Genomic DNA, 56,741 nt, shown 5'->3' on the forward strand with positions numbered 1-56,741 from the left:
CGGGATGACGCGGCGGTGGCGGTCGCAGTTAGGCTGGTCAAGCTCCAGTCACTCAAGTCACACGGATAACAGATGAAATTCGTATTCTCCGAAGCCCAGCGCCGGCACGATCCGCGCCATTTCCTGTCTTCCGGCGCGCCGCAGCCCAATCCGGAGGTGCCCGAGCGGGTCAATCGCCTTTTGGCGGGCGCACGCGCGGCCGGGCTCGAGGAGGTGGCGCCGCCGGATTACGGCGCGGAAGCGATCGCGGCCATCCATACACCGGAATATCTGCAGTTCCTGGAAACGATCTTCGCGCGCTGGCAGCGCATTCCCGAGGCTTCGGCGGAAGTCGTGCCCAATATCCACCCCGACCGCCGGGATTTCTCCTATCCGACTTCCGCCGTCGGTCAGGCGGGCTACCACATGGCCGATACGGCCTGCCCGATCTCGGCCGAAACCTGGCAGTCGGCCTATTGGAGCGCGCAGACGGCGGTGCATGCCGCGCGCATGGTCATGGACGGCGAGCGCACCGTCTACGGGCTCAGTCGCCCGCCGGGCCACCACGCCTTTGCCGATCTGGCCGGCGGGTTCTGCTTCCTGAACAATGCGGCAATCGCCGCACAGGAATTGCGCCGCGCGTATGATCGCGTGGCGATCCTCGACGTGGACCTGCATCACGGCAACGGCACGCAAGGTATCTTCTACCGCCGATCCGACGTGCTTACCGTTTCGATCCATGCGGATCCCGTGCGTTTCTACCCCTTCTTCTGGGGGCACGCCTCGGAACGGGGCGAGGGACCGGGTCTCGGCTGCAATCTCAACCTGCCGCTGCCGCGCGGGTCGGGCGACGGCCCCTTCCTCGAAGCTCTGGATGCCGCGATCCGGCGCATCCGATCCTATGCGCCTGGCGCGCTCGTTGTGGCGCTTGGTCTCGATGCGTTCGAGGGCGATCCCTTCGGCGGATTGACGGTCTCGACAGACGGTTTTGCCCGCATCGGCGAACGCTGCGCAAAGCTCGGGCTGCCGACGGCGATCATCCAGGAAGGCGGTTACGTTTGTGATGCGCTCGGCGATAATCTGACCGCGTTCCTGACCGGATTCGGTTCGTCAGCCGCATAGGACCATTCATGAGCGAAGCGTTTTCCACCGACATCCTCATCGTCGGCGCCGGTATTGCGGGCGTGGGGCTCGCGGCCGCGCTGGGTCGTGAACGCGATGTGATCCTCCTGGAGCAGGAGGAGCGGCCCGGACATCATGCCTCGGGCCGTTCGGCGGCGATCTTCGTCCAGAACTACGGCAATGCAGTGATCCGGACGCTGAGCCGGGCGAGCTTGCCGCTTTTCGTCGAAGCCGACTCCGCGCTTTTCCCGACGCCGCTCCTTTCGCCGCGCGGCATTCTCTTCGTGACGAACGAGAACGGGCTCGACGCCTATGCGGACCTTCTCGGCTCGGCCGAGGGCCTCGAAAAGATGGATCCCTATGACGCCACGGCCATGGTGCCGCTTCTCAAGCGCGAATGGATTGCCGCCGCGGCCTATGAGCCGGACGCGATGGATATCGATGTCGCCGCACTTCACCAAGGCTGGCTGAAAGGGGCGAAGCGTTCCGGCGCCCGCCTTCTCACAAGTGCCGGGCTCATGGGCGGAACTTTTTCGCAAGGCCGGTGGACCGTGGAGACGACCGCCGGTCGGGTTACAGCATCCATTCTCGTCAATGCCGCGGGTGCCTGGGCAGATCACGTTGCGCAAGCTTGCCGCGTGGCGCCGCTCGGCCTGCAGCCGTTTCGCCGATCCATGGCGGTCCTTCCCGCACCCGAAGCGTTCGACGTAAGCCGCTGGCCGCTCGTCGACGAGGCCGCCGACAACTGGTACTTCAAGCCGGAAACGGGCCGGCTGCTCGTCTCGCCGGCCGACGAGGACCCGGTGGAGCCGCATGATGCCTTCGCCGACGACATGGTGCTGGCGGAGGGGCTGCATCGCTACGAACAGGCCGTGACCGTACCGGTGACGCGTGTCGAGGGAAGCTGGGCGGGGCTCAGGACCTTCGCGCCTGACCGCACACCGGTCGTCGGCTTCGATCCCCAGGCGGAGAATTTCTTCTGGCTCGCCGGCCAGGGCGGCTACGGCATGCAGACCGCACCGGCACTCTCGGCCCTTGCCGCGCGGGTCATCGAAGGCGCACCGTTCGGGGAACTGTCGGCGACGGCAGCGGCCATGGCGCCCGACCGCCTGCGTGCGGGCGGGACGCGCTGACCCGCGGGAGGCGCAGCAACAGCGTTGCCGCACCGAGCTTGAGCCATCGCTCTCTTGGCCGGGGTTGTTTGGATAGTGCTTTGTTGCGACGAGCGTTACGCCGCACGAAATACGCGGCTTACGCGGCCCATGATGGGGCTGGAAAGCATTGTCGGAAGCTCGATAAGAGCGGTAGCGGCTATAGCACCACTCTACGTGCGCATCATCTGCCGACCGATAGCCAGCAGCGGGGCGATCTTCGATATAGACAAGCGTCGACCAAAAACCAGCCGGCAAGCGTCGCGTGTGCCCGTCGCCTCACAAGGGCGGCGGGGTTTCTATTGGCTGCGAACAGGTTGCTATCGCGCACGAGAGGGCATGTCGCCCTCTCGTGTTGACTGTCCAGTCTCAGTTGGACTGGGCCTGCTCGATCGCGTCTATGACCAGCATATTCGGATTGTCGGCGCACGCTTCTGTAACGGCCGACGCGGTAACGTGTGCGCCCGCATCAGCAGCCGTGCTGCCTATCGCATCTTCTTCGGCCGCTTCCGCTCCGACGTCACCCGAAGTCGCGCCCAACTCGCTGTTTTCAGAGGAGTTCTCCACGCTGGCTGTACCTTCGGTGTCGATATCGGCCGCGCCTGTACCCTGGATGGAAGCCAGGGCCTGCGTTTGTGCTGTGGTATCCATCGCTGTGAAATCGGCACAGGTCGTCGTTTCGTCCTGCGCGAAAGCCGGCATGGCCAAGGCACTGCAGAATATTGTCGTTGCGAGAAGCTTCTTCATCGTCTCATCTCCTTGGGGCAGGGGTACCGGCACCAAACGGTGCCCGCCTACCGAACAAGACAAGGCGGAATTTGTTGCGAGCAGCATTATCACCGTTTTTGGCAGACCGTTATCGGTCGGTGACATGTGGCTGGGCGATTCTAACGATTGGCTACGTTCCCACCGGAACGGGCCGCCTTGAGCGGCCCTTCTGTGCGCGCCACCGCTGAAAAAGAAAAAGCCCGCTGCCGGGAGGAGGTGGCAGCGGGCTCTAATTCGATTGCGGTGCGGGAGGAGGTGCACCGCTTTCGGCGTCGGCATCGCATCTGGGAGGAGGAGATGGCCGACAACTCAAAACGTAAGACGTACTGACCTATATTGCTATGCTGGTTTTCGCATACCTGACCTGTGCGTGCTGCATTGCACAATTGGATTGCCGGCGGCCGGAGCCAAGGGGCGCCTCCGCGGCCATTTTTCGTGTCGCATCTATGGCAAATGGGGCAAATACGAACTTTTCATGGTTATGCCATCCGGCGAAAAGCGCCAAAAAACCATGTGAAATCAATGTCTTTGGCGGAGGGAGTGGGATTCGAACCCACGAGGCGGTTGCCCGCCTGCCGGTTTTCAAGACCGGTGCCTTCAACCACTCGGCCATCCCTCCGGGTCTTGTTTCTTTCCGCTTTTCGCTTTCCACCAAGCCCCATAGAGGGCCTATGTCACCATCTTGCTGGCGAACGCCTGCAATCAATGCCTTCGGCTTTACCGCGCTCGGGATCACAGCGTCAACCTGCCCCAAGGCATGGCATGCTGGAGCGGGGGATTTTTGCGACGGACAAAGTTCGCACCCCCTGTTCTTTTAATCTTCAAACCGATAGCCGAAGGAGTCTATTTCCCGTTCGCAAAGACGATGGACCAGTTTGCGGGTGGACGCGTCATAGAACTCACGAAAATCATAGCGGGGCGCTACGTTTATATGACTCAACGGCCGGTAGGGGAGGTCGAGACGATCACACAGTGCCTTGAAATCGGCACCGAGAGCCTCGTAGCGGCCGACAAAGTCAACCGCGATACGGTCACCGATAGCGTAGACCGGCCAGGAATCGGCAAAATGCCGCCACCGCAACGGGCTAGCGCCTTCTATGAGTTTTGCCACGAAAGTAGGGAATGGATCGCGCGTTTCCGCGCACGCACGCGTCAAAAAAAGATACGATGAAACCATCCGCTCGTAGGAATTTCGAACGAAAGTGAATTTGAAGTGCCGCTCCCAGGCTTTCCTGTCGAATGCCTGTACCTGCTCCGCATGAGGATGGTCGACGATGGGCCCAAAACTGCTGGCATATGATTTGGCTTGCAAGCCAAGAACCCGCCTAGGCCACTCAGAGCCGATACTCATCGCCGCAAAGATACTCAAGGGGCTACGGAAGCGTAGCGCATCCATGCGGGCCCGAAGATTCGGCCGAATGCCGACTTCCACCCGTTCCCCCTCGGAGCCCAACATGATGTCGAGTGGTCCCAAATGCGGGGCCAGAGCCATATTTATAGCGCTCCCGGCCGTTTTCGGGCAATGAAGGAAAGTGAATTCGTGCCGGTACGATATGATCATGCGTGTGCTCTATATCTTATCAACGTTCTTTTCACGCCTCTTTTGCACGCAAGAATCTGTTCGGATTCTGCACAAGTATGATCGTTGATCGTTCCCCCTCGACAGGCGGCACTGCCTTCAGCCACTCGGCCATCCGTCCGGCCCCTTGGACTGTGTTCTCTTCAGGGATGGCGCGGGGTGCCCGGCGGGGTTGTGCCGGCGGATCATATGGAATACTTGTTCTGCCGTTTTCCCGCCACAAAGCCTTTACAGGCTTATGACGATTTCATGTCCATGACAATTTGGCGCGGGCGGTCTTTGACGCTTCCGCGTGACAAGAAAAACGAAGTTTGCGAGGGAAGGGCGTTAATGCATTCGCAGAACAGGAGGGGGCAGGGCTCGCTTCGGCTTGGCGTTTTCGGCGTGGGCGCCCTTGCTTTGGCGGTTTCGGCCTGCAGCATGCAGACCCCGACGGCCGATGTCGAAAAGAGCGGCACGAGCGAATATTTCGCCGAATCGGAATATGGCGTGAAAGCCAGCCCGCGGGTCGCGCAGAAGAAATCGGGCCTTCGCAGGGGAGGGGGGCGTCACCAGGTCGGCAAGCCTTACAAAGTCAAGGGCCGCTGGTACCGTCCCGAGCTCGACCCCGACTATGTCGCCGAGGGCGCCGCATCCTGGTATGGCGCGGCATTCCACGGCCGGTTGACGGCCAATGGCGAGGTCTACGACATGACTCACCTGACCGCCGCCCATCCCACCATGCCGCTGCCGAGTTACGCCCGGGTGACGAATCTCGCCAACGGCAGTTCCGTCATGGTCCGCGTGAACGACCGCGGACCGTTTGCGGCGGGACGTGTCATCGACCTGTCGAAAAAGGCCGCGGAAATGCTCGGCTACAAGAACGACGGGGTTGCCAAGGTGCGTGTCGAATATGCGGGCGCGGCGCCCCTGCACGGGCAGGACGACCAGCTTCTCATGGCTTCCTACAGGCCCGGCGACGCCGCGCCTGATCCTTCCGACGGGCTGCCGTCGGGCGTGATGCTGGCCATGAACGGATCGACGCCGACCCAGCCGGTCGTAGAGGCGACGAGCGCCTTCGCCGCCCAGCCGCAGGGTGCAGCGTCGGTGTCGCTGCCCAATACTGGCCCCATGGTGCCGGATCGCCCGCAGGGCGCCCCCATGGAGACCGAGCTGGCGCTTCTGTCCTATGCGGATCACCGGGTACAGGCCGCATCGCGCGCCTTCGACGCACTCCTTGAGCCGGAGCTCGACTCCCAGGCGCTGACGGACTGGTGGGCGCGGGACCATAAAGGCGGCGACGGCGAGGCGAAAGAGCACCCGGTCATCAATCTGGGCACCTTCTCCTCGCAGCAAGGCGCAGAAGACATCGCCCGCGCCATGTCCGGCTACGGCGCGGTGACGGTGGAGCGCACGGCCGGGCAGGCCGACTGGGTCTACGCGCTTTCGCTGGCCCCGCGGGAGGGAGCCGACCTGGACATGGCACTCCGCGCCGCCTGGACCGCCGGTGCTAAGGATGCCTTCGCGGTTCGCGAATGATCTTTTCTCGGGGTTGCTCAGTCCCGCCGTTGATCGGGGGCGATCACTTCCTATAACCTTCCCAGGCCGTATCGGTGAGCTTGGGGGCGTTTCGTGTCTCGTTTTTGTCAAAGCGTGTTGGCGGCCTTCGTCCTTCTGGCTCTTCTGCCGGCTGAGGCGAACGCTCAGCCCTTCGAGACGAAGGCCAAGCAGGCCTACATGATCGATGCGGAGACCGGCACGGTTCTTCTGTCGAAGAACCCCGATACGCCGTTCCCGCCGGCTTCCATCGCCAAGCTGATGACGATGGAAGTGGTCTTCGAGGCACTGAAGAGCGGACGGCTGTCGCTGGACGACGGATTCTATGTCAGCGAGCACGCCTGGCGCACTGGCGGTGCGGTTTCCGGTACGGCCACCATGTTTGCCGAAGTGACCTCGACCGTGCCTTTGGAGGCGTTGATCAGGGGCGCGGTCATCCAGTCCGCCAATGATGCCTGCATCGCCATTGCCGAGGGCATGGCGGGGGCGGAGGAGAGCTTCGCCGGCTTGATGACCCAGCGCGCGCGCAGGCTCGACCTCGAAAAATCCACCTTCGTCAACGCCACGGGCCTGCCGGCGGAAGGCCAGCAGGTGACGGCGCGCGAGATGACGTCACTGGCGCAGCACATCTGGCGCGAATATCCGGAATATTACGGCTATTTTTCCGAGCCGGATTTCGAGTGGAACGGCATTCGCCAGCGCAATCGCAATCCTCTGCTGCCGATGGAAATCGGCGCCGACGGCCTGAAGACCGGCTATACGGAGGAATCGGGCTACGCCATCGTCGCCTCCATCGCGCGCCAGGGGCGGCGGCTGTTCCTCACCCTGGGGGGGCTGGAGAGCGAGCGCGAACGGGCGGAAGAAGCGCGCAAGGTCCTCGACTGGGGCATGCGCGGTTTCGAGATGCGCACGCTTTTCGCAGAAGGCGAGGTGATCGGCGCAGCGTCCGTTTATGGCGGGGCGAAAAGCAGCGTCGCGCTGCGACCGGCGAAGCCGGTGGCGATCCTTGTGCCGCTCACCGAACCGGAGCGCCTGTCGGCGCGCATCGTCTACGAGGGTCCGGTCCCGGCGCCGGTGGAGGAGGGCGCCGAGATCGGGACACTGCAAATCTGGCTCGGCGACACGCTGAGCCGGGAAGCGCCGGTCTATGCCGGCGAACCGGTGGCGCGGGGAACGCTGCATCAAAGGGCACTCGACGCCGTCGGCGAACTGCTGATCGGCTGGATGCGGTAAACGGCTGCCAGGGGCACGGCGTTTCTCCACATCCGAAGTTCTGACGGGCCAACCGGAACGGAAGGTTGGACCTGCGCCTTCGCGGTGATTATGAAGAACACGAAGCGAGGCAGAACTGGAACGATACTTGCCGCGAGGATTCTTCATAACGTTCGAAGGGGGCGAGGGCGCGGGCAAGTCCACGCAGATCCGCCTGCTAGCCGACAGCCTGCGCGCAGACGGCCATGCGGTGGTGGTCACGCGCGAGCCGGGCGGATCCCCAGGGGCGGAGGCCGTTCGCCACGTGCTCCTGTCGGGGGCGGCCGAGCCGTTCGGCGCAAGCATGGAAGCCATCCTCTTCGCGGCCGCACGGCTCGACCATGTGGAACAGGTGATCCGACCGGCGCTTGCCCGCGGCGCGGTGGTGTTGTGCGACCGATTCGTCGATTCCTCGCGGGTGTATCAGGGGGTGACGGGCGGCCTGGACCGGAAATTCATGACCGCGCTCGAACAGGTTACGGTCAAGGACGCCATGCCGGATCTTACCATCATCCTCGATATCGATCCCGAGGAAGGCCTGCGGCGGGCAGCCGCGCGACGCGGCGAGGCGGGGGCGGACCGCTTCGAAAAGGAAACGTTGCAGATCCACCGCCGGCGGCGCAAGGCGTTTCTCGACATCGCCAGAAAGGAAACCGGGCGCTGTGTGGTGGTCGATGCCACCGGCTCGCCCGCGGACGTGGCAAGGGTGATCGCGCGTGCGGTCGCCAAGGCGATGCCGGCCGACGGGCAAGATGAGTCCAGGCGCGGAGCGGGCCATGTTTGAACGCATCGCGCCCGAACAGCACGACACGCTTCCCGATATTCCGGAGCCGGCGGAGAATCCGATCCTCGTCGGGCACGACAGCGCACGCAGCATGTTGGCGGGCGCCTACCGTGCCGGCAAGCTGCACCATGCGCTGCTTCTGGCCGGGCCGAGAGGCATCGGCAAGGCCACGTTGGCCTTCCACCTTGCGCTGCATCTTTTCACGCATCCCGACCACGCGATGGCGCCGGACAATTTGGACGCGACGGACCCGGGCACACAGGCCTTCCGGCTGCTGGCCCAGGGTGCGCATCCTGGACTGCTGCATCTCACGCGCCCCTATTCGGAGCGCGACAAGAAGTTCAGGACGGTGATCACGGTGGACGAGATCCGCCGCGTCAACCGCTTTCTTTCCATGACCGCGTCCGACGGCGGCTACCGCGTGGTGATCGTCGATCCCGCCGACGACATGAACACCAGCGCGGCCAATGCGCTTCTCAAGAACCTGGAAGAACCGCCGCCGCGCACGCTTTTCATCCTGATCGCCCATTCCTTCGGCCGGCTTCTGCCGACGATCCGCTCGCGCTGCCAGACCATCAAGCTCCAGCCGCTCGGCGCCGAGGGGCTCGAGGAATTGCTGCATCGTCTCGGCATGGAACTACCGCCTGGCGAAAAGGAGAGGCGGCTTCTCATCGAGCGCTCCGGCGGCAGCGTACGCAGTGCCGTTCTGCTCACCCAGTTCGGAGGGCTGGAGATCGCCGCGGCGGTGGAAAAGATCCTGGGCGGGCGCACCCTCGACGTGGCGGAGAGCTTCCTCCTGGCCGAGGCGACGATCGGGCGCGACCGGCAGGTGCAGTTCGATCTCTTCAACCGCATCGCACACGACCGCGCGGCCGACGCGGCAGCTCAGGCTGCCGAGGATGGCCAAGTCGAGCAGGCAGCGCGGCTCGCTGTGCTTTGGGAAGAACTGGCTGCGGACACGCGCGAAATGGAGGTTTTCAACCTCGACCGCAAGCAGCATGTGATGGGCACGATGCAGCGCCTCCATGCCGCGCTCGGCAACCTTCGGTGAAATGAGCCTGTCAGCGCATGGCATTCATCGCCGCGATGCGCTATCTGGGCGCGAGCCAACGACACATCCCGGGCATTCGTTCTCATGACGCGCGAGACCTTCTATATCACCACGGCGATTTCCTATCCCAACGGCAGCCCACATATCGGCCATGCCTACGAGCTGATCGCGACGGACGCGCTGGCGCGCTTCCAGCGGTGCGACGGCAAGGATGTGATGTTCCTGACGGGCACCGACGAGCACGGCATCAAGATGCTGCAGACGGCGCGCAAGGAAGACGTTTCCGCCCGTGAGCTGGCCGACCGCAACACCCCGGAGTTCCAGCGCATGGCAAAGGCGCTGAATGCCTCCAACGACGACTTTATCCGCACCACGGAAGAGCGCCACCGCATCGCCTCGCAGGCCATCTGGAAAGCGATGGCGGAAAAGGGCGACATTTATCTGAGCACGTATTCGGGCTGGTATTCCGTGCGCGACGAGGCCTATTACGGCGAGGAGGAGACGGTGGTGCGTGAGGACGGCGTGCGCTACGGCCCACAGGGCACGCCCGTCGAATGGGTCGAGGAGGAAAGCTACTTCTTCCGCCTCTCGGCCTATCAAGAACCGCTCCTCAAGCTCTATCACGACAATCCGGACTTCATCGGCCCGGTCGAGCGGCGCAACGAGATCATGAGCTTCGTGCGCTCGGGACTGAGGGATCTTTCCATCTCGCGCACCACCTTCGATTGGGGCGTTCCGGTTCCCGGGGACGAGAAGCACGTGATGTATGTCTGGGTGGATGCGCTCACCAACTACATCACGGCCGTCGGCTATCCCGACCAGGCCGCCGAGCGCTGGCGCTACTGGCCGGCGGACGCGCACATCATCGGCAAGGACATCACCCGTTTCCACGCGATCTACTGGCCGGCTTTCCTGATGTCGGCGGGCCTGCCGCTGCCCAAGCGGGTCTTCGGCCACGGCTTTCTGTTCAACCGCGGAGAAAAGATGTCGAAGTCGGTCGGCAATGTCATCGACCCCTTCGCGCTGGTGGCGCATTACGGGCTCGACCAGGTGCGCTATTTCCTGCTGCGCGAGGTGCCGTTCGGGCAGGACGGCAGCTACAGCCACGATGCGATCGTCCAGCGCACCAATGCGGATCTTGCCAACGACCTGGGCAATCTCGCCCAGCGCTCCCTGTCGATGATCGCCAAGAACTGCGACGGCAAGGTGCCCGAGCAGGGCACGCTGAGCGAAACCGACCGGGCGTTGCTCGGCCGGGCCGAGGCCGCGCTCGCCACGGCGCGCGAGGCCATGGGGCGGCAGGCGATCCACACCGCGCTGGCCACGGTTTTCGAAGTCGTCGCCGAGGCCAACCGCTACTTCGCCGCCCAGGAGCCCTGGGCGCTGAAGAAGACCGATCCGGCGCGCATGGAAACGGTGCTCTTTACGACCGCCGAGGTCCTGAGGCGCATCGCCATCCTTTGCCAGCCCTTTATGCCGGGCTCGGCGGAAAAGCTCCTCGACCTGCTTGCCGTGCCTGCGGACCGGCGCGGCTTCGCCGACGTCAACGAGGCCGGCATGCTCGCGCCGGGCGTGCAATTGCCGGCGCCGCAACCGGTCTTCCCGCGTTATGTCGAGAAGGAAGAGAACGGGCAGGGGAGCCGGGCCTGATGCTGGTCGACAGCCATTGCCATCTCGATTTTCCCGATTTCGAGGCGGAACGGGACGCGGTGGTGTCACGCGCAGCCGAAGCGGGCGTGGGGCTGATGGTCACCATTTCCACGCGGGTCGCGAAATTCGACGGAATCCGTGCGATCGCCGAGCGTTACGAGAACGTCTTCTGCACAGTCGGTACGCATCCGCATAATGCCGGCGAGGAGACATCGGTCACCGCCGATGATCTCGTCGCACTCGCTGCCCACCCCAAGGTGGTGGGCATTGGCGAAGCGGGCCTCGACTACCACTATGACAAGGCACCACGCGCGGACCAGGCAAGGGGGTTCCGCACCCATATCGAGGCAGCACGGCGCACCGGCCTGCCGCTCGTGATCCACGCGCGCGAGGCCGACGACGATATTGCGGCGATCCTGCGCGAGGAGACGGGGAAGGGGGCCTTTCCCTTCATCCTGCACTGCTTCTCCTCCGGGCCGGCGCTCGCCCGGACGGGCGTGGAGCTTGGCGGCTACGTTTCCTTTTCCGGTATTCTGACCTTCAAGAAGTCGGAAGCGCTGCGGGAAATCGCCAGGGACGTCCCGCGCGACCGGCTTCTGGTGGAAACGGACGCGCCTTATCTCGCGCCGGTGCCTCATCGCGGCAAGCGCAACGAACCGGCCTATGTGGCGAAGACGGCGGCGGTCCTGGCCGAGAGGGTCGGCGTTTCGCCCGATGAGATCGCGGCGCTGACGACGGAGAATTTTTTCCGTGCCTTCGCCAAGGTGCCTAAAACGGTCCGGAAGGGGGCCTGACCTTGGCCGACCGGCTGCGTCTGACCATTCTCGGCTGCGGGTCGTCTCCCGGCACGCCGCGCATCATGGGCGACTGGGGCGCCTGCGATCCTGCCAATCCGCGCAACCGGCGCCTGCGTGCGGCGGCGTTGGTGGAACGCATCCGCCCCGACGGGCGCGTCACCCGCGTGGCGATCGACACCGGTCCCGATTTCCGGGAGCAGATGATCGCTGCGAAGGTGCCGCGTCTCGACGCCGTCGTCTACACCCATCCCCATGCCGACCATATCCACGGGATCGACGACCTGCGCGGCTATGTGCTCGTGCAGCGAAGACTGATGGACATCTACGCCGACCGGGAGACCATGGATCGCCTGCGCGAGGGCTTCCGCTACTGCTTTGAGACCCCGGAGGGCAGCAATTATCCGCCCATCGTCGCACCGCATCTGATCGACCACGACGAACCGTTCCAGATTGTCGGGGAGGGGGGCGCCCTCACCTTCACACCGCTGCCGCAGATACATGGCGACATCCGCTCGCTCGGCTTCCGTGTCGGCCCGTTCGCTTATTGTTCCGACGTGAGCGATTTCCCGCCCGAAACCGTGCCGCGCCTGGCTGAGCTCGATCTGCTTGTCATCGATGCCCTGCAATACCGTTCGCATCAGAGCCATTTCTCGCTCGGCGAGGCGCTGGAATGGATTGACCGGCTGAAGCCGCGCAAGGCCGTGCTCACGCACATGCATGTGCCGCTCGATTACGAGACCGTTCGCCGCGAAGTGCCGGACCATGTGGCGCCGGGCTATGATGGCATGGTGCTGGAGATATCTCTTTCAAATGACTGATTTTTCGGAGCGATTTCATGTCGAAGAGCATCGATCGGGTGGCCGTGGCCGCGCGTGAAGTCGGTCTTTCCATCGAAATCGTCCGTATGGGCGAATCCACACGCACGGCGGAGGAAGCGGCCCGCCAATGCGGATGCACGGTGGATCAGATCGTCAAATCACTCGTCTTCGCCGGTGAAGCATCCGGGCGGCTTTATCTTTTCCTGGTGTCCGGCAGCAGAAAACTCGATCTGGATAAGGCCAGCCGTCTGGCAGGCGAACGCCTGGTGCGTGCGGATCCGCGTAAGGTGCGCGAGGAAACCGGCTTCGCCATCGGCGGCGTTTCGCCGCTCGGCCATCCCGGCGGCGTGGTACGTTTCGCGGACGAGACACTGCTCGGTTTCGACGAAGTCTGGGCGGCCGCCGGCGCGCACGACGCCGTCTTCGCCGCTGAGCCGAAAGCGCTGGTGAATGCCACGCGCGCGACGGTCGCAAACCTCGTGGTCTGACGCGGGTCCGAGCACCTGCACAGCGCGTACTGATGTCAGTGGAGCGCTCTGGGGCAAGGCGGTGGCAGCAATCAATCAAGCTGCCGCGCCGTGCAAGTAAGTTCCATAATCTATCTTATGCGATCTACGACAATAGGCGGCGGGCAGGTCCTCTCCTGACATGCGGCGCTCTCTTTTCCACGCCTCCTGCCGGCACACAACTTGAGAACGGCGCCGAGGCGCGCTACGGCTTTGCCTCATTCATAGCAAAACGTCGGGTCCATGAAGCCTTCCAAAGATATTTCCCGCCTGATCGAGATCATGGCGGCCTTGCGCGATCCGGAGACAGGCTGCGCCTGGGACGCCGAGCAGGACTTCGCTTCAATCGCGCCCTATACGATCGAGGAAGCCTATGAGGTGCTCGATGCGATCCAGCGCGGTGATATGCAGGACCTGCGCGACGAGTTGGGTGACTTGCTTCTGCAGGTAGTCTTTCATGCGCGCATGGCCGAGGAAGCCGATCGTTTCGACTTCGGCGACGTGGTCGAAGCAATCACGACAAAGATGATCCGTCGCCATCCGCACGTCTTCGGTGATGAAGACGCACGCGAAGCCGGCATGGCCAAGGGCATGTGGGAGCGCATCAAGGCCGAGGAAAAGGCCGAACGCAGGGCGCGGCGGAACGCGGCTACCGACGAGGGGGAAAAGTCCGGCTATCTGGACGACGTCACGATCGCCCTGCCCGCGCTGACGCGTGCGCTGAAGCTTCAGCAGAGAGCCGCCCGTGTGGGCTTCGACTGGGGCGCCCCGCGGCCGATTCTCGACAAGATCGCCGAGGAGATCGACGAGGTACGCGAAGCGATGGACGAAGGCCAGCACGCTGCGGTGGCCGAGGAGTTCGGCGATCTCCTTTTTGCCGTGGTCAATCTCGGCCGCCATCTGGAGCTCGATCCGGAGACGGCGCTGCGCGCCACAAACGAGAAATTCCGCAAGCGCTTCCATGCGGTCGAGCATGGGCTGACAGCGGAAGGAAAAGGACTGGAAGGCGCTTCCCTGGATGAGATGGAGACGCTCTGGAACCGCGCAAAAAAGATGAAGTAGCTGCGATTATTTCCTGTTTTCATTGGATAATCTACGACTTATCTCCTCGCACGCGGCATCCGTCGCGCGGATTTGGATCGTAACGCTGCCATCCTCGTGATTGTTGCGGCCGGTTACCTCCCCATTGCGGTAGAGCCAGTCCACAAGCGGCATCTGCTCGGCCGTCAGGATCACCTCGAACTCGCGGATACGGCCGGCGACGCGCTGCTCGATCTCAGCCACGAGGGTATCGATACCCTCCCCGCTCACCGCCGAAACGGCCACCGGCGCGGTTTCGTCGGCGTGCCTGCGCAGGAGCCTTTCGCGATCGCTCTCGGCCAGTTGATCGATCTTGTTCCAGACCTCGACGACGCGATCGGAATCGGATGCTTCGATGCCGAGGCTTTCCAGCACTTCCGCGACGTCGCTGGCGTGCGCGGCCGTGTCCGCATCGGATATATCGCGCAAATGGATGATCAGGTCCGCCTCGACCACCTCCTCGAGCGTGGCGCGGAAGGCGGCGACCAGATGGGTCGGTAGATCCGAGATGAAACCCACCGTGTCCGACAGGATGACCACGGTGCCGTGCGGAAAACGCACGCGTCTCAAGGTCGGGTCGAGCGTGGCGAAGAGCATGTCCTCGGCCATCACAGAGGCACCGGTCAGCCGGTTGAACAGTGTCGATTTTCCGGCATTGGTGTAGCCGACAATGGCGACAACCGGAAACGGCACCTTGCGCCGCTTGGCGCGATGCAGCTCGCGCGTGCGCCGCACCGTTTCCAGCTCGCGCTTGATGCGGATGATGCGCTCCTGCAGAAGCCGGCGGTCGGCCTCGATCTGCGTTTCGCCCGGGCCGCCCATGAAGCCGCCGCCGCCCCTCTGGCGTTCAAGATGGGTCCAGCTTCTCACGAGGCGGCCGCGCTGATACTCCAGATGCGCGAGATCGACCTGCAGGCGTCCTTCCTTGGTGCGCGCCCTGTGCCCGAAGATTTCCAGGATGAGGCCGGTGCGATCGAGCACCTTTGCTTTCAGATCGCGCTCCAGGTTGCGCTGCTGCACGGGTGAGAGCTGGTGGTCGATGATAACGACCTCCGCTCCTCCATCGGCGGCGATCTGGGCGAGCTCGGCAACCTTTCCTGCCCCGATCAGCGTCGCCGGGCGCGGTGCCGAGAGGGTGACGGTCTCACTGTAAACGACATGGAGATCTATGGCCTCGGCAAGCCCAACCGCCTCGTCGAGGCGGGCCCTCGGCGAAAGCGACATGTGCCATTCCGTCCCGCCGAGATCCGCGCGCCCGCGGGCGCGCGGCGTCAACACCGGCGTGACCACGACGGCCTTTGTGATCACGCTTGTACCGGTGCCAGCACCCTGCGTGCGTTTCGCCCTGGGTTTCTCCGCCAATCAGCCTTCCCGACTGCTTTCCTCGGCCTCGTAAAGTTGCACTGGCTGGCTCGGCATTATCGTCGAGATGGCGTGCTTGTACACGAGCTGAGAATGACCATCACGGCGCAGCAACACGCAGAAGTTGTCGAAGGACGTGACGACGCCAGTCAACTTCACGCCGTTGATGAGAAATATCGTGAGCGGATTCTTGCTCTTTCGAACGGTGTTCAGGAACAAATCCTGCAAATTTTGCGAACGCTCCGCCATTGTTCTGTTCTTTCACCATCCCCTGCGCTTCGCGCGGCAGTAGCGCAAATGTCACCCCGCCCTGTCAAGCGCGGCGACTGCCCTCTTGCCGCGCAACAGCCGCCCCCTCGTGGCGAGGCAGCTAGCCCTTGAGTGGTTAACAGGCAGGACTTTTTTCCGCAACGTCAAAAAACGACTGGCGCAGGGACAGGGCAACGGAGCCGGGATGCCCATTGGCGACCGGCCGACCATCGATCGACACCACCGGCATGACGACGGTGGAAGCGGCGGTGATGAAGGCTTCGCGCGCGGTCAGCGCCTCTTCGACCGAAAACGCCCGTTCTTCGACCTCCAGCCCCATCTTCGCCGCAATGTCGAGGACGGTCGCCCGGGTGACCCCCCGCAGGATGCCGAAATCCGCCGGCCGCGTCACCAGCTTGCCCTCCGGAGTGACGATCCAAGCATTGGTGGAAGCCCCCTCCTTCACCGTGCCGTCGGCATCCACGAACCAGGCCTCGACGGCACCCGCCTCACGTGCCTGCTGGCGTGCCAGGACGTTGGGAAGCAGCCCCACCGTCTTGATGTCGACGCGCTCCCAGCGGTTTTCGGGGACGGTGATCACGCCGACCCCCGTTTCCGCCCGCTTGCGGGATATCTCGGGATTGGTCTTCTTCGCCGTCACCACAAGCGCTGGCGGGATGGGCCTCGCGGGGAAGTAGTGATCGCGGGGGGCGACGCCGCGGGTCACCTGGACGTAGACGAGCCCGTCCCGCACGGCGTTGCGGCGCACGACCTCGCGCATGACGATCTCGAGGGCTTTGCGGTGCATCGGCCATTCGATCCGCAATTCGCCGAGCGAACGGCCGAGACGATCGAGGTGGCGCGTCATGTCGATGATGTAACCGCGCGCGATCTCACAGACTTCGTAGACGCCGTCGGCGAACTGGTATCCCCGGTCCTCGATGTGCACCGCAGCGTCAGCATGTCTTTCATAGCGGCCGTTCACGTAGGCGATACGCGGCATGTCTGTCCCCTTTTGAAAAACCCGCCCGAACAGGCGTCTCAGAAAAACTCCAGGCTGACACGGAAAAGCTGCTCGACCTGGCGCACCGCGCTTTCCAGCGCAAAGATGACGACCCGATCCTTCGGCTTGATCCGCAAGGATCCGCTCGGCTTGATGACCTGGCCGCCTCGGTAGACGGCGCCGATCCGCATGCCGTCCGGCAGCTCCTGCTCACTGAGCGGCGGGCCGACGAGCGGCGAAGTTTCCAGCGCCTCCGCCTCGATGACCTCCGCCGCTCCGCGCTGAATATTGTGCACGGCGCGGATGCGGCCGCGGCGAACATGCTGCAACACGCGCGAGATTGTCACGGCGCGCGGGTTCACGTGCGCGTCGATCCCGAGTGTCTTGGCGAATTCGTGGTATGTCGGATTGTTGATGAGCACGAGGTTCGACTTGCAGCCGAGTTGCTTGGCGATCACGCTCGAAAGAATGTTGACCTGGTCGTCGTTGGTGAGCGCCACCATCAGGTCGGCATGGTCGATGTCGGCCTCCAGCAGCAGCTTCTGCTCGAGGGCGCTGCCGTGCAGCACCACAGTTCGGCGCAATTCATCGGCGATGGCCACCGCACGCTTGCGGTTGTTCTCGATGATCTTGACCCGGGTGCGGCTTTGCTTGCGCTCGAGCGCGCGCGCCACGTAAAGGCCGATATTTCCCCCGCCGGCGATTACGATGCGCGTCGCCTCAGCCTCCTCGTGCCCGAACAAGCCGAGCGTGCGGCGGACCTGCTCGCGCGTCGTCACCACATAGGCCAGGTCACCCGCCATCAACTGGTCGCTCGAATGCGGCACGAACAGGCTGTCGTTGCGCGAAACGCCGACCACCGTGGACGGCAGGTCGGGAAAGAGCTCGGTCAGCTGCGCCAGCGGCGTGTTGATGACCGGGCATTCCTGGAGGCACTCGATCGCAACCATGGCCAGATGGCCATCGGCGAACGACACGACATCAGTCGCGCCGGGCAGCGCGATGCGCCGCATGACCATCTCGCCCACCTCCACCTCGGGCGAGATGATGACGTCGATGGGCAGGTGATCGCGCGAGAACAGATCCATGTAGTGGGACTGCAGATAGGTCTGCGAGCGGATGCGGGCGATCTTGGTCGGCACGTTGAACAGCGAGTGCGCGACCTGACAGGCCACCATATTGACCTCGTCGTAGAGCGTCACCGCGATGATCATATCGGCCTGCTCGGCGCCGGCGGCGGCCAGCACGTCCGGGTCGGAGCCGTGGCCGACAAAGCCGCGCACGTCGAGCGTGTCGCGCACGGCCCGGATGAGCTCGGGCGACGTGTCGATGACGGAAACGTCGTTGTGCTCGGCAGCAAGCCGCTCGGCAATGCCGTAGCCGACCTGACCGGCGCCGCAGATGATCGCCTTCATGGCTTCTCCTATACGCCCAGCGACTTCAACTTGCGATGAAGCGCGGAACGTTCCATGCCGATGAATTCGGCCGTCCGCGAGATGTTTCCGCCGAATCGGTTGATCTGGGCAAGCAGATATTCCTTCTCGAACTGCTCGCGCGCCTCGCGCAGCGGGAGGGCCATGATGTGCTGGTCGGACTGTGAGGGAACACGCGGCATCATGTCGCCGATTTCCGACGGCAGGAGATCAGCCGTGATGGGCGCATCGTCGTCGTCGCGCGTCAGGATCAAAAGCCGCTCGATATTGTTGCGTAGCTGTCGGATGTTGCCCGGCCAGTCATGTGCCTGGAGCACGGCGAGCGCATCTTCGCCGAGGCGGCGCGGGCGGATGCCAACCTGGGCGACGATCTGCTTCATGAAATGATCCACCAGGACCGGAATATCCTCCCGGCGCTCGGAAAGCGGCGGCACCGTCACCGGCACGACGGCCAGGCGGTGGTAGAGATCTTCGCGGAAACGGCCCTCGGCGATCATCTCTTCAAGGTTGCGCGCCGTCGAGGAGATGATGCGCACGTCCACCTTCACGCGCTTCGTGCCGCCCACCCGCTCGAACTGCTGATCGACGAGCACCCGCAGGATCTTCGCCTGGGTCTCGCGCGGCATGTCGGCCACCTCGTCAAGGTAGAGCGTGCCGCGATGCGCCTCCTCGAGTGCGCCCACCTTGCGCTCGCTGCCGTTGGATTCGGTGCCGAAGAGCTCGATTTCCATCCGCTCGGGCGTGATGGAGGCGGCGTTGACCGAAATGAAGGGACCGCCGGCGCGCTGGGACGTGGCGTGAATGGCCCGGGCGGCCAGCTCCTTGCCGGAGCCGGAGGGGCCGATCAACATGATGCGGCTGTTGCTCGGCGCCACCCGCTCGATCGCCTGCCGCAACTGGTTGATGGCGGGCGAATTGCCGACAAGGTCGAAACTCTCGCCGCTGCGCTTCTTCAGGTCCATCACCTCGCGCCGGAGTTTCGAGGTCTCCAGTGCACGCTCGCAGATCAGGATCAGCCGGTCGGCCTTGAACGGCTTCTCGATGAAATCGTAGGCGCCGCGCTTGATCGCCGAAACCGCCGTCTCGATCGTGCCGTGACCGGAGATCATCACCACCGGCAGGTCGGGATGCATCTCCTTGATCTTGTCGAGCAGGGACAGGCCGTCGAGCGTGGAGCCCTGCAGCCAGATATCGAGCAGGACCAGACGCGGAACGCGTTCGGTGATGGCTGTCAGGGCACCGTCGCTGTCGCCCGCGGTACGCGCCTCGTGGCCCTCGTCGCTCAGGATTCCGGCGACCAGTTCGCGGATGTCTTCCTCATCGTCTACGACCAATATGTCAGACGCCATTGTCGACCTTTTCCGTCTTTCCCGCAGAGTTTCCCTTACCCGCCGCTTGGGTATCATCCGCCGTGGCCGGAAGGACCATGCGGATCATCGCTCCCACTCCGCCATGGAAATCCGCCGGAGCGTCGTGCAGCTCCAGCCGCCCCCCATGGTCTTCAACGATCTTCTTGACGATGGCAAGGCCAAGCCCCGTGCCCTTCTCGCGCGTCGTCATGTAGGGCTCGAGCAGGCGCTGCCGGTTCTCGCGCGGCAGACCCTTGCCATTGTCGATGACGAGGACCTCGATCCGTTCGCCGCGCCGGCGCGCCACGATGCGGATGACACCCTTGCGCGCCGCGTCCTCCCGCTGCGCCGCTTCGATGGCTTCCGCCGCATTCTTGATCACATTGCCGAAAGCCTGGCTCATCAGGCGCGTGTCGAAGTGGCCTTCCAGAGGCGTCTCGCCGAGATCGCGCTCCATGTCGATATCGGACCGGCTGACCTCGACCAGGAATGACGCCTCGCGTAGCGGCTCGCGCAGATCGAGCCGCTGGATGTCGGGCTTGGGCATGCGGGCGAAGGCGGAGAACTCGTCCACCATGCGGCCGATGTCGCCCACCTGGCGGATGATGGTCTCGGTGCACTGGTCGAAGACCTCGCGATCGCTCTCGATCACCTTGCCGTAGCGCCGGCGGATACGCTCGGCGGAAAGCTGGATCGGTGTCAGTGGGTTCTTGATCTCGTGGGCGATGCGCCGCGCGACGTCGGCCCATGCGGAGGAACGCTGCGCCTGCACGAGATCGGTGATGTCGTCGACCGTGACCACATAGGAACGCTGTTCGCGCGCGCCGGCGCCTTCTTCGGTGGTGATCTGGACGTTGAAGGTGCGCTCCGTGCCGGCCCGGTGAAAGGTGATCTGATCGCGATAAACCTGTCGGCCCGACGTCCGGCCGATCTCGAACACGCGGCCGATCTGTGGCAGCACTACCGAAAGATTCCGGCCGGTGGCGTCCGAGGCACGGATGCCGAGCATCGTCTCGGCCGAACGGTTGACGATCGAGACGGTGCTGCGCGCATCGACACCGATCACGCCGGCACTCACGCCGGACAGGACCGCTTCGGTGAAGCGGCGCCGGTCGTCGATCATGTCGCGGGCGGAAATCAGCTCGTCACGTTGCGTCTTGAGCTGCAGCGTCATCTTGTTGAAGGTATCGCCCAGAGAGGCCACATCGCCGTCGGACGCGCGCACCGGAACGGCCACGTCGAGATTGCCGGTGGAGACCGCGCCGGCGGCGCCGATCAACTGGCGAATGGGACGGACCAGCCGGTCGGCGACGGCGATCCCCGTCCAGATCGCCGCCAGCACGATGGCGAGCGTGACGATCAGGTAAAGCAGCGCGAACGCGACCTGGGTGTTGATTCGGTTTTCCTCGAGGGAGCGGTATTCGTCGGTGTTCGAGCGCACGATGCTGCGTGCCTTGATCACCTGCGGATCGAGCTCGCGCAGTGTATAGAGATACGCGTCCGGGATCTCCCGCAGCTTGAAGATGGCGCCGATCAGGTTGCCCGGCGGCAGCGGGAAAAGCACAGGCTGTCCGCTGGCGGCCTCCTCGATCACCCCTTCCGGTGGCGCCGGTATCTCCATATCGTCGGGAACGTCGGCGGCCATGATGACCTCTTGATCCTCCCGCATCAGGACGGCCTGGCTCAACCCTCGCCCCACCGTCTGGCGCGTGAGCAACTGGCGGAACCCGTTGCGGTCGAGGTTGTAGAGCGATCGGAAACGGTCGAGGTCGATGGCCATCGAAAGGGTCGTGCCGCGCAAGGTGCCGGCATTCTCCCGTACATAGGCGTCGGCGATCGACAGGGATGACTGGACGATGACGCGGGTCCTGAGCTCGAACCAGCGGTCGAGACCGAGATCCAGCGTCACCGATGCGACGACGGCGACCAGAATCGCCGGTATCGCCGCCACGAGCGAGAACATGGTGACGATGCGAACGTGCAGCCGCGCCGCCGCCTTGCCCCCCTTTCGTGCCGTATAGATGCGATGCGCCTCGCGCCCGATCAGGGCCAGGAGCACCAGCACGAAGGCCGCGTTGATGCCGATGAGGATCAGCGTGGTGCGCGCATCCGGGGTCAGCGGCGTCAGGCCGAGCAGAACCGCGAAAGAAACCGCAGCCGTAATGAGCGCGCCGACTGCCGCCAGAATGCCCGGCAGCGCCATCAGGCGGCGGCTATCATTCGAGGCGCCCTTATAGGACGGTTTGCCTGCCATTGCGGGTGACTGCGCAGTCATCAATGCTCACTCAAGCGAGACGCATATCGCGTGGCAGATATGCAACGCAATGTGGCGACTTTGCAACGCCTGGCCCGTCAGCAGTGGAAGACTGGCTCAGTCGGGCAGGATTTCGTGCGGCGTATGCTTGGAGGCGCGATAGACGTCAACCCCCAGTTCCCGTATCTTCTTGCGCAACGTGTTTCGGTTGAGGCCAAGCAGTTCGGCCGCGCGAATCTGGTTTCCCTGAGTCGCGGCGAGTGCCGCCAGAATCAGCGGGTATTCAACCTCGCCGATAATGCGGTGATAGAGACCCGGGGGCGGCAGGGAAGAGCCGAAGCCGCTGAAATGCCGCTGCAGATACTGCTCGACCGCCTGGCCAAGGGGCAGATCGTCGGGCAGGCCTTCGTTCTGGCGTGCGTTTGCCGCTGGATGGGCTCGCAGCTCGTTGTTGATGATGTCTTCCGAGATTTCGTCCTGTGGATAGAGTGCGGCAAGGCGGCGCACGAGATTCTCGAGCTCGCGCACATTGCCGGGCCACGAATAGCGCATCATGGCTTCCAGTCCGCCTCTGGCGACGCGTTTGGCGTTCAGCCCCTCCTGCTCGGCCTGGGCGAAGAAATGGCGCACGAGGTCGGGGATGTCCTCGGCGCGCTCGCGCAGCGGCGGAAGCCGCAGCGGCACCACGTTGAGACGGTAAAACAGGTCTTCGCGAAACAGGCCCTGATTGATGAGGGCGCTGAGGTCCTTGTTGGTCGCGGCGACGATGCGCACATCCGTCTTGATGGGCGTGCGCCCGCCGACCGTTGTGTATTCGCCCTGCTGGAGTACGCGCAGCAGCCGCGTTTGCGCCTCCATGGGCATGTCGCCGATCTCGTCGAGAAAGAGCGTACCGCCCTCGGCCTGCTCGAAACGGCCGGAGGAGCGATGCTGGGCGCCGGTGAAGGCTCCCTTCTCGTGGCCGAAGAGCTCCGATTCGATCAGGTCACGCGGGATCGCCGCCATGTTGATGGCGACGAAGGGGCCGTTGCGGCGGCGGCCGAACTCGTGCAGGGCGCGCGCCACGAGTTCCTTGCCGGTTCCCGATTCGCCGTTGATCATCACGGTCAGGTCCGTCTGCATCATCCGCGCCAGCATGCGGTAGATGTCCTGCATGGCCGCCGAGCGGCCGATGAGCGGCATCGAATCGGGCGCCTCGTTGGCGACCGAATCCTGCCGGCTCGTGCGTTTCGGTTCCGCTAGGGCGCGGCCGACGATGGCCAGGAGTTCCGTCAGATCGAAGGGCTTGGGCAGATATTCGTAGGCGCCGACCTCCGAGGCGCGGATGGCCGTCATGAAAGTGTTCTGGGCACTCATGACGATGACCGGCAGGTCGGGCCGCGCCTTGCGGATGCGCGGCAGCATGTCGAAGGCGTTCTCGTCCGGCATTACCACATCCGTGATCACCAGATCCCCCTCCCCGGCGGAAACCCAGCGCCAGAGCGTGGCCGCGTTGGAGGTGACGCGCACGTGATGGCCGACCCGCGAAAGTGCCTGGTTGAGAACGGTGCGGATGGCCGCATCGTCGTCGGCCACAAGAACGGTGCCTTGTCCACTCATGCCTTTGATCCCGCTTTCTGCCGTTGCCGGGTTCCGTCCGCCTCCCCGCGCCAGGCGGGCATGAGGATGCGGAACGTGGTCCCGCGCGCGGAGGACTCGCATTCGATCACGCCGCCATGGGCGCCCACGATCTTGGCCACCAGCGCCAGGCCGAGCCCCGAACCGTTCTGCTTGGTCGTGATGAAGGGGTCGAAGATGATCGACTGGATGTCCTCGGAGACACCCGGTCCGTTGTCGTGGACACAGAATTCCATGGGCAGGGAGACGCGTTCGCTCGTGCCCGGCACGGAAAAGCGGATGCCGGGGCGAAAGGCGGTGGAGAGCCGGATCTGGCCTCCGCCCTGATTGCCGATGGCCTCCGCGGCATTCTTGATGAGATTGAGGAAAACCTGGATGAACTGATCCCGGTTGGCCAGGATGGGAGGCAGCGAGGGATCGTATTCCTCGACGATGTCGATGTCGCGCGCGAAGCCGTTCCGGGCGATCGCCTTGACGTGGTCGAGCACCACGTGGATGTTGACCGGCGCGCGGTCGACGGGCCGTTCGTCGGAAAAGACCTCCATGCGGTCGACCAGCGCGACGATGCGGTCCGTCTCCTCCGTGATCAAGCGGGCGAGCGGACGGTCCTCGTCGGAGACGACGTTTTCAAGGAGCTGTGCGGCGCCGCGAATGCCCGACAGGGGGTTCTTGATTTCGTGCGCCAGCATGGCGGCAAGTCCCGTCACCGAGCGCGCGGCCCCGCGGTGCGTCATCTGCCGGTCGATCTTGTCGGCCATCGAGCGTTCCTGGAACATCACGACCGACGCGCCGGCAGGATCGGCGACCGGCGTCACATAGATGTCGACGACCTTGTCGGGCCCGAGCCGGGGCGAGGAGATGTCGACGCGGTATTCGTTGACGGGCGCGCGGCGCTCCTGCACCTGCTCGAGCAGGCTCAGGAGAGGACTGCCGAAGGGGACGAAATCGGCCAGCCGGCTGCGCGCCAGCATGGCGGCGCTGAGACGGAAGAAGTCCTCGGCCTCCGCGTTGGCGAACGTGATGAAGCCGTCCGCGTCGACCATGATCAGAGGCCGGCCGATGGCGTCGATCACCAACTGCGCCACCTCGGCCTTGGCGAGCGGACTGGGAGCGGCAGCCTTCATGCGACGAGCCTTTCGTTGCAAACGGGGTCGGCGAAGGCCTGCCTCAGCTGTTTCAAAACCACGTCGGGATCCGTTTCCGTCAGAATGGCCCGGCGCAGCGTCACGGCGTTCTGCCCGCCGTGGCGCTCCAGATACCACCCGAGATGCTTGCGCGCATGGCGCACGCCCTGCTCGCGGCCGTAATGGACCAGCATGTCCTCATAATGCGCCTGCACGTAGCCGGTCATCTGCTCACCTTCCGGGATACCGGGTGTCGGAGTTCCCGCCGCGTGGTGAGCGAGCCGGCCGGCTTTCCACGGCGCCCCGTAGTGCGCCCGGCCGATCATGACGGCATCGGCACCGGACTGCGCCAGCATGGTTCGCGCCTCCGTCGGGCCGTCGCCGTCGCCATTGGCGACGACCGGGATGGAAACGGCATCCTTCACGCGCGCGATCGCCCGCCAGTCCGCCCTGCCCTTGTAGAACTGGCAGCGGGTGCGGCCATGGACGGTGATCATGGCGACGCCGGCCTCCTCGGCGCGGCGCGCGATCATCGGCGCGTTGAGGCAATCCTCGTCCCAGCCGAGCCGCATCTTCACCGTGACCGGCACGGGGACGGCCCCGACCACCGCCTCGATCAGCGTCAGCGCGAAATCCGGCTCGCGCATGAGCGCCGAGCCGCAATAGCCGTCCGTCACCTTCTTGGCCGGACAGCCCATGTTGATATCGACAATGTCGGCCCCCTCGCCGACGGCGATGCGCGCAGCCTCGGCCATCCAGCGCGCCTCGCGCCCGGCGATCTGGACCATGTGCACGTCGATCTCCGGACGGCGGCGGATACGGCGGGCGCTCTCCGCCCTGCCCCTGGCCAGTTCTCCGCTCGCCACCATCTCGGAGACGACGAGACCCGCGCCATGGGCATGGGCGCGCAGCCGAAACGGCAGGTCCGTGACTCCCGACATCGGCGCCAGGAGGACGCGATTGCGCAGGCTCACCGAACCGACGCGCAGGGGCTGCGAAAGCGAGGCGACAGGATTGTTGCTGCTCAAAAAGGATGCACCTTCATTCTATGCTCAATTCCTAGCCATAGTTTCTGGGTTGCGCAATGGGATTGGCGGCGGCATAGCAGAAATCCGCTGGCATTTCCCCTCGGCGCTGGTTATTCCCCGCGAACATGAATGCGCTTCTCGAACAGGACAAGGCGGCAACGAAGTGTCGGATCGCCGCGGTCATCGTGGCCGCCGGACGGGGCGAGCGCGCCGGGCAGAACGCCAGCGGGCCGAAGCAATACCGGCCGATCGGCGACAAGCCGGTGATCCGCCACACGATCGAAGCCTTCGCGCTTCATCCGCGCGTCGACGTGGTGGTGACCGCGATCCACCCGCAGGATGCCGATCTTTTCGCGGCGGCGGCGGACGGGATCCCCGGCGACCTTCGCCAGGTCGACGGCGGCGCGTCACGCCAGGAATCGACCCGCCTCGCACTGGCATCGCTGGCGGGGCTCAGCCCGGAAATCGTGGTCATTCACGATGCCGTGCGGCCGTTCGTCGACGGGGCCCTGATCGACCGGGTGGTCGACGCCGTAACGCGGGATGCAGGCGCCCTGCCCGCCGTTGCCGTCTCCGACACGCTGAAACGCTGTGGTGACGCCGACATGCGTGTGCGCGAAACCGTGCCGCGTGACGGGCTCTACGCCGCCCAGACCCCGCAAGCCTTCCCCTTCCGGGCGATCCTCGCCGCCCATGAAAAGGCGCGGGAAGCAGGCCTGGTCGCCTTCACCGACGATGCGGCCATCGCCGAATGGGCGGGCATCGCCGTCACCCTGGTGAAAGGCTCGCCCGACAACGTGAAGCTCACCTGGGCGAGCGATCTGGCGCTCGCCGATGAACGGCTGAAAGGAGTTGCGGCGCGCATGCCGGATGTCAGGACGGGCAACGGATACGACGTCCATGCCTTCGGCGCGGGAGACCACGTCATGCTGTGCGGCGTCAGGATCGATCACGACAGGACGCTGACGGGCCATTCCGACGCCGATGTCGGGCTCCATGCATTGACCGATGCACTTTTGGCCACCTGCGGCGCCGGCGACATCGGCACCCATTTCCCGCCTACCGACCCGCAGTGGAAAGGAGCGGCCTCGCGTCTCTTCGTGGAGCACGCGGTGGGGCTCGTGCGCGAGCGCGGCGGGCGCATCGCCAATGCCGATATCACGCTTATCTGCGAGGCGCCAAAGATCGGCCCGCACCGGACGGTCATGGTGGAGGCGCTCGAAAGCATGCTCGGCATTGCGCCGGAGCGCATCTCCATCAAGGCGACGACCAACGAGCGGCTAGGATTCGTCGGGAGGCAGGAAGGGATCGCGGCGCTGGCGACTGTCAGCGTCGTCTATCCGGGAAGCCTGCCGGAATGAGCGAGGGAAGAATGAGCGATACCGAGATGCTGGCGGTCAAGGTGCTGGAGGCGCTGAGACAGCGCGGCCTGAGGCTCGCCACCGCCGAATCCTGCACCGGTGGCATGATTTCCGCCGCCATCACCGATCTCGCCGGGGCCTCCGATGTATTGGAGCGCGGCTTCGTCACCTATTCCAACGCGGCGAAGGCGGAAATGCTGGGTGTGCCGCCGGAGACAATCTCCGCGCACGGTGCCGTTTCCGCCGAGACCGCGCGCGCCATGGCGGCAGGAGCGCTCGCCCATTCGCATGCCGATATCGCGGTCTCGGTCACGGGTGTCGCCGGCCCCGGTGGCGGCACGGCGGAAAAGCCGGTGGGGCTCGTCTGGTTCGGTCTGGCGGTCAAGGATAAGGAACCACGTGCCGAAAACCGGCGGTTTCTGGGCGGCGAGCGCGCCATCGTGCGCCGCGACAGCGTGACGACGGCGCTCGAACTGGTGCTCAGGACCGTTCAGGCGGACGCGCCGTAGACCGCGTTGGCGCGGCGCTCGAACGCCTCGGAAAACATGCGGAAGGCGCGGTCGAACATGGCGCCCATGACCATGCCGAGCATGCGGCTCTTGAACTCGTATTCGATGAAGAAGTGGACGTCGGTCGCATTTCCCTCGGCCGGATCGAAACGCCACCGGTTCTGCAGAAACCGGAACGGCCCGTCGATATAGCGCACGTCGATCACGTGCTCGGCGGGCCTCAGAACCACCTGGCTGGTGAAGGTCTCGCGGATGGCCTTGTAGCCGACGGTCATGTCCGCCACCAGAACCGTCACTCCTTCCCGCTCCCTGCGCGAGCGCACCGTCAGCGCTTCGCACATGGGCAGGAATTCGGGATAGGCTTCGATATCGGCTACCAGGGCGAACATCTGCTCGGGCGTATGGTTCACCCGCCGGACCGTCTCGTGCTTCGGCATGGGTATGCTAGGCCGTCCGAGCCGTCGCGAGGCGCGCCTCGCGGGCGGCCCTCAAGCGGGCGAAATCCTCGCCGGCATGATGGGAGGAGCGTGTCAGCGGGCTGGAGGAGACCATCAGGAAGCCCTTGCTGTAGGCGACCGTCTCGTAGGACTTGAACTCGTCCGGGGTGACGAACTTCTTCACCGGGTGATGCTTGCGCGTGGGTTGCAGATACTGGCCGATGGTGATGAAGTCGACGTCCGCGGAGCGCAGGTCGTCCATGAGCTGCAGCACCTCGTTGCGCTCCTCGCCGAGCCCCACCATGATGCCGGACTTGGTAAAGATCGTGGGATCGAGCTCCTTCACCCGCTGCAGGAGCCGGATGGAGTGGAAATAGCGCGCGCCCGGCCGCACGGTCAGGTAATGGGACGGCACCGTCTCCAGATTGTGGTTGAAGACGTCGGGCTTTGCGGCCACGACGACCTCGAGCGCGCCGTCCTTGCGCAGGAAGTCGGGCGTGAGGATCTCGATCGTCGTGCCCGGTGCTGCCGCGCGGATGGCATGGATGACGTCCGCGAAGTGCTGCGCGCCGCCATCCTTCAGGTCGTCGCGATCGACCGAGGTGATGACGACGTGGTTCAGCCCCATCTCGCGCACGGCCTTGCCCACGCTCGCCGGCTCGTCCGCATCCAGGGGTGCCGGAATGCCCGTGGTCACGTTGCAAAAGGCGCAGGCGCGCGTGCAGATCTCCCCCATGATCATGAAGGTGGCGTGCTTCTTGTCCCAGCATTCGCCGATATTGGGGCAGCCCGCCTCCTCGCACACGGTGACGAGCTTGTTCGACTTCACGATCTGGCGTGTTTCGAGATAACCCTTGGAAGTGGGCGCCTTCACCCGGATCCAGTCAGGCTTACGCATCACCTCCTGGTCGGGCCGGTGCGCCTTTTCGGGATGGCGCGGACGCGGCTTCGCCGAGACGGTGTCGAGAACTGTGACCATCACTTCCTCTGTTTCTCAAGCCTTCCGGCCTGCTTCCGTCTTTCACATATAGAGATTGCCGCGGATGGCAAAAGCCCGCCTGCCGATGACAGGCGGGCCCAAGGTGTGGATGTCGGTCTATCCGCGGATCAGGCGATAAAGCCAGATCAGCAGGCAAGCGCCGATAACTGCGACGACGAGTTGGCCGATAATGCCGCCAAAAGTGCTACCGATCACGGCGAACAAAATGGCATTGAGGACGACCGCGCCGACCACGCCGAGAACAATGTTGAGCAAAAGGCCGTGATCGGCCTTCATGATCTTCTCGGCGATCCAACCGGCGATACCACCGATAACGATCGTCAAAATCCAACCAAGACCCTCCATTCGAAATCTCCTGTTCTGGTTGATGATTCGCAAGAACTGCAAGAACTGTATGGCATAATCCCGCGTTGGTTGCAGCCGGGCGACTTGCTAAGCGTTGAGCGTTCGCCCGTAAGCGTCAAGCACGCTCTCCTTCATCATCTCCGAAAGGGTGGGATGTGGGAAGACGGTGTGCATGAGTTCTTCCTCCGTTGTCTCCAGGTTCATCGCCACCACGAATCCCTGGATCAGCTCCGTCACCTCGGCACCCACCATGTGGGCGCCCAGGAGTTCTCCTGTCTTCTTGTCCAGGATGGTCTTGATGAAGCCCTGGTCCTCGCCAAGCGCGATGGCCTTGCCGTTGGCGCCGAACTGAAAGCGGCCCACGCGAATCTCGCGGCCCGTCTCCTTGGCCTGTTCTTCCGTCAGTCCGACCGAGGCGACCTGGGGCTGACAGTAGGTACAGCCGGGGATCCTGTTCTTGTCGAGCGCGTGAACACCCGGAACGCCGGCGATCTTCTCCACGCAGACGACGCCCTCGTGCTCGGCTTTATGCGCCAGCATCGGCGGGCCGGCGACATCGCCAATGGCATAGATGCCGCCGACATTGGTGCGGCCATAGCCGTCGACCACGACCGTGCCGCGCTCCACCTTCACGCCGAGCGCCTCCAAGCCGAGATCTTCGACATTGCCCTGGACACCGACAGCCGAGATCAGGCGCTCGGCATCAATCGTCTCGGTCTTGCCGTCCTTTGTCTCGACATGTGCAGTGACCTTGTTCGCGCCCTTTTCCACTTTCGTCACCTTGGCTTCGGTGCGGAACTTGATCCCCTGCTTCTCCAGTTGGCGCCGGGCGAACTTAGAGACCTCGCCGTCCTCGACCGGCAGGATCTGCGGAAGCAGCTCGATGACGGTCACCTCCGCGCCCATGGTGCGGTAGAAGCTGGCGAACTCGATACCGATGGCGCCGGAACCCATGACGATGAGCGATTTCGGGATCTCCTTCGGGATCATAGCCTCGAAATAGGTCCAGATCAGCTTTTCGTCGGGCTCGATGCCGGGCAGGACGCGCGGGCGGGCACCGGTGGCGACGATGATGTTCCTGGCCTTGTAGGTGCCCTCGCCGAGCGTGTTTTTCGGCGGAGCAGGCTGCGGCTCCATGGCCTTCTTGGTCGGTTTGGAGACGACGATCTCGCCGGGCTGGTTGCCGGAGGCAGCCTTCGTCAGCTTGGCCTCGCCCCAGATGACGTCGACCTTGTTCTTCTTCATCAGGAAGCCAACGCCGCCGTTGAGCCTGGCCGAGACCTTGCGCGAGCGCTCGACGACGGCTCCCGCATCCGCCGACACCTTGCCGTCGATCTTCAGCCCGTATTCCTTGGCGTTTTCCGCGTAATGCATGATTTCGGCGGAACGCAGCAGCGCCTTGGTCGGAATGCAGCCCCAGTTGAGGCAGATCCCGCCCAGATGTTCGCGCTCCACGATCGCCGTCTTGAAGCCGAGCTGCGCGGCGCGCACCGCCGTGACGTAACCGCCCGGACCGGAGCCGATGATGATGACGTCGTAGGTTTCAGCCATTTACCCCTGCCTTTTCAATGACGTTCCATGAGGACCCACTGGTGCGGTTCACGCGTCTCGTGGATCGGGAAGGCATCCCGCCGCTCCAACTGCCGGAAGCCGAATGCTTCGTAGAGACGGAGCGCCGTCGCATTGCAGCTTTCCGCGATCAGGCTGAGTGGCCGGCCCTCCCCGCGCGAGACTTCGTGTCCGAGAAGCGCCCGGGCGATCCCCTTGCCGCGATGTGCTCGGTAGACAGCGAGGCTGTCGACAAACCAGTTACCGACGGCGCGCTGCTGCAACGCGAGCAAGGGCGCAAGTGCGGGATGCGGCGGCTCCTCCTGCAGGATGCTTTCGGGAACCCTGAAGCCGATGGAGGCTCCAACGACTTCGCCGTCGATTTCCGCGACCAACGCATTCTTCCAGCTGTCGTGGTTCCGCGCATCGCGCATGCGAAGGCGACCCCGCTCCATTGCGGTATCGACTTCGCCCCTCATGACCGCGCCGTACCAGAGCCAGGACGCGAAGCCGTGCGCGGCGATATCCACCAGGATCGCCAGTTCGGCGGCATGCCGCTGCGCCGCGGACCGGATGCTCACCCCACTCGCCAATGCCACGGCCTCGGTGTCCTTCTCCATGGCGCGCGCCCTACCCCCGGCCTGCCGAGCGCAACCCGAGCGCGATCAGCACAAGGAAGATGCCGTTGGACAGAAGCTCGACGGCAAGGAGGATGCCCAGGACCGCCGACGCCGACCACGGCATCTCGGCGAGGATCATGGCGCCGAGGATTACGGACAGGATGCCCGAGGCAAGAACCCAGCCCCAGCCGGACAGCGGCCGCAGGGTGAAGGCGTACATGGTCTTTACGGCTCCCAGCACGATGAAGATGATCGCCACCAGAACCGTCAGCGAGATGATGCCCTCCATCGGCCTGAAGAGCAGCGAAAGGCCGATCGCCAGGGTCAGCGCGCCGAGCAGGAGGGACCACAGGAAAACGGACCAGTTGCCGCGCAGGCGAAACGCCTGGATGATCTGCAATGCGCCGAAAAGCGTGAAGGCCCACGCGGCAAGAAGCGCGGCGGTCATCGTCGCCGCGAACGGATTTGCCAAGGCGAGCACACCGCCGATCAGGGAAATTGCGCCGAGTAAAGCAAGCCAGCCCCATGAGGCGCGCAGGGGTGAATGTCGTGTCGAGTAATCGGCCACCTTCTTCCCTCCTCCTTCAGCTTTCCAGGATGTCCCGGACCACCGGTTCAAGTGCTGCGCCGACGGCACGCGTATTCTGTGCATCGAGGTGAACGCCGTCGAGCGCGGTCGTCCGCGCGACCGCCCCCGCATCGAAGAACGCGCAGCCGGTCTCCTTTGCCACTTGCGCATAAAGCGGTGCGAGCTTCGCCGATTCGGCGATGCCGCCATCGAACATCGCCGCGAAATCGGGATCGTCGGTCGCGCAAAGCGGCGGCGGCGCGACCAGAAGGATTGAAGGCGGCGGGGCGTCGAGGGGGTAGTCGTGGCCGCGAACGATGTCGACCAGCCGCTGCATGCCCTGCCTCGCACCGATGGCGCGACCGCAGACGAACGGCTTCATGTCGTTCGACCCTAGGAGAATGACGACGAGATCGAGAGGCGCGTGGGTGGTGAGCAAGGCGGGCAGAAGCCGGGCGCCGTTCCTGTCCGCGCCCGACAGCCAGTCGTCATAGGCCGTGGTACGGCCATTGAGCCCCTCGGGGATGACCTGCGCCGTGCCGTCGAGCTTCGCCTGAAGGACCGACGGCCAGCGATCCTCGTAAGCGTGGCGACCGGGGCCTTCGGCATCGTAGCCCCAGGTCAGGGAGTCACCGTAGCAGAGAATGGTCTTCATGGCAGAGCCCCTCTCCAACACCCCTCCCCCGTGGGAGCTTTAGACCAGCATCGCAAACGGGTTCTCGACCAGGCGCTTGAAGGCGGCGATCAGTTCCGCTCCGAGCGCGCCGTCGATCGCACGATGGTCGGCGGAAAGCGTCACCGACATGATGGTGGCCGGTTTGATTTCGCCGTCCTTCACCACGGCCCGCTGCTCGCCCGCACCCACAGCCAGGATCGTCGCGTGCGGCGGATTGATCACCGCCGCGAAATCCTTGATCCCGTACATACCGAGATTGGAAACTGCCGTCGTCCCACCCTGGTATTCGTGTGGCTTCAACTTGCGATTGCGCGCGCGCTCGGCGAGATCCTTCGTCTCGTTGGAGATGGCAGAAAGCGTCTTCTCGTCGGCGCGCCGCACCACCGGCGTGATCAGCCCGCCGGGAAGAGCGACTGCCACGCCGACATCGGCGTGCTTGTGCTTGACCATGGCACTTTCCGTCCACGAGACGTTGGCTTCCGGCACTGCTTTCAGCGCCATCGCCATGGCCTTGATGATCAGGTCGTTGACAGACAGCTTATAGGCTGTCTTGTCGCCGTCCTCGCCCTTCACTATCGGTGCGGCATCGTTGAGTTGCTTGCGCAATGCCAATAGCGCGTCGATCTCGCAGTCGAGTGTAAGATAGTAATGCGGGATCGTGCTCTTGGCCTCCACAAGGCGATGCGCGATGGTTTTGCGCATCGAATCGTGGGGAACCAGATCGTAGGTGCCTTCCTCGAAGAGGCCGAGCACCTGCTCGTCGGACATCGGCTTCGGCGCGGGTGCCTCCGGCGCGCGGGCGGCAGGCGCCTTAGCCGTACCCTCCTCGATCGCCGCCTCGACATCGGCCTTCACCACCCGACCGCGCGGGCCCGAGCCTGAGATGGCGGCGAGATCGACGCCGGCGTCCTTGGCGATGCGGCGGGCGAGCGGCGAGGCGAATATGCGATTGCCGCTGTCCTTGCTCGGCGAGGCAGCGCGCGGCGCTTCGGCCTGCCCGGCGGCACCGTCGGGTTTCGGCTTCGCCGGCTCGGCTGGCGCCTCTTCCTTCTGCGGCTTCTCGGCCTTTTCCTCCGGCGCCTTTGCTTGAGGGGCCGGGGTGGAGTCCACCGCCTTGGCGGCTTCGGAGACGTCCTCGCCCTCGCCGGCAAGCACGGCGATCAGCGCGTTGACCTTCACGCCCTCGGTCCCTTCCGGCACGACGAGCTTGGCGACGGTCCCCTCGTCGACGGCTTCCACTTCCATGGTCGCCTTGTCGGTCTCGATCTCGGCGATGACATCGCCGGCAGAGACGTTGTCGCCTTCCTTGACCAGCCACTTGGCGAGGTTGCCCTCCTCCATGGTCGGCGAGAGGGCAGGCATGGTGACTTGTATCGGCATGGGCTCCCTCTCCTCAGTCCCGGTAGCTGACGGCTTTCACCGCCTCGACGACTTCGGCCACGCTGGGCAGCGCAAGCTTCTCCAGGTTCGCCGCATAGGGCATCGGCACGTCCTTGCCGGCGATGGTGATCACCGGCGCGTCGAGCCAGTCGAAAGCCCGCTGCATCACCTGGGCGGCGATATGATCGCCCACGGAGGACTGCGGAAACCCTTCTTCGACGGTGACCAGCCGGTTGGTCTTCTTCACCGATTCGATCACCGTATCGAGGTCCATCGGCCGGATCGTGCGCAGGTCGATGATCTCTACGTCGAGCCCCATGCCGCGCAATTCCTCTTCGGCCTTGATGACATAGGTCATGCCGATGCCGAAGGACACGATCGTCGCGTCCTTGCCCTGCTTGTGGATCCGGGCCTTGCCGATCGGCAGAACGAAATCGTCGAGCTTGGGCACTTCGAAGCTCTGCCCGTAGAGGATCTCGTTTTCCAGGAAGATCACCGGGTTGGGATCGCGAATGGCTGCCTTGAGGAGGCCCTTGGCATCAGCGGCCGTGTAAGGCATCACGACCTTGAGACCCGGGATGTGGCCGTACCAGGCGGCATAATCCTGGCTATGCTGGGCGGCGACGCGGGCGGCCGCGCCGTTGGGCCCGCGGAAGACGATGGGCGCGCCCATCTGGCCACCGGCCATATACAGCGTCTTGGCGGCGGAATTGACGAGTTGGTCCATCGCCTGCATGGCGAAATTGAAGGTCATGAACTCGACGACGGGCTTCAGGCCGGCAAAAGCCGCACCGATGCCGACGCCGGCGAAGCCGTGCTCGGTGATCGGCGTGTCGACCACGCGCCTTTCGCCGAATTCGCTCAAAAGCCCCTGTGTGATCTTATAGGCGCCCTCGTATTCGGCGACTTCCTCGCCCATGACGAAGACGTCCTCGTCGCGGCGCATCTCCTCGACCATGGCATCGCGCAGCGCTTCGCGCACGGTCGTCTTGACCATCTCCGTGCCTTCGGGAATGTCCGGATCGGCCGGAAGGGGCTGCGCCTCGGCCTTTGGCGCGGCGGCGGGCTTCGGCGTGTCCTCCGTCTTCTGCTCGGCGGGCTCCTCGGCCGGTGCCTGCGCCTGCGCCGGCGGTGCGCTTGCGGGCGCCTTGTCGAGGTCCTCGCTGTTTTCACCCTCGCCGAGCAGAAGCGCGATCGGCGTGTTGACCTTCACGCCTTCCGCACCTTCCTCGATGAGGATCTTGCCGATCGTTCCTTCGTCGACAGCTTCCACTTCCATGGTCGCCTTGTCGGTCTCGATCTCGGCGATCACGTCGCCGGGCGCGACGGCGTCGCCTTCCTTCTTCAGCCATTTGGCGAGGTTGCCCTCCTCCATGGTCGGAGAGAGAGCGGGCATGAGAATTTCCGTGGGCATGGGCAACTCCCCCCTTAAAGCAGGATATCGGTGTAGAGTTCGGACGTATCGGGCTCGGGATCGGCCTGCGCGAAATCGGCCGCATCGGCCACGACGTCGCGGACCTTCTTGTCCTCCGCCTTCAATTCGTCCTCGCTTGCCCACTTCTTCTCGATGAGCCGCCGCCGCACCTGCTCGATGGGATCGTGCTCGGAGCGCATCTTCTGCACTTCGTCCTTGGACCGGTATTTCGCCGGATCCGACATGGAATGCCCGCGATAGCGGTAGGTCTGCATCTCCAGGATGATCGGCCCCTTGCCCGAACGGCACCACTCGACGGCCATGTCGCCGGCGGCCTTGACCGCGCGTACATCCATGCCGTCGACCTGAATGCCGGGAATTTTGAAGGACAGGCCGCGATGCGCGAAATTCGTCTCGGCCGAAGAGCGCGAGACCGATGTGCCCATGGCGTAGCGGTTGTTCTCGATGATGTAGACCACCGGCAGCTTCCACAGCGCGGCCATGTTGAAGCTTTCATAGACCTGGCCCTGATTGGCCGCGCCATCGCCGAAATAAGTCAGCGATACGTGATCGTTGCCGCGATAGCGGTTGGCCAGAGCAAGGCCGGTGCCGATCGGCACCTGCGCGCCGACAATGCCGTGGCCGCCGTAGAAATGCTTCTCCTTGGAGAACATGTGCATGGAGCCGCCCTTGCCCTTGGAATAGCCGCTCCGACGCCCCGTCAGTTCGGCCATCACACCGCGCGGGTCCATGCCGGTCGCCAGCATGTGACCGTGATCGCGATAGCCGGTGATCACCTGATCGCCCTCCTTGAGGGCCATCTGCATCCCCACGACCACCGCTTCCTGGCCGATATAGAGGTGGCAGAAGCCGCCGATCAGTCCCATGCCGTAGAGCTGGCCCGCCTTCTCCTCGAAACGGCGGATGAGCAGCATCTCGTGATAGGCGGACAGTTCCTGCTCCTTCTTGAACTCCTCCGGCTTGGGCGTCCTGACCGCCGGCGTGCCCGTCGCGGCGGCCGCGGACTTGCCGCCGCTGCGCGATTTCGCCGATGTCGATCGTGAAGAGGTTTTCCTGGCGGCTGTCGCCATCGATCACTCCCTAGAAAATGTCTCTTGGCAGACGTGCGGAACTCGGCTTTGGGCGCCATACTGCCGCAGGAAAGAGATCTAGTCCACGACAGACGACAGTCCATGTCCGAGGAGGCTCGTCAGCGGGCGGGACGCTATCACGGAGCGTGGTTTTGTGCCATTGCAATTACGCATGGCTGTTATGTCGTTTAAGGGACTGAAATTGCTTGATGATTAGGCTATTAACTTAAATCCAGTTAATCGCCTCGATTGCGAAAAATGACGATTTCATTGTCCTGGGCGAGATTGAGCGCTCGCCGCGCTTGCTCGTCCAGCATGTCCTTCTCGAGCGTGCCGTCGCTGAGCAGGCTCACGCGCTCCTCGAGTTCGCCACGCGTCTTGCGCAGCGCCTCGAGCTTTTCCTCAAGTGTGGCGGCACGCGTCTCAAGCCTCGCCTTGGCATTGAGGCCATAATCGCCATGATAGGCGTGGAAGCCGAAATAGCTCAGCACCAAGATGGCGATCGCCGGCACGATCAGCCGGCCTGTATTGCGACGTTTGTGATGGCGGGTCCACATGCGGCGATATCCTTCCGCCGCATATGGCCATATCCTGCTTAACGGAGGGTTTAGCCGCGCAGGATTCCCCGCCCTGCATAACGGGCCTGTCGACCGAGCTCCTCCTCGATACGGATGAGCTGATTGTACTTGGCCAGACGGTCGGAGCGGGCAAGCGAGCCGGTCTTGATCTGCCCGCAATTGGTGGCGACGGCCAGGTCGGCGATGGTTGAATCCTCCGTCTCGCCGGAGCGGTGCGACATCACCGCGGTATAGGCGGCCTTGTGCGCGGTCTCCACCGCGTCCAGCGTCTCGGTCAGCGAGCCGATCTGGTTCACCTTCACGAGGATGGAGTTCGCGATTCCCATCTTGATGCCGTCGTTGAGACGGGCCGAGTTGGTGACGAACAGATCGTCGCCGACCAGTTGCACCCTGTCGCCTATGCGCTCGGTCAGGATCTTCCAGCCTTCGAAATCGTCCTCGGCCATGCCGTCTTCGATGGAGATGATGGGATAGTCGGCGGCAAGTTTGGCGAGATACTCGGCCTGCGCCTTGCCGTCGCGCGTCTGACCCTCGCCCTCATAGACATATTTGCCGTCCTTGAAGAACTCGGTCGCCGCACAATCGAGCGCGATCGCGACGTCGTCACCCGGCTTGTAGCCGGCCTTCTCGACCGACTTCATGATGAAGTCGAGCGCCTCCTCGGCGCTTTTCAGGCCCGGCGCGAAGCCGCCCTCGTCGCCCACATTGGTGTTGTGCCCGGACGCCTTCAGTCCTGCCTTTAGCGTGTGAAAAATCTCCGCCCCCCAGCGGACAGCCTCGCGCAGGCTTTCCGCGCCCACCGGCATCACCATGAATTCCTGGAAATCGATGGGGTTGTCGGCATGCGCGCCGCCGTTGACAATGTTCATCATCGGCACGGGAAGAACATGTGCAGCCGCGCCGCCGACATAGCGGTAGAGCGGCAGGTCGGCGGCTTCGGCTGCCGCCTTGGCGACGGCCAGCGAGACGCCGAGAATGGCGTTGGCACCGAGGCGAGCTTTGTTCGGCGTGCCGTCGAGCTCGATCATGGTGTGGTCGATCTGGATCTGGTTCTCGGCTTCCATGCCGCCGACGGCCTCGAAGATCTCGCCATTGACCGCCTCGACGGCCTGGGTCACGCCCTTGCCCAGGAATCGCGGTCCCCCGTCCCTGAGCTCGACCGCTTCATGGGCACCCGTCGACGCCCCGGAAGGAACCGCCGCGCGGCCCATGGAGCCGTCCTCTAGGACGACGTCGACCTCGACGGTGGGATTGCCGCGGCTATCGAGAATTTCACGTCCGACGATATCGACGATGGCAGTCATGGGATGTCCTCTGGCTCGAATTGGCGTGGAGACAAATCGCGCCTCTCATACCGCACGCGGCGAAAAAGACAATGCTGCGCATCCGATCGATTGGACGGCGCGGCTTACGCCCCTTTCGCAATCCGGTCGAATGCCATCAGACGTTCCAGAAGCGCCGGCATGTCCTTGAGCGGCACCATGTTCGGCCCGTCGGACGGCGCGTTGTCGGGATCCTCGTGCGTCTCGATGAAGACGCCGGCCACGCCGACGGCGACCGCCGCGCGCGCCAGGATCTCCACGAAACGGCGCTCGCCCCCGGTGGAACCGCCCTGCCCGCCCGGCTGCTGGACCGAGTGCGTGGCGTCGAAGATCACCGGCGCACCCGTCTCCGCCATCTGCGGCAGGCCGCGCATGTCGGTGACCAGTGTATTATAGCCGAAGGACGTGCCGCGCTCGGTCACCAGAACGTCGGCGTTGCCCGAGCCGGTGATCTTGGCGACGACGTTCTTCATGTCCCAGGGGGCGAGAAACTGGCCCTTCTTGACGTTCACAGGCTTGCCGGTCGCTGCCGCGGCTATCAGAAGGTCGGTCTGCCGGCACAGAAAAGCGGGAATCTGCAGGACATCGACGGCCTCGGCCACGGCGCCGCACTGCTCCTCGGTGTGTACGTCGGTCAGCACCGGCACGCCCAACTCGCGGCGCAGATCGGCAAAGACCGGCAGCGCCGCCTCCAGCCCGGCGCCGCGCTTGCCCGTAAGCGAGGTGCGGTTGGCCTTGTCGAAGCTGGTCTTGTAGACGAAGCCGATCCCGAGCTTGTCCGTCAGTTCCTTGAGCGCGCCTGCCACATCGAAGGCATGGCCGCGCGATTCGAGCTGGCACGGCCCGGCGATGAGCGCCAGCGGCGCATCATTGGCGAAGACCGCCCTGCCTATGTCCACGCGCGGATTGGGATTCATGCCCATATCTCCTCAGGCCTCTTTCGCCTCGTCACACCAGCCGCGACTGCTCCACCGCCGCTTCGATGAAGGAGGCGAAGAGCGGATGCGGCTCGAAGGGACGGCTCTTCAGCTCCGGATGGTACTGCACGCCGATGAACCACGGATGGTCCGGATATTCCACCGTTTCCGGCAGCACCCCGTCGGGCGAGAGACCGGCGAAGACGAGGCCGCATTCCTCGAGCTTCTCGCGATAGCCGATATTTACCTCGTAGCGGTGGCGATGGCGTTCGGAAATCGCCTCCCTGCCGTATATCGCGGCGATCCTGGAGCCCGGCGCGAGGCGAGCGTCATAGGCGCCCAGCCGCATCGTGCCGCCGAGGTCGCCGGCGGCTGTGCGTTTCTCCAACATGTTGCCCTTCAGCCATTCGGTCATCAGGCCGACGATCGGCTCGTCCGTCGGGCCGAACTCGGTCGAGGACGCCTTTTCGATTCCGGCCAGAGACCGGGCCGCCTCGATACAGGCCATCTGCATGCCGAAGCAGATGCCGAAATAAGGCACCTTGCGCTCGCGTGCGAACTTGGCGGCCAGGATCTTGCCCTCCGAACCGCGCTCGCCGAAGCCGCCGGGCACCAGGATCCCGTGCACCTTTTCAAGCCACGGTGCGGGGTCTTCCTCCTCGAAGATCTCCGATTCGATCCATTCGAGATTGACGCGCACGCGATTGGCCATACCGCCGTGGGCCAGCGCCTCGTTGAGCGATTTATAGGCGTCTTTGAGGCCGGTGTACTTGCCGACCACGGCAATGGTGACCTCGCCTTCCGGGTTGTGGATGCGCTCGGCAACCTCTTGCCAACGCTCCATGCGCGGCTTGGGCGCCGGGTCGATGCCGAAGGCGGCCAGCACCTCCGAATCGAGTCCCTCGCGGTGATAGGCCGTCGGCACGTCATAAATATTCGCTACGTCGAGCGCCTGGATGACCGCCGATTCGCGCACGTTGCAGAAAAGCGAGAGCTTGCGCCGCTCCTCCGGCGGGACTTCCCGGTCGGCCCGCACGAGCAGGACGTCGGGCGCGATGCCGATCGACTGCAGTTCCTTCACCGAATGCTGCGTCGGCTTGGTCTTGAGCTCGCCGGCCGCCGGGATCCACGGCATCAGTGTGAGATGGACATAGATGGCGTTGCCGCGCGGCAGCTCGTTGCCGAGCTGGCGGATGGCTTCCAGGAAGGGCATGGCCTCGATATCGCCGACCGTGCCGCCGATTTCGCACAGGACGAAATCGAAATCGTCGTTGCCTTCGAGGATGAACTGCTTGATCTCGTCGGTGACGTGCGGGATGACCTGAACCGTCGCGCCGAGATAGTCGCCGCGCCGCTCCTTCTCGATGATGTTCTGGTAGATCCGGCCGGTGGTGATGTTGTCGTGCCGGTTGGCCGAGCGCCCCGTGAAACGCTCGTAGTGTCCGAGGTCGAGGTCCGTTTCGGCCCCGTCGTCGGTCACGAACACCTCGCCGTGCTGATAGGGCGACATCGTGCCCGGATCAACGTTGAGATAGGGGTCGAGCTTCCTGATGCGCACGCGGTAGCCGCGCGCCTGCAGCAACGCACCGAGTGCCGCCGCCGCTATGCCTTTGCCAAGGGAGGAAACCACGCCGCCGGTGATGAATACATATCGCGCCATGGGACTCATCGCTTAACCGGACGCGGACGATTTCGCCAGAGCAAAATTGCCCTGTCCGCTTCTTTTTTGATCGGGTCGTGGTCAGCCGCTCAGCGGCCGGCGCCGAACCGTCTTGGGGGGCGGCCTATTCGCCGGTCGGCACCCGCGGCTCGGGATTGCCGGGCTGCTGGGTCGGAGCAGGCTGTTCACCGGCAGGCGCGGGTTGCGCCTCGGTCCCCGTGGGTGGTGCCGGGGTCTCGCCACCGCCGAGTTCGTCGAGAATGCCGGCGCCGCCACCGTCTTCCTGCTGCGTCTCGCTCGCCGGAAGGGTGTCGAAGATGTCCGTCGGTTGCCCCTGATAACGGGCAATAAGCGACAGGGCCAGCGAGGTCGCGAAGAATGCGGCCGCCAGGATTGCCGTCGTGCGGGTCAGCGCATTCGCAGCGCCCCGCGCGCTCATGAAACCGGAGCCACCGCCGATGCCGAGCCCTCCGCCCTCGGATCGCTGCATGAGGACCGTGCCCACGAGCGCGATCACGACGAGCAAATGGATGACGATGATGATGGTTTGCATGTTTCCTTCCGGCGGTCTGTCGCGGCGCGGGCGCTTGCCTGCGGACGCGGCTCATTACACGCCTTTGGCCCCTTTTCCAAGTCCCGCTGCCAAGATAGGCGCATGTGAAGCGCATGCAAGGAGACGCGCGGGCGCGATCGGTCAATTTGCCCTGGTTGCCTCGCAAATGCCGAGGTAATCCGCCGCCTTCAGGCTGGCGCCGCCAATCAGTGCGCCGTCTACGTTGGAGACGGAGAGCAGTTCACGGGCATTGGCCGGCTTGACCGAGCCGCCGTAGAGAATTCGAACGCCGGCGCTTTGCGCACCGATCGCCCGTCCGAGTTCCGCGCGCAGATGCGCATGGGCCTCAGCGACGTCCTCGGACGTCGGCGTGAGACCGGTGCCGATCGCCCATACCGGCTCATAGGCGACGACGGTGTTTTCTGCCGTCGCCCCGGCGGGAAGAGAGCCGGCGATCTGGCGGGAAAGGATGGCCAGCGTCTCGCCGCTTTCGCGTTGTTGCCGCGTCTCGCCGACGCAGACGATCGCAACGAGCCCCGCCCGCCACGCCGCCTTCGCCTTTGCGGCCACCTCGGCGTCGCTCTCTCCATGGTCGGTGCGTCGCTCGGAATGACCGACGATCACGTGGCTCGCACCGCAATCGGCCAGCATCTCGGCGGCGATGTCGCCGGTGTGGGCACCGCTTTCTTCGGCATGGCAATCCTGACCGCCGACGAACACGGGCGTGCCGTCGAGCGTCTCGCGCGCCCTTGAAAGGAGCGTGGCCGGCACACAGATCAGGCCTTCGATGTCGGCGCCCGCAGCGGATGAGAAACCCTCCCCGATCACCTTCAACTCACCCAGGGATGCGCCGGTGCCGTGCATTTTCCAGTTGCCGGCAATGAGGGGGCGGATGGAGGTCGTCATGGGGCTCACCGTTCCTTGTCTCGTCCGTTCGATCCGTGTTCCCTACCAAAAAGGGGCCACAAAGCAATCGACAGTGGCTTTTAAGGGCGCTATTGCCACACTGGAGGCTGTTGGGACTTCGGATGGAGGCTGCGCAGTCTCTGGGATAAGAAAAGTTGGAAAGACAGCGAACGCATCATGCTCGACAGCCTAAGAAACGCCGCAAGCACCTGGATCGCGAAACTGCTTCTCGGCCTCCTCGTCCTGAGTTTTGCCGTGTGGGGCATTTCCGGCCAGATGTTCACCGGCGGCGGCGGCGACGTGATAACGGTCGGCAATACCTCCGTTTCCGTTCTCGATTACCGGCTGGCCTATGACCGCCGGGTGGCGGAGCTGTCGCAGCAGCTCGGCACGCGGCTGACGCGCGCGCAGGCCGAGGCGTTCGGGGTCGACAATCAGGTGCTCTCGCAGCTTACCGCCGGTGCATTGCTCGACGAGACCTCCCGGAAAATGGGCCTGGGACTGTCGCAAGAGAAAGTGGCTGCACTGACGGCCGCCGATCCGGCCTTCAGCGGCGCCGACGGCCGCTTCAACCGGCAGCAGTTCGAGTTCGTGCTGAACCAGGCGGGGATGCGCCCGGAGCAATATCTGAGGAATCGCGAGCAAGCGGCGATTCGCCAGCAGATCGTCGACGCCGTCGCGGGCGACGTCTCGGTTCCGGAGACGCTTCTGACCAATGTGGCGCTCTATCGAGGCGAAAGCCGGACGATGGAATATGTCCCCCTGCCCCGCTCGCTGGTCGAGCCCATCGAACCGCCCGGCGAGGAAACGCTTGCGAACTGGTTCGAGGAGCGTCAGAGCGACTACGCCGCGCCCGAGTACCGCAAGATCAACTACGTCAAGCTGGAGCCGGAGGACATCATCGATCCGTCGGTCATTTCCGACGAGCAGGTGCGCCGCTCCTACGAGGAGAACCGGGAACGCTACACGACGGCCGAGCGCCGGACGATCGAGCAGATCGCCTTCGCCTCGGAAGAAGACGCAGCGGCGGCACTCGAGAGCATACGCACCGGGGCGACCTTCGAAGACCTCGTGGCGATGCAGAACAAGAGCATGGAGGACGTCAATCTCGGCACCCTCACCCGCGACGGGATTGCCGACGAGGCGGTAGCCGAAGCCGCCTTCTCGCTGCCTGAAGGCAAGGTGAGCGATGTCGTCGAGGGCGCCTTCGGTCCGGTGATCCTGCGCGTCACGGAGATCACGGCGGAAGAAGCGACACCGCTGGCGGAGGTGAGCGAGGAGATCCGCCAGGAACTGGCGCTTTCAGAGGCCAGCCATCTGGTTCTGGACACCTATGAGGCCTATGAGGATGCCCGTGCCGCCGGCCAGACCATGCAGGAAGCGGCCGAAAGCCAGCAACTGGCCATGCAGACGGTCGAGGCCGTCGACAGCTCCGGCCGCAGGCCCGACGGCTCGCTCGTCCAGGATCTCCCGGCCTCGCGGCAATTGCTGGGTCAGGCTTTCGAGACCGAGGAAGGCCTGGAGAACAGGCCGATCAATCTCGGCACCAACGGCTATCTCTTCTACGAGGTCGAGGAGGTCATCCCCGCCCGCGACCGCACGCTGGACGAAGTGCGGGACGAGGTCGTGGAGGACTGGACCGACGCCGAGGCCGCGCGGCGACTGTCGGAAATGGCCGCCAGGTTCCAGAAGGACCTCGAAGGCGGCAAGACACTGGACGAGATCGCCGCCGAGATCGGCCAGCAAAAGGCAGTCAAGCGTGGCCTGAAGCGCGAGGCCGACGATGCCGATCTGGGCCGTGCCGGCGTCGCTGCCGCGTTCGGCGTACCGAAGGGCGGAACGGGCGCTTTCCCCAATCCGGCCGGCGACGGACAGTTTCTCTTCCAGGTCACGGAGGTCTTCGAGCCGGCTTCGGCTTCGCCTGAAATGGTGCCGGAAGAGGTCGCCGGCTCGATGAGACGGGCTATCTCGAACGATCTTCTCGACCAGCTCATCGCACAACTGGAGACGGAGCATGAGATCTCCGTCAATCGTGGGGCGATGCAGCAGGCGCTGAGCTTCTGAGGCTGTTCATGGACCTCAAGGCACATATCGCCAAGGTGGCCGCGGGCACGCCGCTCAGCTTTGCCGATGCGCGCGAGGCCTTCGACATCATCATGTCCGGCGAGGCGACGCCGAGCCAGATCGGCGGCTTTCTGATGGCGTTGCGCGTGCGCGGGGAGACGGTGGACGAAATCGCCGGCGCGGTGCAGACCATGCGCGCCAAGATGCTGCCCGTCGCGGCACCGGAAGGGGCGATCGACATCGTCGGCACCGGCGGCGACGGCTCGGGCACCTACAACGTGTCCACCTGTGCCGCCTTCGTCGTTGCGGGCTGCGGCGTGCCGGTAGCCAAGCACGGCAATCGCGCGCTGTCCTCGCGTTCGGGCGCCGCCGACAGCCTGGCTGCACTCGGCGTCGACATCGAAATCGGGCCCGAGCGCATCGCCGCCTGCATTGCCGAAGCCGGCGCCGGCTTCATGTTCGCCCCTGCCCACCACGCGGCCATGCGCCATGTCGGCGCTTCCCGCGTCGAGCTCGGCACGCGCACGATCTTCAACCTGCTCGGCCCGCTGTCGAACCCGGCACGCGTGAAGCGCCAGCTGATCGGCGTCTTCTCGCCGGAATGGGTGGAACCCCTCGCCCACGTCCTGAAGACTCTCGGCGCCGAGAAGGCCTGGGTGGTGCATGGAGACGGGCTTGATGAGATGACCACCGCCGGGACCACGCGCGTCGCAGAGCTGGCGGACGGGGAAATCCGCAGCTTCGAGGTCACGCCGGAAGAGGCCGGCCTGCCGCGGGCCGACCTGGCCGACTTGAAGGGCGGCGATGGTGAGCACAACGCCAAGGCGCTGCGCGCGGTGCTTAAGGGCGAGCGCAACGCCTACCGCGATATCGCGCTGCTCAATGCCGGCGGCGCGCTTGTCGTGGCCGACAGGGCTGAAACGCTGAAGGACGGCGTGGCGATCGCCGCCCGGGCGCTCGACGAGGGCCGTGCGCTTGCCGTTCTGGAGAAGCTCGTCGACGTGTCCAACCGGAAATCGTGAAACGGAACGAGACGCCCATGGCCGATATTCTGCGCAGGATCGAGGCGTACAAGCGCGAGGAGATCGCCGCGGCTAAGGCGGCTCTTCCCCAGGCGGAGATCGCCGCGCGCGCCCGCGATGCCGGTCCGGTACGCGGCTTCACCGCCGCGCTGAAGGCCAAGCATGCGGAAAGCCGCCTTGCGCTCATCGCGGAGATCAAGAAGGCGAGCCCCTCCAAGGGCCTCATCCGCGCCGATTTCGACCCGCAAGAATTGGCCCGCGCCTACGAGCGCGGTGGTGCCGCGTGCCTGTCGGTGCTGACGGATCGGCCTTCCTTTCAGGGTGCGCCGGAATTCCTCACCAATGCACGGGAGGCCGCCGGCCTCCCCGCGTTGCGCAAGGACTTCATGTTCGAACCATATCAGGTCTATGAAGCCCGGGCCTGGGGGGCAGACGCGATCCTCGTCATCATGGCGAGCGTTTCGGACGACGAAGCAAAGGCGCTCGAAGAAACCGCGGGCGAGCTCGGCATGGATGTGCTCGTTGAAGTGCATGACGAGGCAGAGCTCGAACGCGCGCTTCAGCTTTCCTCGCCGCTCATCGGTATCAACAACCGTGACCTCAGGACGTTCGAGACGAGGCTTGAGACCTGCGAGAGACTGGCGCCGCAGGTGCCGTCCGGCCGCATCGTCATCGGCGAGAGCGGGATCTTCACCCATGAGGATTGCCGCCGGCTGGCAAAGTCGGGCATCGAAAGCTTTCTCGTCGGTGAAAGCCTGATGCGCCAGGAGGATGTCGCGGTGGCCACAAGCGCCCTGCTCGGGCTTGGAGCGGATATGCAGGCGGCCGGCTGAAATGGCGGAAACGGAGAAGCACCACCTCACTCACCTCGCTACCGACGGGCGCGCCGAGATGGTGGATGTCGGTGCAAAGCAGGACACGCAACGCACGGCGGTGGCAGTGGGCGCGGTGACCATGGCCCCGGAGACGTTGCGCGCCATCCAGGAAGGAAACGCCAAGAAGGGCGACGTCATCGCGGTGGCGCGGCTCGCCGGCATCATGGCGGCCAAGAAGACTCACGACCTCATCCCGCTGTGCCATCCGCTGGCGCTGACCAAGATTGCCGTGGAGATTGCGCCCGACGAGGCGCTCCCCGGGCTGCGGGTCGAGGCGACGGCCGCGCTGACGGGCAAGACCGGCGTGGAGATGGAGGCGCTCACGGCCGTTTCCGTCGCCTGCCTGACCATCTACGACATGGCCAAGGCGCTGGACAAGAACATGGTCATCGGCGCCGTGCGGTTGAAGGAAAAGGCGGGCGGCAGATCGGGTGACTGGCGTATGGACGAGGCCGGCGATGGCACTGCTTCCGGTTGACGAGGCACTCGAACGCATTCTGGAGGGTGTAGAGCCGCTTGCAGCCGAGAAAATACCGCTGGACGCAGCAGCCGGGCGTATTCTAGCTGCTCCCGTGGAAGCCCGGTGCACCCAGCCCCCCTTCGACGCCTCGGCCATGGACGGCTATGCGGTTCGCGCTACCGACGTGGCTGCCGTTCCCGCGGAACTCGCAGTGATCGGCGAATCGGCGGCGGGCCGGCGATTTTCCGGAACGGTCGGTCATGGCGAGGCGGTGCGCATCTTCACCGGCGCGCCGGTGCCATCCGGCGCCGACACCATTCTCATCCAGGAAAACGCCCGCCTTGTCGCCGAGGGGCGGCGGATCGAAGCGGTCGAAACGGTGGCGGAAGGCTGCCACATCCGGCGCGCGGGGCTCGATTTCTTCGACGGCGCGACCGTTCTAGACGCCGGCCGTCTGCTCGATCCGCCAGCCCTGTCGCTGGCGGCCGCAGCGGGGCATCCGGAACTTGCCGTGGTCGGCCGACCGCTTGTCGCGATCATCGCGACCGGCGACGAACTCGTGCCGCCGGGAACCACTCCCGGACCCGACCAGATCGTCGCCTCGAACAGTTTCGGCATCGCTGCCCTGGCCGGTCAGGACGGCGCCGACATTCTCAACCTCGGCATCGTGCCCGACGACCGCGCGATGATAGCCGATGCACTTTCCCGGGCGCTTTCGGCCGATGCGGACCTGATCGTGACACTCGGCGGGGTTTCCGTGGGTGCGCACGACCTCGTGCGCGAGGTGCTGACGGCACAAGGTATGGAACTCGCTTTCTGGAGGATCGCCATGCGGCCCGGCAAGCCGCTGATATTCGGCCGCCTGCAGGGAAGCCGCGTCCTGGGATTGCCCGGCAATCCCGTCTCCAGCCTCGTCTGCGCGCATCTCTTCCTGCGCCCGCTCATCGCCGGGCTTTGCGGCCGCTCCTTCGCACCGGATCTGCGTGCGGCCGAGCTGGCCGCGCCGATGAAGGCAAACGATGAGCGCCGCGATTATGTGCGTGCGCGCGTCGAGAACGGTCCGCGCGGGCTCGTTGCCACGCCCTTCACGGTTCAGGATTCCTCCATGCTGACCACGCTTGCCGACGCCAACGCGCTCATTCTGCGTGAGCCCGGCGCCCGCGCGAGCGAGGCGGGTGAGCCCTGCCAGGTTCTGATGCTGCGTTAACCGGAAGGTAACGCTGATTTTTCACCCTTGCGGAACACAACTGGAACGTCTACCTTATGTTCTGGTTTTGTTTATGATGATTCCCGGGGTGGAACCGATGCTGACGCGCAAACAGCACGAGCTGCTGCTTTTCATTCACAACCGTCTCAAGGAGACGGGCATTCCTCCTTCCTTCGACGAGATGAAGGAGGCGCTGGACCTTGCCTCGAAGTCGGGCATTCATCGGCTGATCACCGCCCTGGAGGAGCGTGGTTTCATCCGCCGCCTCCCCAACCGCGCACGCGCGATGGAGGTCTTGCGCCTGCCCGAGTCGATCGCCCCGGGCCTCGGCGGACAGCGAACGTTCTCGCCCAGCGTCATCGAAGGTGGCCAGAGCCGCAACGCCCCGGCGCCCACCAAGCCGGCCGCCGACAATGACGAGGACGGCGTGAGCGTCGTTTCGGTTCCCGTCATGGGGCGCATCGCCGCCGGCGTCCCCATCGAGGCCATTCAGCATCAGACGCATTCGGTGGGCGTTCCGCCGGACATGCTGTCGGGCGGGGAGCACTATGCACTGGAGGTCAAGGGCGATTCGATGATCGAGGCCGGCATCTTCGACGGCGATACGGTCATCATCCGGGAGACGCAGACCGCCAATCCGGGCGAGATCGTCGTGGCCCTCGTCGATGAGGAGGAAGCCACGCTCAAGCGCTTCCGCCGCAAGGGTGCTTCCATCGCACTGGAAGCGGCCAATCCCGCCTACGAGACGCGCATTTTCGGTCCCGACCGGGTGAAGGTGCAGGGCCGGCTGGTCGGCCTCATCCGGCGCTATTGAGGCGGACGGCCGTCTTCAGCGATGTGGGGGTAGCCCCCGGGCGGCCCGCGACCAGGCACGGTGAGCGTGCCACGGCCGCCACGGCTTGGTGATTGCGAAGGTTATCCGCGCTTTCCCGCTGCCTTCCGCGCTCGGATTTTCCTCGAAGAAGATCGCCGCACTGCCGTAATGCGCCAGATCGCGCTTGGTGACGACGGTTGCGGCTGGTGCCGGGCCGCAAGGATCGCTCGTCACGGCATCATCGAGAACGACAAGGTCGGCGCCGGCACAGGCTGCACGGGCGGCCTTGGGGGTTGCGGCATGGGCTATTAGGGCATCGCTTTCGTGGCGGGCGAGGCACAGGTCTTCACCGCAATGAAACCTCGTCTTCTCCGCGTTTTGCGGCTGCGGCGCACCCGTCTCTACATTCGTCGGCTTCACGACGGTTCCAGCTGCCAGTGCCCGCGTCCAGTCGTCCATGGTGAAGCCGTTCGGGCGGGTGCGGTTCACGGCGAGCAAGGCGCCTTCTCCGGACAGACCGACGAGCGTTGCATCTTCCGTAATCACGACGTGCGGCAATTGCCGCATGGCGAGAAAAACCACGCCGGCGGCGGCGAGCGGCAGCGCCAGCAGGCGCAGCCACGTGGTCGAGACCACCAGGACAAGCAGCGCACCGGTAAAGAAAAGCATGGCCGTGAGCGGGATGAGGCCGACGGCATCCACAGGCGAATGGGTCGAAAACCACTCGGCGATAGCCACCACGGCGGCGATCGCCTGTCCCATCGCTTTCAGGAATATCCCATCGAGCCCGAAGGGCATGGACAGTATCGCCAGCACCGCGGCGGGCATGGCGAAGACGGATACGACCGGCATTGCCGTCAGATTGGCCGGCAGTGCCAGCGGGGTCACGCGCTGGAAATGCCAGACGCCGTAGATCGCGGTGGCCGTACCGGCGATGAGCGAGGTGGCCGACAGGCCGACGAGGAAGATCAGGCCGTAGCGCGCCAGCCGCCAAGGGAGGCTTCCCTCCGGCGGCGGCCTGCGCGTGGCGCGCTGCTGGCGCCAGTGATTCCAGGCCGCGTAGCCGGCTACCAGAGCCGCTGTCGCGGCAAAGGACATCTGAAAACTGGGTCCAACGACCACGTGCGGCGACCACGCCACGATGACGAGCGCGGCGATTGCCACGTTGCGCATCGTGATGGCGGCGCGGTCGCAAATGAGGGCGGCCAGCATCACGGCGAGCATGACGTAGCTGCGCTGCGCGGCCACCGCCGCTCCGGATATGCACAGATAGAGCGTGCACATGACCAGAGCCGCCGCCGCGGCGTATTTCTTGACCGGTACGCGAGAGGAAAATCCGGGGAACAGAGCGGAGACGGCGCGCACCATAACCATGACGGTTGCCGCCACGAGCGCCATGTGCAGGCCCGAAATGGCCAGGATATGCGCCAGTCCGGCGCGGCGCAGCCATTCGTTGATCTCTTCGGGAATGCCGGCGCGGAACCCGGTGATGACCGCCACTGCGATTTCACCCTCCGGTCCACCGATTTGGCTGCGGATGCGTTCGGCAAGCGCGCCGCGCATCCGTTCCAGCCAGCGTGCCGGATAGCTCAAGAGGGGTGCCGGCGTGTCCAGTGTGACACGCTCCGGCCCGGACATGAAAAAGCCGACCGCATTCCGCCCGGCGAAGTAGCTCGTGAACGAGAAATCATAGGCCCCGGGCCGGACCGGCCCCGAAGGCGACATCAGCCGCACCAGGCCGTAGACGCCGTCTCCCGGGCGGAGATCCGCGGGCACGTCACGCGCAGTCAGCCGCACACGGTCCGGCGGATAGGATAGATGCGGACGCTCCGTTTCCAGAATGTCGATGGTGAGCCTGATCCGGCCGTCCGCCCGCCGCTCCTGCTGGACAAGGCGCCCGGTAATACGCGTGGTGACGTCGGACCCCACCATCGGCGTCGATGCGCGCAGCGTCTCCAGCTTCGCGGCGCCAAGCCCGACGGTAAAGACGAGAACGGCCGCCAGCGGGGTCGACAGGAGAAGTTTGCGCCGTGACTGCCAGGTCAGCAGGGTCAAGAACGCAATCGTCAGCACAAGCGTGCCGGTCCCCGGCTCACGTGGCAGAGCGAAATAGACCGCAGCGCCGCCAGCCAGCAGCACGGGCAGACACAGGAACCCCGCACCGCGAGCGGCGTCTCTTGAGAACTCACGTGAAAGATAGAATGCAAGAAGCTGTTTTATCTGAATAAGAGATTGCTTAATCGAGGCAATGCGTGGCCGTGGGTCCAGCTCGGTACGTCGCTCGTCCACAAGCGGAAAAGTGCCGCCGGAAGACTCCGCCTCGGCCGGCCGGAAGTGCGCCCGCTCGCCTTGCGCCGTCTCCGCGCTTTCGCCCCCCATGCCCGGCCCCTTCCACAGGCGCTTGCACCCCAGACTGCCTATGCTACATGACGGGCGAACGATTTTCACCCCGCTTGCGCGGCACTGGCGCCCGCGCAAAAGCCCTCCGGAAGAAAAATGTCGAAACCCGTCATCACCCGTTTTGCGCCCTCGCCCACCGGCTTCCTGCATATCGGCGGTGCGCGCACGGCCCTTTTCAACTGGCTCTATGCCCGGCACACGGGCGGCAAGATGCTGCTGCGCATCGAAGACACCGACCGCCAGCGCTCGACGCCGGAAGCGACGGAGGCGATCCTCGACGGGCTGAGGTGGCTCGGGCTTGAATGGGAGGGAGAGCCCGTCTCCCAGTACGCCCGTGCCGACCGGCATCGGGCGGTGGCGGAGGAACTCGTCGCCAGGGGCGAAGCCTATCATTGCTACGCCTCACGCGAGGAGATCGAGGCGATGCGGGAGAAAGCGCGTGCCGAAGGCCGGCCGCCGCGCTACGACGGCACGTGGCGCGACCGGGATCCCGGGGAGGCGCCGGCCGGGATCAAGCCCGTCATCCGCATCAAGGCACCGCGCGAGGGCGAAACCGTCATAAATGACCGTGTGCAGGGCGAGGTCCGTTTCCCCAACAAGGATCTCGATGATTTCATCATCCTGCGTTCCGACGGCTCCCCCACCTATATGCATGCGGTCGTGGTGGACGATCATGACATGGGCGTCACCCACATCATCCGCGGCGACGACCACCTGACCAACGCCGCGCGCCAAAGCCTGATCTACCGTGCCATGGGGTGGGAGGTGCCTGTCATGGCGCATGTGCCGCTGATCCACGGGCCCGACGGGGCAAAGCTTTCCAAGCGGCACGGCGCTCTGGGCGTCGAGGCCTACCGCGCGATGGGCTATCTACCCGCAGCGCTGCGCAACTATCTCGCCCGGCTCGGCTGGAGCCACGGCGACGACGAGGTGATGTCCACCGAAGAGATGATCGCATGGTTCGAGATCGAGGACATCAACCGCGGTGCGGCCCGCTTCGACTTCCAGAAGCTGGAGGCGCTAAACGGCATCCATATGCGCCAGATGGACGATGACGCGTTGCTCGACATCTTCATCGACGCCCTGCCCCATCTGGAAGGCGGCGAAATCCTGCGCGCCCGGCTCGACGATGCACGCAAGGCGCAACTGCGTGACGCCATGCCCGGGCTCAAGGAGCGGGCGAAGACATTGGTGGAACTGGCTGACGGCGCCGGGTTTCTCTTTGCCGAGCGGCCCCTGGCACCGGACGAGAAAGCCGCCGCCTTGCTTGACGACGACGCCCGCAACATGCTCGCCGACCTGGTCGATCGGTTCGCAGCGGTGCCGGACTGGTCGGCACCGGCGCTTGAAACGGTCGTACGTGATTTCTCGCAGGAGACGGGGCGCAAGCTCGGAAAAGTGGCGCAGCCGCTGCGTGCTGCGCTGACGGGCCGTACCACCTCGCCGGGAATTTTCGATGTGCTGGCGGTTCTCGGGCGCGAGGAGGCCCTGGGACGCATCCGCGACCAGGCCGGCGGCTGACGGCATAAGAGCGTATGTTGCAGCGCAACACCCATCCCTGTCAAGCTTGGCACGGGTGGGCAAATGCGCTAGCTACATGCCACGCTTGTGGCGAAATAACCACTCCGGGTGGGCAACTTCCCGCACCCCGAATTTCATGAACAGAGAGGTGACCGCGATGACCAACTCGACTGCGAAACTGGAATTTGGCGGTGACAACCGGGAATACGAAATCCGCAAGGGCACCGTGGGACCCGACGTGATCGATATCGGTTCCCTCTACAAGGACACCGGGATGTTCACCTACGATCCCGGCTTCACCTCCACGGCCAGCTGCGAGTCCAAGATCACCTATATCGACGGTGATGAAGGCGTGCTGCTGCACCGCGGCTATCCCATCGACCAGCTGGCAGAGCAAGGCGACTTTCTCGAGGTCTGCTACCTGCTTCTTTACGGCGAGCTGCCGACCAGGACGCAGAAGGAGGACTTCGACTACCGCGTGACCCGGCATACCATGCTGCACGAGCAGATGTCGCGCTTCTTCACCGGCTTCCGCCGCGACGCGCACCCGATGGCCGTCATGTGCGGCATGGTCGGGGCGCTGTCCGCCTTCTACCACGATTCCACGGATATCTCCGATCCGCGGCAGCGCATGATCGCCTCCATCCGCATGATCGCGAAGATGCCGACGATCGCGGCCATGGCTTACAAATACCATATCGGCCAGCCCTTCGTTTATCCGCGCAACGAGCTTTCCTACGCGGCCAACTTCCTGCACATGTGCTTTGCGGTGCCGTGCGAGGACTACAAGGTCAATCCCGTTTTGGCGCGCGCCATGGAGCGCATCTTCATCCTGCATGCCGACCACGAGCAGAACGCCTCGACCTCCACCGTGCGGCTTGCCGGCTCCTCCGGAGCCAACCCCTTCGCCTGCATCGCCGCCGGCATCGCCTGCCTCTGGGGTCCGGCCCACGGCGGCGCGAACGAGGCCGCGCTCAACATGCTGTCGGAAATCGGCAGCGTGGACCGCATCCCCGAATATATCGAGCGCGCCAAGGACAAGGACGACCCGTTCCGCCTGATGGGCTTCGGCCACCGGGTCTACAAAAACTACGATCCGCGTGCCAAGATCATGCAGAAGACGTGTCACGAGGTGCTGCAGGAACTCGGTATCAAGGACGACGCTCAGCTCGACATCGCCATCGAGCTGGAACGCATCGCGCTCACGGACGACTATTTCATCGAAAAGAAGCTCTACCCGAACATCGACTTCTATTCCGGCATCACGCTGAAGGCCTTGGGCTTCCCCACCACCATGTTCACGGTGCTCTTCGCACTTGCCCGCACGGTCGGCTGGATCGCCCAGTGGAAGGAGATGATCGAGGATCCGAACCAGAAGATCGGCCGTCCCCGCCAGCTCTACACGGGGGCCACCCAACGCGATTACGTGCCGATGGAGCGGCGCTAAGCAAACGTCGACGGTTTCAGGCGGGGCCCTATGGGGCCCCGTCGTGCTTTCCAAGGACCGCTTTCCATCCGATAAGCCTGCCTTGAAGGCCTGCGCGAATGTGTCCGGGGGATCTGAAAGCCCAGCGCTTTCTCTGCAGCAGGAGATCCCCTACCGAGGCCGACGGGCCAATGTCCCTTCACGTCCCAGCAAGGGCAGCAGATCAGCCAGTTCCGGTCCGGACTCGCGTCCGGTCAGCGCGATGCGCAGCGGCTTGAAGAGGGCCTTGCCCTTGCGCCCGGTTTCGGCCTTCACTCGGTCGGTCCATTGGCGCCAGGTCTCCCGATCCCATGGCTCGGGTGGCAGGAGATCGAGCGCGGATTGCACGAAGACCTGATCGTCCGCGGAAAGCGCCGGGGTCGTCCCGGGCCCCTCCCTCACGATCCGCCACCATTCGGCGGCGTCCCCGACCGTCTCGAGATTGCCGCGCACGGCATCCCAGAACGGCTCGGCCAGCGGTCCGTCGATGCCCAGCTCACGCAGTCGCGGCGCGGCCTTCTCGAACGGCATGGAATGGACGAGCGCGCTGCTTAAGGCCCGGAGTTCGGCGGGATCGAACTTTGCCGCCGATTTCGAGCTCGCGGCGGGATCGAAGCGGAGCGCCAGTTCCTTCATGTCGCGGCAGGCCGTCACCGCCCCAGCTGCACCGATGAGCACGGCGAGCGATGCCACCGCCATCGGCTCGATGCCTTCCTCCCTGAGGCCGGCGATGGACAGCGAGCCGGTACGCTTGGAGAGCCCTTCGCCCGTCACCGTGGTCAGCAGATTGTGGTGGCCGAAGGCCGGCGCCTCGGCGCCGAGCGCACGAAAGAGGGCGATCTGCGCGCCGGTGTTGGTGACGTGATCGTCGCCGCGGATGACGTGGCTGACGGCAAGCTCGATGTCGTCCACGACGGAGGGCAGCGTATAGAGAAATGTGCCGTCTTCGCGGATGAGGACCGGGTCGGACATGGAAGCGAGATCTACCGTCTGCGGCCCGCGCACGATATCGTCCCAATGGACCTCCGTGCGCCGGGGCGATAGTGGATTGTCGTCGAAATTCGGCAGGAGGAAGCGCCAATGCGGCTTGCGTCCCTCCGCTTCCAGCCGGTTCTTCTCCTCCTCGGACAGCTTCAGCGCCTCGCGACCATAGACCGGCGGCAGACGCCGCGACAGCCTGAGCCTGCGCCGCCTTTCCAGTTCCTCGCCCGTTTCATAGCAGGCATAGAGGAGGCCGGCTTCCCTGAGCCGTTCCACCGCGCGCTCGTAGCGGTCGAAACGCTCCGACTGGCGTACGGCCATATCCGGTTCGATGCCGAGCCAGGCGAGATCCGCCTCGATTCCGTCGGCGTATTCCGGGCGCGAGCGCTCCCGGTCCGTATCATCGAAGCGCAGGATGAAACGGCCGCCGGCCTTCAGCGCGAACAGCCAGTTGTAAAGCGCGGTGCGCGCATTGCCGATATGAATCCGACCCGTCGGTGACGGGGCGAAGCGAACCGTGACACTCATGGTGCGGAGGTAGCCGACGCCTCATCCCATTGCAAGGCGCGCGCGGCAAGCCGCCGGGAAACGAACAGCATGAGAGCCGACGCGGCGAGGCAGTAGAACCCCATGGCGGCGATCTGCAGCGGATAGGAGACGCCGAGATCGATGAGGTAGCCGGTCAGGCCCGGCCCCATTGCGGTGGCGAACACCATGATTGCCACCGTCAGCGCCCGCACTGCACCGAGATGCCGCGTGCCGTAGATCTCCGGCCAGACGGCGCCGAAGAGGGTCGAGGAAAACCCGTAGGAGATGCCGAGCATCCCCATGAAGATGAAGGAAATCCACTGCGCGTCGAACGCGGCGAGCGTCAGGCAGGCGGCGGCCAGCGGCAGCAGGAAGACGGGCAGCAGCGCCACGGCCGAGAAGCGGTCGATGAGCTGGCCCGAGATGAGCGCGAAGGAGACCGTCATGACCGCCATGAAGGTGAAGGACGAGGCGAAGACCTCCAGCGACCAGCCACGCAGTTCCACGAGATAGACCTGGTGGAAGAAGATGGTCGTGGAGATGAAGCCCGGGGCCATGACGCCCAGAAGCAGCGCGTAGAAGAGCGGGTCGCGAACGACCTCCGCGCGCGTCCAGTTGCGTCCCGTCGCGCGCCTGGGTGCGGGATCGCTGGAGCGTGGCGCCCGTTCCACGGCCACCAGCCCGGCGATCAGCGGCAGCGCGACGAGGACGAGGAATCCGGCGCCCACCAGCCAACTACCACGCCAGCCCACCAACCCCGCAAGGCTCACGAAGATGAGTGGCAACACCGCTTCGCTGGCGTTCTGCCCGAGAACGGTGAGCGACACGGCGCGCCCGCGCTGGGCGGAAAACCACCGGCCCATGGCCGTCAGCGCGTTCTGGGTCATCATGCCCTGCCCGAAAAGCCGCAGGAGATAGATTGTCACGCAAAGCAGGACGATCGAGGTGGAGAGCGCCATGGACACGCACGCCAGCGCCAGCATCGGCACGATGATGAGCGTGACGGTCCTTGCCGAATAGCGGTCCAC

At 64.7% G+C, this 56,741-nt stretch carries 51 protein-coding genes, 1 tRNA gene and 1 pseudogene (1 of these 53 only partly in view); 21 read left to right on the forward strand and 32 right to left on the reverse strand.

Going from position 1 to position 56,741, the window contains the following annotated elements; genetic code table 11:
• Positions 1–72 precede the first annotated feature (72 nt).
• Positions 73–1,101: a histone deacetylase family protein gene (locus SIN08_RS10630; RefSeq protein ID WP_322451550.1), complete on the forward strand. Its 1,029-nt coding sequence runs from the start codon at positions 73–75 to the stop codon at positions 1,099–1,101.
• 8 nt (positions 1,102–1,109) lie between these two features.
• On the forward strand, positions 1,110–2,234 hold the full coding sequence (locus SIN08_RS10635; protein WP_322451552.1) for an FAD-binding oxidoreductase: 1,125 nt from the start codon (positions 1,110–1,112) through the stop codon (positions 2,232–2,234).
• Between the two features lie 117 nt (positions 2,235–2,351).
• Here SIN08_RS10635 and SIN08_RS10640 read toward each other — a convergent pair.
• The 4 genes and pseudogenes from SIN08_RS10640 to SIN08_RS10655 form a co-directional block, all read right to left on the reverse strand.
• Positions 2,352–2,438, reverse strand: a pseudogene (locus SIN08_RS10640) (BA14K family protein); the annotation flags it as partial.
• 183 nt (positions 2,439–2,621) lie between these two features.
• A complete protein-coding gene (locus SIN08_RS10645) occupies positions 2,622–2,999 on the reverse strand; it encodes a hypothetical protein (RefSeq protein WP_322451553.1) in 378 nt (125 codons plus the stop codon).
• A 550-nt stretch (positions 3,000–3,549) separates the two neighbouring features.
• A tRNA-Ser gene (locus SIN08_RS10650) sits at positions 3,550–3,639 on the reverse strand.
• A 195-nt stretch (positions 3,640–3,834) separates the two neighbouring features.
• Complete coding sequence (locus tag SIN08_RS10655; RefSeq protein WP_322451554.1) at positions 3,835–4,581, reverse strand: sulfotransferase family 2 domain-containing protein; 747 nt, start codon at positions 4,579–4,581, stop codon at positions 3,835–3,837.
• 348 nt (positions 4,582–4,929) lie between these two features.
• Here SIN08_RS10655 and SIN08_RS10660 point away from each other — a divergent pair, with 348 nt between their 5' ends.
• The 9 genes from SIN08_RS10660 (at position 4,930) to mazG (ending at position 14,054) form a co-directional block, all read left to right on the forward strand.
• Complete coding sequence (locus SIN08_RS10660) at positions 4,930–6,117, forward strand: septal ring lytic transglycosylase RlpA family protein (RefSeq protein ID WP_322451555.1); 1,188 nt, start codon at positions 4,930–4,932, stop codon at positions 6,115–6,117.
• A gap of 93 nt (positions 6,118–6,210) precedes the next feature.
• Positions 6,211–7,368: a D-alanyl-D-alanine carboxypeptidase family protein gene (locus SIN08_RS10665; protein ID WP_322451556.1), complete on the forward strand. Its 1,158-nt coding sequence runs from the start codon at positions 6,211–6,213 to the stop codon at positions 7,366–7,368.
• Between the two features lie 127 nt (positions 7,369–7,495).
• On the forward strand, positions 7,496–8,170 hold the full coding sequence (gene tmk / locus SIN08_RS10670) for a dTMP kinase (RefSeq protein WP_322451557.1): 675 nt from the start codon (positions 7,496–7,498) through the stop codon (positions 8,168–8,170).
• Positions 8,163–9,221 (forward strand): DNA polymerase III subunit delta', encoded by a 1,059-nt coding sequence (locus SIN08_RS10675; RefSeq protein WP_322451558.1) that lies wholly within the window; start codon positions 8,163–8,165, stop codon positions 9,219–9,221. The genes tmk and SIN08_RS10675 overlap by 8 nt, the downstream gene beginning before the upstream one ends.
• An 84-nt stretch (positions 9,222–9,305) precedes the next feature.
• Entirely contained in the window at positions 9,306–10,871 is a 1,566-nt protein-coding gene (gene metG / locus SIN08_RS10680; protein WP_322451559.1) for a methionine--tRNA ligase, read from the forward strand.
• Entirely contained in the window at positions 10,871–11,665 is a 795-nt protein-coding gene (locus SIN08_RS10685; protein WP_322451560.1) for a TatD family hydrolase, read from the forward strand. Before metG ends, SIN08_RS10685 begins: the two co-directional genes overlap by 1 nt.
• Positions 11,666–11,667: 2 nt before the next feature.
• Positions 11,668–12,486: an MBL fold metallo-hydrolase gene (locus SIN08_RS10690; RefSeq protein WP_322451561.1), complete on the forward strand. Its 819-nt coding sequence runs from the start codon at positions 11,668–11,670 to the stop codon at positions 12,484–12,486.
• A gap of 17 nt (positions 12,487–12,503) precedes the next feature.
• Positions 12,504–12,974, forward strand: a complete 471-nt coding sequence (locus SIN08_RS10695) for a YbaK/EbsC family protein (RefSeq protein ID WP_322451562.1) — start codon at positions 12,504–12,506, stop codon at positions 12,972–12,974.
• 261 nt (positions 12,975–13,235) lie between these two features.
• Entirely contained in the window at positions 13,236–14,054 is an 819-nt protein-coding gene (gene mazG, locus SIN08_RS10700) for a nucleoside triphosphate pyrophosphohydrolase (protein WP_322451563.1), read from the forward strand.
• Between the two features lie 6 nt (positions 14,055–14,060).
• On the opposite strand, the gene hflX is transcribed toward mazG, so the two are convergent.
• The 9 genes from hflX to dusB all read right to left on the reverse strand — a co-directional run bounded on the left by hflX (position 14,061) and on the right by dusB (position 25,491).
• Positions 14,061–15,434 carry a GTPase HflX gene (hflX, locus tag SIN08_RS10705; protein WP_322451565.1) on the reverse strand — a complete coding sequence of 458 codons (1,374 nt, stop codon included), beginning with the start codon at positions 15,432–15,434 and terminating at the stop codon, positions 14,061–14,063.
• Positions 15,435–15,683: an RNA chaperone Hfq gene (hfq, locus tag SIN08_RS10710; protein WP_322451566.1), complete on the reverse strand. Its 249-nt coding sequence runs from the start codon at positions 15,681–15,683 to the stop codon at positions 15,435–15,437. It lies immediately after the preceding gene.
• Between the two features lie 136 nt (positions 15,684–15,819).
• Positions 15,820–16,686 (reverse strand): D-amino-acid transaminase, encoded by an 867-nt coding sequence (locus SIN08_RS10715; protein ID WP_322451567.1) that lies wholly within the window; start codon positions 16,684–16,686, stop codon positions 15,820–15,822.
• A 38-nt stretch (positions 16,687–16,724) separates the two neighbouring features.
• Positions 16,725–18,101 (reverse strand): Trk system potassium transporter TrkA, encoded by a 1,377-nt coding sequence (gene trkA / locus SIN08_RS10720; RefSeq protein ID WP_322451568.1) that lies wholly within the window; start codon positions 18,099–18,101, stop codon positions 16,725–16,727.
• An 8-nt stretch (positions 18,102–18,109) separates the two neighbouring features.
• On the reverse strand, positions 18,110–19,468 hold the full coding sequence (locus SIN08_RS10725; protein WP_322451569.1) for a sigma-54 dependent transcriptional regulator: 1,359 nt from the start codon (positions 19,466–19,468) through the stop codon (positions 18,110–18,112).
• On the reverse strand, positions 19,458–21,743 hold the full coding sequence (locus SIN08_RS10730; protein ID WP_416208048.1) for an ATP-binding protein: 2,286 nt from the start codon (positions 21,741–21,743) through the stop codon (positions 19,458–19,460). The genes SIN08_RS10725 and SIN08_RS10730 overlap by 11 nt, the downstream gene beginning before the upstream one ends.
• 96 nt (positions 21,744–21,839) lie before the next feature.
• A complete protein-coding gene (gene ntrC / locus SIN08_RS10735) occupies positions 21,840–23,321 on the reverse strand; it encodes a nitrogen regulation protein NR(I) (RefSeq protein ID WP_322451571.1) in 1,482 nt (493 codons plus the stop codon).
• Positions 23,318–24,463, reverse strand: a complete 1,146-nt coding sequence (locus tag SIN08_RS10740) for a nitrogen regulation protein NR(II) (RefSeq protein ID WP_322451572.1) — start codon at positions 24,461–24,463, stop codon at positions 23,318–23,320. The genes ntrC and SIN08_RS10740 overlap by 4 nt, the downstream gene beginning before the upstream one ends.
• Positions 24,460–25,491 carry a tRNA dihydrouridine synthase DusB gene (dusB, locus tag SIN08_RS10745; RefSeq protein WP_322451573.1) on the reverse strand — a complete coding sequence of 344 codons (1,032 nt, stop codon included), beginning with the start codon at positions 25,489–25,491 and terminating at the stop codon, positions 24,460–24,462. The genes SIN08_RS10740 and dusB overlap by 4 nt, the downstream gene beginning before the upstream one ends.
• A 125-nt stretch (positions 25,492–25,616) precedes the next feature.
• Between dusB and SIN08_RS10750 the strand changes: the two genes are divergently transcribed.
• Positions 25,617–26,852, forward strand: coding sequence for a bifunctional 2-C-methyl-D-erythritol 4-phosphate cytidylyltransferase/2-C-methyl-D-erythritol 2,4-cyclodiphosphate synthase (locus SIN08_RS10750; protein WP_322451574.1), 1,236 nt, complete (start codon positions 25,617–25,619; stop codon positions 26,850–26,852).
• An 11-nt stretch (positions 26,853–26,863) separates the two neighbouring features.
• Positions 26,864–27,361: a nicotinamide-nucleotide amidohydrolase family protein gene (locus SIN08_RS10755; protein WP_322451639.1), complete on the forward strand. Its 498-nt coding sequence runs from the start codon at positions 26,864–26,866 to the stop codon at positions 27,359–27,361.
• Here SIN08_RS10755 and SIN08_RS10760 read toward each other — a convergent pair.
• From SIN08_RS10760 to tpiA, 16 genes are all read right to left on the reverse strand, one after another.
• Positions 27,343–27,798 carry a type II toxin-antitoxin system RatA family toxin gene (locus SIN08_RS10760; RefSeq protein ID WP_322451575.1) on the reverse strand — a complete coding sequence of 152 codons (456 nt, stop codon included), beginning with the start codon at positions 27,796–27,798 and terminating at the stop codon, positions 27,343–27,345. The genes SIN08_RS10755 and SIN08_RS10760 overlap by 19 nt on opposite strands.
• Positions 27,799–27,805: 7 nt before the next feature.
• Positions 27,806–28,777, reverse strand: a complete 972-nt coding sequence (gene lipA / locus SIN08_RS10765; RefSeq protein ID WP_322451576.1) for a lipoyl synthase — start codon at positions 28,775–28,777, stop codon at positions 27,806–27,808.
• A gap of 117 nt (positions 28,778–28,894) precedes the next feature.
• Positions 28,895–29,143: a GlsB/YeaQ/YmgE family stress response membrane protein gene (locus tag SIN08_RS10770; RefSeq protein ID WP_322451577.1), complete on the reverse strand. Its 249-nt coding sequence runs from the start codon at positions 29,141–29,143 to the stop codon at positions 28,895–28,897.
• Positions 29,144–29,230: 87 nt separating this feature from the next.
• Positions 29,231–30,694, reverse strand: a complete 1,464-nt coding sequence (lpdA, locus tag SIN08_RS10775; protein WP_322451578.1) for a dihydrolipoyl dehydrogenase — start codon at positions 30,692–30,694, stop codon at positions 29,231–29,233.
• Positions 30,695–30,708: 14 nt separating this feature from the next.
• Positions 30,709–31,311, reverse strand: coding sequence for a GNAT family N-acetyltransferase (locus tag SIN08_RS10780; protein ID WP_322451579.1), 603 nt, complete (start codon positions 31,309–31,311; stop codon positions 30,709–30,711).
• A 10-nt stretch (positions 31,312–31,321) separates the two neighbouring features.
• Positions 31,322–31,879 (reverse strand): HdeD family acid-resistance protein, encoded by a 558-nt coding sequence (locus SIN08_RS10785; protein WP_322451580.1) that lies wholly within the window; start codon positions 31,877–31,879, stop codon positions 31,322–31,324.
• Positions 31,880–31,895: 16 nt separating this feature from the next.
• Entirely contained in the window at positions 31,896–32,534 is a 639-nt protein-coding gene (locus SIN08_RS10790; protein ID WP_322451581.1) for an SGNH/GDSL hydrolase family protein, read from the reverse strand.
• 39 nt (positions 32,535–32,573) lie between these two features.
• Positions 32,574–33,935, reverse strand: coding sequence for a pyruvate dehydrogenase complex dihydrolipoamide acetyltransferase (locus SIN08_RS10795; RefSeq protein ID WP_322451582.1), 1,362 nt, complete (start codon positions 33,933–33,935; stop codon positions 32,574–32,576).
• A 13-nt stretch (positions 33,936–33,948) separates the two neighbouring features.
• Positions 33,949–35,349, reverse strand: coding sequence for a pyruvate dehydrogenase complex E1 component subunit beta (locus tag SIN08_RS10800; protein WP_322451583.1), 1,401 nt, complete (start codon positions 35,347–35,349; stop codon positions 33,949–33,951).
• 14 nt (positions 35,350–35,363) lie between these two features.
• Positions 35,364–36,440 (reverse strand): pyruvate dehydrogenase (acetyl-transferring) E1 component subunit alpha, encoded by a 1,077-nt coding sequence (gene pdhA / locus SIN08_RS10805; protein WP_322451584.1) that lies wholly within the window; start codon positions 36,438–36,440, stop codon positions 35,364–35,366.
• A 236-nt stretch (positions 36,441–36,676) separates the two neighbouring features.
• The gene (locus SIN08_RS10810) at positions 36,677–36,997 is read right to left on the reverse strand and encodes a septum formation initiator family protein (protein ID WP_322451585.1); all 321 of its coding nucleotides are present in this window, start codon (positions 36,995–36,997) and stop codon (positions 36,677–36,679) included.
• Between the two features lie 50 nt (positions 36,998–37,047).
• Positions 37,048–38,322: a phosphopyruvate hydratase gene (gene eno, locus SIN08_RS10815; protein ID WP_322451586.1), complete on the reverse strand. Its 1,275-nt coding sequence runs from the start codon at positions 38,320–38,322 to the stop codon at positions 37,048–37,050.
• Between the two features lie 104 nt (positions 38,323–38,426).
• Positions 38,427–39,257, reverse strand: coding sequence for a 3-deoxy-8-phosphooctulonate synthase (gene kdsA / locus SIN08_RS10820; protein WP_322451587.1), 831 nt, complete (start codon positions 39,255–39,257; stop codon positions 38,427–38,429).
• 31 nt (positions 39,258–39,288) lie between these two features.
• Entirely contained in the window at positions 39,289–40,917 is a 1,629-nt protein-coding gene (locus SIN08_RS10825; protein ID WP_322451588.1) for a CTP synthase, read from the reverse strand.
• A 124-nt stretch (positions 40,918–41,041) separates the two neighbouring features.
• Complete coding sequence (gene secG, locus SIN08_RS10830; RefSeq protein WP_322451589.1) at positions 41,042–41,470, reverse strand: preprotein translocase subunit SecG; 429 nt, start codon at positions 41,468–41,470, stop codon at positions 41,042–41,044.
• Between the two features lie 141 nt (positions 41,471–41,611).
• Positions 41,612–42,376 (reverse strand): triose-phosphate isomerase, encoded by a 765-nt coding sequence (tpiA, locus tag SIN08_RS10835; RefSeq protein WP_322451590.1) that lies wholly within the window; start codon positions 42,374–42,376, stop codon positions 41,612–41,614.
• 177 nt (positions 42,377–42,553) lie between these two features.
• On the opposite strand from tpiA, the gene SIN08_RS10840 reads away from it, so the two are divergent.
• The 6 genes from SIN08_RS10840 (at position 42,554) to lexA (ending at position 48,818) form a co-directional block, all read left to right on the forward strand.
• Positions 42,554–44,440 (forward strand): SurA N-terminal domain-containing protein, encoded by a 1,887-nt coding sequence (locus SIN08_RS10840; RefSeq protein WP_322451591.1) that lies wholly within the window; start codon positions 42,554–42,556, stop codon positions 44,438–44,440.
• Positions 44,441–44,448: 8 nt separating this feature from the next.
• The gene (gene trpD / locus SIN08_RS10845; protein WP_322451592.1) at positions 44,449–45,462 is read left to right on the forward strand and encodes an anthranilate phosphoribosyltransferase; all 1,014 of its coding nucleotides are present in this window, start codon (positions 44,449–44,451) and stop codon (positions 45,460–45,462) included.
• Positions 45,463–45,479: 17 nt separating this feature from the next.
• A complete protein-coding gene (trpC, locus tag SIN08_RS10850; protein ID WP_322451593.1) occupies positions 45,480–46,295 on the forward strand; it encodes an indole-3-glycerol phosphate synthase TrpC in 816 nt (271 codons plus the stop codon).
• Between the two features lies 1 nt (position 46,296).
• Positions 46,297–46,815 carry a cyclic pyranopterin monophosphate synthase MoaC gene (gene moaC / locus SIN08_RS10855; protein ID WP_322451594.1) on the forward strand — a complete coding sequence of 173 codons (519 nt, stop codon included), beginning with the start codon at positions 46,297–46,299 and terminating at the stop codon, positions 46,813–46,815.
• Entirely contained in the window at positions 46,796–48,004 is a 1,209-nt protein-coding gene (gene glp / locus SIN08_RS10860) for a gephyrin-like molybdotransferase Glp (protein ID WP_322451595.1), read from the forward strand. The genes moaC and glp overlap by 20 nt, the downstream gene beginning before the upstream one ends.
• Positions 48,005–48,101: 97 nt before the next feature.
• Complete coding sequence (gene lexA / locus SIN08_RS10865; RefSeq protein ID WP_322451596.1) at positions 48,102–48,818, forward strand: transcriptional repressor LexA; 717 nt, start codon at positions 48,102–48,104, stop codon at positions 48,816–48,818.
• A 15-nt stretch (positions 48,819–48,833) separates the two neighbouring features.
• Here the strand turns inward: lexA and SIN08_RS10870 are convergent, their stop codons facing one another.
• Complete coding sequence (locus SIN08_RS10870) at positions 48,834–51,197, reverse strand: ComEC/Rec2 family competence protein (protein WP_322451597.1); 2,364 nt, start codon at positions 51,195–51,197, stop codon at positions 48,834–48,836.
• A 117-nt stretch (positions 51,198–51,314) separates the two neighbouring features.
• Here SIN08_RS10870 and gltX point away from each other — a divergent pair, with 117 nt between their 5' ends.
• Positions 51,315–52,739 carry a glutamate--tRNA ligase gene (gene gltX, locus SIN08_RS10875; RefSeq protein ID WP_322451598.1) on the forward strand — a complete coding sequence of 475 codons (1,425 nt, stop codon included), beginning with the start codon at positions 51,315–51,317 and terminating at the stop codon, positions 52,737–52,739.
• A 157-nt stretch (positions 52,740–52,896) separates the two neighbouring features.
• Positions 52,897–54,186 (forward strand): citrate synthase, encoded by a 1,290-nt coding sequence (gltA, locus tag SIN08_RS10880; RefSeq protein WP_322451599.1) that lies wholly within the window; start codon positions 52,897–52,899, stop codon positions 54,184–54,186.
• 150 nt (positions 54,187–54,336) lie between these two features.
• Here the strand turns inward: gltA and SIN08_RS10885 are convergent, their stop codons facing one another.
• Positions 54,337–55,713, reverse strand: a complete 1,377-nt coding sequence (locus tag SIN08_RS10885) for a glutamate--tRNA ligase (RefSeq protein WP_322451600.1) — start codon at positions 55,711–55,713, stop codon at positions 54,337–54,339.
• Positions 55,710–56,741: the 3' portion of an MFS transporter gene (locus tag SIN08_RS10890; protein ID WP_322451601.1), read on the reverse strand. The gene runs 213 nt beyond the window's last position; only the last 1,032 of its 1,245 coding nucleotides appear in the window; the start codon falls outside the window, past its right edge; the stop codon is at positions 55,710–55,712. The genes SIN08_RS10885 and SIN08_RS10890 overlap by 4 nt, the downstream gene beginning before the upstream one ends.

It is taken from the genome of Chelativorans sp. M5D2P16 (genome assembly GCF_034427935.1).
Classification (GTDB): Bacteria; Pseudomonadota; Alphaproteobacteria; order Rhizobiales; family Rhizobiaceae; genus Chelativorans.

What these genes read in the sequence shown, in the direction of transcription:
- SIN08_RS10630 (WP_322451550.1), top strand. Translation starts at nt 73, where the DNA reads ATGAAATTCGTATTCTCCGAAGCCCAGCGCCGGCACGATCCGCGCCAT.
- SIN08_RS10635 (WP_322451552.1), top strand. Translation starts at nt 1,110, where the DNA reads ATGAGCGAAGCGTTTTCCACCGACATCCTCATCGTCGGCGCCGGTATT.
- SIN08_RS10645 (WP_322451553.1), bottom strand. Translation starts at nt 2,999, where the DNA reads ATGAAGAAGCTTCTCGCAACGACAATATTCTGCAGTGCCTTGGCCATG.
- SIN08_RS10655 (WP_322451554.1), bottom strand. Translation starts at nt 4,581, where the DNA reads ATGATCATATCGTACCGGCACGAATTCACTTTCCTTCATTGCCCGAAA.
- SIN08_RS10660 (WP_322451555.1), top strand. Translation starts at nt 4,930, where the DNA reads ATGCATTCGCAGAACAGGAGGGGGCAGGGCTCGCTTCGGCTTGGCGTT.
- SIN08_RS10675 (WP_322451558.1), top strand. Translation starts at nt 8,163, where the DNA reads ATGTTTGAACGCATCGCGCCCGAACAGCACGACACGCTTCCCGATATT.
- metG (WP_322451559.1), top strand. Translation starts at nt 9,306, where the DNA reads ATGACGCGCGAGACCTTCTATATCACCACGGCGATTTCCTATCCCAAC.
- SIN08_RS10685 (WP_322451560.1), top strand. Translation starts at nt 10,871, where the DNA reads ATGCTGGTCGACAGCCATTGCCATCTCGATTTTCCCGATTTCGAGGCG.
- SIN08_RS10695 (WP_322451562.1), top strand. Translation starts at nt 12,504, where the DNA reads ATGTCGAAGAGCATCGATCGGGTGGCCGTGGCCGCGCGTGAAGTCGGT.
- mazG (WP_322451563.1), top strand. Translation starts at nt 13,236, where the DNA reads ATGAAGCCTTCCAAAGATATTTCCCGCCTGATCGAGATCATGGCGGCC.
- hfq (WP_322451566.1), bottom strand. Translation starts at nt 15,683, where the DNA reads ATGGCGGAGCGTTCGCAAAATTTGCAGGATTTGTTCCTGAACACCGTT.
- SIN08_RS10715 (WP_322451567.1), bottom strand. Translation starts at nt 16,686, where the DNA reads ATGCCGCGTATCGCCTACGTGAACGGCCGCTATGAAAGACATGCTGAC.
- trkA (WP_322451568.1), bottom strand. Translation starts at nt 18,101, where the DNA reads ATGAAGGCGATCATCTGCGGCGCCGGTCAGGTCGGCTACGGCATTGCC.
- SIN08_RS10725 (WP_322451569.1), bottom strand. Translation starts at nt 19,468, where the DNA reads ATGGCGTCTGACATATTGGTCGTAGACGATGAGGAAGACATCCGCGAA.
- SIN08_RS10730 (WP_416208048.1), bottom strand. Translation starts at nt 21,743, where the DNA reads ATGACTGCGCAGTCACCCGCAATGGCAGGCAAACCGTCCTATAAGGGC.
- ntrC (WP_322451571.1), bottom strand. Translation starts at nt 23,321, where the DNA reads ATGAGTGGACAAGGCACCGTTCTTGTGGCCGACGACGATGCGGCCATC.
- SIN08_RS10740 (WP_322451572.1), bottom strand. Translation starts at nt 24,463, where the DNA reads ATGAAGGCTGCCGCTCCCAGTCCGCTCGCCAAGGCCGAGGTGGCGCAG.
- SIN08_RS10750 (WP_322451574.1), top strand. Translation starts at nt 25,617, where the DNA reads ATGAATGCGCTTCTCGAACAGGACAAGGCGGCAACGAAGTGTCGGATC.
- SIN08_RS10755 (WP_322451639.1), top strand. Translation starts at nt 26,864, where the DNA reads ATGAGCGATACCGAGATGCTGGCGGTCAAGGTGCTGGAGGCGCTGAGA.
- SIN08_RS10760 (WP_322451575.1), bottom strand. Translation starts at nt 27,798, where the DNA reads ATGCCGAAGCACGAGACGGTCCGGCGGGTGAACCATACGCCCGAGCAG.
- lipA (WP_322451576.1), bottom strand. Translation starts at nt 28,777, where the DNA reads ATGGTCACAGTTCTCGACACCGTCTCGGCGAAGCCGCGTCCGCGCCAT.
- SIN08_RS10770 (WP_322451577.1), bottom strand. Translation starts at nt 29,143, where the DNA reads ATGGAGGGTCTTGGTTGGATTTTGACGATCGTTATCGGTGGTATCGCC.
- lpdA (WP_322451578.1), bottom strand. Translation starts at nt 30,694, where the DNA reads ATGGCTGAAACCTACGACGTCATCATCATCGGCTCCGGTCCGGGCGGT.
- SIN08_RS10780 (WP_322451579.1), bottom strand. Translation starts at nt 31,311, where the DNA reads ATGGAGAAGGACACCGAGGCCGTGGCATTGGCGAGTGGGGTGAGCATC.
- SIN08_RS10790 (WP_322451581.1), bottom strand. Translation starts at nt 32,534, where the DNA reads ATGAAGACCATTCTCTGCTACGGTGACTCCCTGACCTGGGGCTACGAT.
- SIN08_RS10795 (WP_322451582.1), bottom strand. Translation starts at nt 33,935, where the DNA reads ATGCCGATACAAGTCACCATGCCTGCCCTCTCGCCGACCATGGAGGAG.
- SIN08_RS10800 (WP_322451583.1), bottom strand. Translation starts at nt 35,349, where the DNA reads ATGCCCACGGAAATTCTCATGCCCGCTCTCTCTCCGACCATGGAGGAG.
- pdhA (WP_322451584.1), bottom strand. Translation starts at nt 36,440, where the DNA reads ATGGCGACAGCCGCCAGGAAAACCTCTTCACGATCGACATCGGCGAAA.
- SIN08_RS10810 (WP_322451585.1), bottom strand. Translation starts at nt 36,997, where the DNA reads ATGTGGACCCGCCATCACAAACGTCGCAATACAGGCCGGCTGATCGTG.
- eno (WP_322451586.1), bottom strand. Translation starts at nt 38,322, where the DNA reads ATGACTGCCATCGTCGATATCGTCGGACGTGAAATTCTCGATAGCCGC.
- kdsA (WP_322451587.1), bottom strand. Translation starts at nt 39,257, where the DNA reads ATGAATCCCAATCCGCGCGTGGACATAGGCAGGGCGGTCTTCGCCAAT.
- SIN08_RS10825 (WP_322451588.1), bottom strand. Translation starts at nt 40,917, where the DNA reads ATGGCGCGATATGTATTCATCACCGGCGGCGTGGTTTCCTCCCTTGGC.
- secG (WP_322451589.1), bottom strand. Translation starts at nt 41,470, where the DNA reads ATGCAAACCATCATCATCGTCATCCATTTGCTCGTCGTGATCGCGCTC.
- tpiA (WP_322451590.1), bottom strand. Translation starts at nt 42,376, where the DNA reads ATGACGACCTCCATCCGCCCCCTCATTGCCGGCAACTGGAAAATGCAC.
- SIN08_RS10840 (WP_322451591.1), top strand. Translation starts at nt 42,554, where the DNA reads ATGCTCGACAGCCTAAGAAACGCCGCAAGCACCTGGATCGCGAAACTG.
- trpD (WP_322451592.1), top strand. Translation starts at nt 44,449, where the DNA reads ATGGACCTCAAGGCACATATCGCCAAGGTGGCCGCGGGCACGCCGCTC.
- trpC (WP_322451593.1), top strand. Translation starts at nt 45,480, where the DNA reads ATGGCCGATATTCTGCGCAGGATCGAGGCGTACAAGCGCGAGGAGATC.
- moaC (WP_322451594.1), top strand. Translation starts at nt 46,297, where the DNA reads ATGGCGGAAACGGAGAAGCACCACCTCACTCACCTCGCTACCGACGGG.
- glp (WP_322451595.1), top strand. Translation starts at nt 46,796, where the DNA reads ATGGCACTGCTTCCGGTTGACGAGGCACTCGAACGCATTCTGGAGGGT.
- lexA (WP_322451596.1), top strand. Translation starts at nt 48,102, where the DNA reads ATGCTGACGCGCAAACAGCACGAGCTGCTGCTTTTCATTCACAACCGT.
- SIN08_RS10870 (WP_322451597.1), bottom strand. Translation starts at nt 51,197, where the DNA reads ATGGGGGGCGAAAGCGCGGAGACGGCGCAAGGCGAGCGGGCGCACTTC.
- gltX (WP_322451598.1), top strand. Translation starts at nt 51,315, where the DNA reads ATGTCGAAACCCGTCATCACCCGTTTTGCGCCCTCGCCCACCGGCTTC.
- gltA (WP_322451599.1), top strand. Translation starts at nt 52,897, where the DNA reads ATGACCAACTCGACTGCGAAACTGGAATTTGGCGGTGACAACCGGGAA.
- SIN08_RS10885 (WP_322451600.1), bottom strand. Translation starts at nt 55,713, where the DNA reads ATGAGTGTCACGGTTCGCTTCGCCCCGTCACCGACGGGTCGGATTCAT.